The following is a 57,671-nucleotide window of genomic DNA, read 5'->3' as shown; positions in this document are numbered from 1 at the left end:
GTCTTGAAGTCGTCAGTGATGATGAGTTTGATCGCCGCCTTGGCCTTGCATACCAGAGTGACAGTTCTGAGGCGATGGAAATGGTCGAAGGTCTGGGCGATGAAATGGATCTGGCCAGCTTGGCCAATTCTGTTCCGGAGACCGAAGACCTGCTTGAGCAGGAAGGCGATGCTCCGATCATTCGTTTGATTAATGCCCTGTTGACAGAGGCGGTAAAGGAGAGTGCCTCGGATATTCATGTCGAAACCTACGAGAAACGCCTTGTAGTGCGGTTTCGGGTCGATGGTGTGCTGCGTGAAGTCGTGCAGCCGAAACGTGCGCTGGCGGCTTTGCTGGTGTCACGTATTAAGGTTATGGCGAAACTGGATATCGCCGAAAAGCGTGTCCCTCAGGATGGTCGAATCGCTTTGCGTATCGGCGGGCGTGAGGTGGATGTTCGGGTGTCCACTATGCCATCACAGCACGGTGAGCGTATCGTAATGCGCTTACTGGATAAGCAGGCTGGTCGATTAGGCCTGGCTCAGCTGGGTCTGGCTGACCGTGATTTGCGCACATTACGCAACATAATATCGAAACCTCACGGCATTATTCTTGTCACAGGCCCAACCGGCTCCGGTAAAACCACAACGCTCTACGGCGCCCTGTCAGACCTTAATGAAACCAGTCGAAATATTCTTACGGTAGAAGACCCGGTGGAATACAGCTTGCCTGGAATTGGTCAGACCCAGGTGAACACCAAAGTTGATATGACCTTTGCCAAAGGACTGCGTGCTATTCTGCGTCAGGACCCGGATGTCGTGATGATTGGTGAGATTCGTGACCTTGAAACCGTAGAGATTGCGATTCAGGCATCGCTAACCGGTCACTTAGTGTTATCAACGTTGCACACCAATACCGCCGTGGGTGCAATTACTCGATTACAGGATATGGGGGTCGAGCCGTTTCTGCTGTCATCTTCGATGGTGGGTGTGATTGCTCAGCGCTTGGTGCGTGTGTTGTGCGACGATTGTAAAACAGCGGCACCGGCTGATGCTTCTGAATGTGAAGTATTGGGTGCAGACCCGAATAACCCGCCAGTCATTTACCATGCGAAAGGGTGTGATAAATGTAACCAGTTGGGTTATCGCGGACGCCAGGGTATTTATGAAATCATCGAAGTCGATGAGCAAATGAAAACTCTGGTTCATGATAAGGCCGGGGAGCAAGAGCTTGAAGAGCATGCGCGTGCCTCTGGTCCGAGTATTCGCCAGGATGGTATTCGAAAAGTCCTGGCAGGCAGTACCACCATTGAAGAACTCTTACGGGTAGCCAAGGGCTGATACAAGGATTAGAACATGGCTGCTTTTGAATATCAGGCGCTGGATGCCAAAGGCAAACAGCAAAAAGGGGTGCTCGAAGCTGACAGTGCACGCCAGATTCGTCAGCAATTGCGCGATAAAGGCTGGATGCCGCTGTCTGTGGAAGCGACAACCAACAAACAAAAAGGCGACGATGGTGTCGGTTTCTTTAATCGTGGACCCTCTCTGTCTGTACCAGAGCTGGCACTGATCACTCGCCAGCTTGCGACCCTGATTGCTGCAGGGCTACCAATCGATGAATCGCTGCGGGCGTTATCTGAACAGACCGGCAAACAAAAAATCAAAGCGATGATTTTGGCGATTCGCTCCAAAGTGCTGGAGGGTTACACGCTGGCAAAAGCGCTTGAAGAGTATCCTCGGGCATTTCCCCATTTATATCGCTCAACCGTCGCTGCCGGTGAGCATGCCGGTCACCTGGATGGCGTTTTAAATCGCCTGGCGGATTATACGGAGTCTCGTCAGGAGTCTGATCAAAAGATTAAGCTGGCCGCCATGTATCCGATCATCCTCACTATTGTCGCAATAGGTATCGTGGTTGGCCTGCTGACCTATGTTGTGCCGGATATCGTTGAAGTATTTATTAAAAACGGTCAGGAGCTGCCTGGTTTAACCCAGTTCATGCTGAATATCAGTCACCTGATCAGCAACTTCGGCCTTTATATTCTTGGCGCCACGATTGCGGGGTTAATCCTGTTTAATCGGGCGTTGAAGAAAGAAGGTTTTCGGCGGAAATTTCATCGTTTTGTGCTGACAATCCCCGGTTTGGGTGGTTTCGTACGTGACGCCAATACTGCGCGATTTGGCAGTACACTGGCGATTCTTACATCCAGTGGTGTTCCCTTGGTCGAGGCGATGCGTATTGCCAGTCAGGTGGTGACTAACTTACCGATACAGGCGGGTTTAATGGAAGCAACCGTGGCGGTCAGCGAAGGGGGCAGTTTGCATCAGGCTCTGGGGGATACCGGTCATTTTTCCCCCATCATGCTGCATATGATTGCCAGTGGTGAGAACAGTGGCGAGCTCGACTCAATGCTGGCACGCACTGCACAGCAGCAGGAAACCACGCTGGAAAATACCGTATCCGCGTTGGTTAAAATTTTTGAGCCCATGATGCTGTTATCCATGGGCGCGATTGTGGCCTTAATCGTTGCCGCAATCATGTTACCCATTCTCGAATTGCAACAAATGGTTCAGTAGGAGCAAACAACAATGCAAGTTAATGCACAAAAAGTTAAAGGTTTTACCCTGTTAGAGGTGATGGTCGTACTGGCAATTATTGGCGGTATTATGGCCCTGGTGGGTGCTAATATTCTCGGCTCTGCCAGTGAAGCCAACATCAAAACCACCAAGAGCCAGATGAAGCTGATTGAAAGCGCGCTTGACCTGTACAAGCTGGACAACTACCAATATCCGACGACGGAGCAAGGCCTGGAAGCGCTGATTACTAAGCCAAGCAGCTCGCCCGAGCCAAAGAACTACAAGTCCGGCGGTTATATGAAGGGCAGCAGCGTGCCAACGGATGCCTGGGGTAATGAGTTCATCTACTACCGTGAAAAAGCCAACAAATACGAAATCGTATCCATGGGTGCTGACGGCGTGGAAGGTGGCGAAGAAGATGGTGCGGATATCAGTAGCAACGAGTAGTCGCTGATATTTTCATGATGACGGTTAATCGCAAGCAGCAGGGGTTTACCCTGCTGGAAGTGTTGGTTGTGTTGGCGATCATTGGCGGGTTAATGTCGATGGCAACGCTCACTGCCAGTAGCAATCCGGCTGAGGACGAAACCAAGCAGTTTGCCCGTCAACTTACTGTATTGCTGGAAGCGTATCGTGAAGATGCGGTTTTTCAGAATGTAGACTTAGGATTAGCAATGACATCCCAGGAGTTGTTGTTGCTGTCTTATAACGATATTCACAGCGAAAGAGTCATAAACCTAGACGCTAAAGAGCGTGCAAAAGTCGAAAAAAACCCCTGGCAATCACATGGTGAGGGTACGCTAAAAACCAGCCTCGAAGCACCGAAAGAAGTTGAGATGGTGCTGTACGTTGAAGACGAAAAGATTGATTTCGACGAGCTGGTCGATGATAAAGTTGGGCCAAAACCCGCACTCCTATTTCTCTCCTCAGACGAATACACGCCTTTCCGCCTTGAGCTCAGCCACAAGAGTGACAACAACTTTGTCGTGCGATTAAAAGGCGACGGTTTCAGTGCATTATTTACTGAAGTGGAGCGTTATGAAGGTTAATCAGCGATCGAAAGGTTTTACGCTACTGGAAGTGATGATCGCTGTTACGGTATTTGCCGTCATTGCTACCACCATCAGTCAAACCACCAGTCAAAGTGTCAACAATCTGTTGTATCTGCAGGAGAAAACGCTGGCCGCCTTCGTTGCAGAAAATAAGCTGGCTGAAATTCGCCTGGGTCCATTTCCTAATGTTACAAATTCCAACGATGTTATTGATATGGCCAATCGCGAATGGCGAGTGAACACCAAGATCGAGAATATGGAACAGGCCAGTCTGAGAAAAATCACCATTTCAGTAGCCAATGCTCAGGAGAAGGATGCCAATCTGATTACTCTTGAAGCTTATCGGGGGAAGTATTGATGCATCATTCCCGCGGTTTTACGCTACTGGAGGTGTTGGTTGCTGTTGCAATTACTGCAATGCTGGGTGTTGGTGCCAGTCAATTGCTACGCAGCGTCATCGATACGAAAAGCTCCACAGAAATAACTTCTGAGCAGCTCACAAGTCTGCAACGGTTTAATCAAGTGCTGAGTCGTGATATCGAGCAGTTTATTAATCGTTCCATCAGGGATCAGTACGGCGATTCCCAATCCGCCCTGATACTAGAAAATGGTGACTATCCTATAGAATTTACCCGAGCTGGATGGCGTAATTCTCCCATAGCAAAAGATCCACGCTCTACGTTGCAACGCGTCGCATACCGTATGGAGTCGATGGATAATGATGTCTGTAAGCCAGCTCGGGAACGGTTGCTGAAGTGGGGAGTTGCAGAGCCAGAAGGTGATTGTCTGGTGCGCTATTTCTGGAGAGTGCTGGACCGTTCGACCGATTCCGAGCCAGTATCACAGGTTGTGTTGGAGCAAATTGAGTCTTTAGAAATCGATCTGCTGGTTGAAAAATTAAGCCAGCAACAGGATCAGTCAGTGAAAGTGGATGGCAGAGACTGGTACTCAGCCTGGCCTGCACTGCAAACCGCAGGTCAAGGGCAAGAAGTGCCGAGGGCTGTACGCTGGCGTTTTGAATTGCCCCGACTGGGGGATATTGAACGTACCTGGCTAATCGCACATGGCGGGGGAATCTAATGCCTGGTTATCGTAAGCAACAAGGGTTGGCGTTAATTACGGTGTTATTGGTGTTTGCCATCGTAACCTTGCTGGCAACCAATATCATTGATCGTCAGGCTACCGATGTTCAGCGAAGCGCTAATATGTTTACCTTTCAACAGTCACGTGCACTGACATACGCCGCTGAAGAAGCAATTCGTGTGGTTTTATACGAAGACTGGAAAGACGACAAAACGAAAGACACGCTAAATGATCAATGGAATGGCTTAGGGCAAAACAAAACCGGTATCCATGGCCCATATCCAATAGGTGACGGTAAGATAACAGGATACATAATCGATGCTCAGGGTCGATTTAATTTGAACAGCTTGTCGCCTGATTCTGCGAATAAGGCGGTCCAGCAGCAACGTTTCAGTAACCTGCTTAAGTTGATAGGGCTGGATGCTCAATTAGCCAGCAGTGTCAGCCGCTGGATGGACAAAGAGTCGCAGGTTGATAATGTTTATGAGGCGCTCGAACCGGCGTATCGTGCTGCGTATCAGGGTTGTAGCCACACATCAGAGCTGTTGTTGGTTGAAGAGTTTTCAGCAGAGGCCTACCAGAAACTACTCCCATACATCACCTGTTTGCCGATTGAGGTTCAACTTAACGTTAATACAGCCAGTGCGGCAGTGCTTGCTTCTCTTGGTAATGAGTTGACACTTCAGGACGGCGAATCGCTGGTTAGCAGCCGCGGCAAAGACGGTTTTGCCAGCCTCGATGATTTCTGGAATCAGGATATTCTCAAGCGATATACTGAGCCACAAAATACCGGCAATGATAACAACCAGGCTGAAGCCAAGTGGCAGAAGGGTGACTTTGCCATTCTAACTGAATATTTTGAATTATTTGCCAGGGCGGATCTGGCTGAGCGTTACGCAACCAGCGAAATTTTAATTAAGCGCGATAAAGGTGATGGTCGTACGAGTATCGTTTACCGGGACTATTCACGACGCGAACAAAAACCCAAGGCGCAAGTTCCTGGGCAACAAAATAGCAATACTAGCCAGTATCAGACTGGCTCAAGCTAACCAGAGACAACATCATGGAAACAAAAAAAGTTCACTGGCAGTCCCATAGCGGACAATGGCTGATCGGTGACATAAACGACAATCTCACTGAGCAGGGAGTCGCCCTTGATAAATGGGCTGACGAGCTGCCGGATCTTACTCAGGTTCGTCTGGTGTTGAGTGCTGAGAATTATTCGACGCACTGGTTATCCATGCCCGGCGTTAACAATCGTAATCTGGCGAAAGCGTTGCCATTTGCGCTGGAAGAGTCTTTGATTGACGATGTCGAAAACTACCTGATCGTCCCAGCGGGCAAGCACAACAAAAAAGTGCGCGCCTACGTTGTGGCTAGAGAGTTAATCGAGCGTCTGATTCAGGAGTGTGAGCTTCACCACGTCCAGGTGCGCGAGTTAATTCCCGAGACTCAGTTATTGCCCGCTCAGAATCTGATGCGCCGCAGTGGCGAAGGCTGGCAAGTTATGTTGCCCGGGCATTTCGAAGGCTGGGTGCATGATGTGGCACTGACTCCGGTACTTGAGCATATCCTGGATGAATTTCAGACAGAACAAATGTCAGTATGGGCGTCGGCACTTGACCAGGCGCAGCTGCTAAAAACCTCACTGGAAACCGGGTACGGCGACAGTTTTGAAACCATTGACGTGACAGCCACTGACGGCAAGGGTCAAATTGTCTCAGCACTGGAAAGTAAGCTGGTTAATCTGTTAGTGGGTGAGTTTGTAGTACGCGAAGTTAAGGAAGATAAGCCTGCGGCCTGGTGGCGTCCTCTGGGCGCAATCGCTGCGGTATGGCTGGTTGTTTCCACTGTATATTTGTATATCGATAACAAAATGCTGGCGGAAAAAGAAAAGCAGGTTCGCCAAGCGAGCGTGGCGCTTTATAAGCAATTGTTTCCAGGAGAGCGGATTCGTAATCTTGATCGTCAGTTCCGCGAGCACTTGTCCGGCGGTAGCAGCGATTCCGGCGCCGGCTTTATTTCCTTAATTCACACCACCTCTCGAGTCTATGCCGCAAAAGGCCTACAGAAGTCGGTTCATTTGCAGTCTATCCGTTTTAACGATCGCCTGAATGAACTGGTTGTGGAGGTTAAAGCGTCCAGCCTTAGTGAACTTCAGATGCTGAAGCAGGCGCTTGAGCAAGAGGGGTTGGTTGCTGAGGTGGCGTCGGCCACTAACGATAAAGACGGCGTGAAAGGGCGGTTGAAGATTGGAGGTGCTGCGTGAGTAAGGTTCAGGAAATAGCCCGTCAAGTGTCCAGTCATCCTCAGGTGCAGGCAGGTGTTCAGTGGTATCAGGCATTACCAGCCCGTGACCAGTTGATCGTTCGCGGTGTCGGTTGGTTTGTGGCCATCGCCTTGGTGTTTTTAATTATTTATGCGCCGTTGATTAAGGATCAGCGGTCGCTGGAAGGGCGCCTGGATCGGGCGGTCGCCAGTTACAATAAAATCGCTCAAAACGCACATAAATTCGGTGGTGCTGGAACTTCTTCCGGTCCGATATTGTCTGTGGTTACACAGCAAGCGCGACGCAGTGGAATTACCCTCAGTCGCTATGAGCAGGATGGTAAAGGTCTGCGCATCTGGGTAGACAAGGTCGCCTTTGATGACGCCATTGCCTGGCTCGAAGAACTGCAGGCAAAGAATGGTATTGCTGTTAGTCAAATTAACATTGAAAGAAAAGACAATCCGGGCTGGGTAGATCTGAGAGCTACACTTAGCCCATAACGACCCGCTCACTCACTAAGCAGTGGCGGGCGTGTACATACTCTGTCGGGAAATAGAATAATGAGTCACGATTTCGAATTGTTGGTGATTGGCGCGGGTTCTGGTGGAGTACGCGCCTCACGCATGGCCGCAGCTAAAGGGGTTAAGGTCGCAGTGGTCGAAAACCGTTATCTTGGCGGTACCTGCGTTAACGTCGGCTGCGTACCTAAGAAGCTGTTTGTTTATGCCTCTGAGTACTCTGAAAAGTTCCGGGAAGCCAAAGGCTTCGGTGTTGACGGTGAGTTGAAGTCGTTTGATTGGCCGACACTCCGAGATAATAAGTCGAATGAAATCAGTCGTTTAAACGGTATTTATAACAACCTGCTGGATAACTCCGGCGTTACTCTGATCCATGGTACTGCCAGTCTGAAAGATGGCCATACGGTGGAAGTTGATGGCAAGGAGGAGTACACCGCCGATAAAATTCTGATTGCGACCGGCGGCTGGCCATTCAAACCAGATGTTCCTGGTGCCGAACATGCGATCACCTCGAATGAAGCGTTTTATCTTGAAGAGTTCCCTCAACGGGTCGTGGTTGTCGGCGGTGGTTATATTGCGGTTGAGTTCGCTGGTATCTTTAACGGGTTAGGTTCAGAAACCACACTAATGTACCGCGGCGATCAGGTTCTGCGCGGCTTCGATGAAGGCATTCGTAATTTTGCTGCAGAACAGATTGCAGCAAAAGACATCAATATTCTCACCAATACCGATATAGAACGCATAGAGAAGCTTGATAGCGGCGAACTTCAGGTTGATCTCAAATCAGGTGGCAGTATGCTCACCGATGCCGTGATGTATGCCACCGGTCGGCGTCCGATGACTGACGGCTTAAATCTCGAGCAGGTGGGCGTCAATACCCGAAAGAATGGCACCATCATCACCGATGATTTTTTCCAGACATCCGTCCCCAGTATTTATGCGCTGGGTGATGTGATTGGAACACCCGCGTTAACTCCTGTTGCTCTGGCGCAGGGGATGAAGCTGGTTGCCAACTTCTATTCTGGTGATAACACACCGATGGATTACAGCAATATTCCAACGGCGGTGTTCTGTCAGCCGAATATCGCAACGGTAGGCTTAACCGAAGAAGAAGCGGTTGCTGAATACGGCGATGATCTGACCGTGTTCGAATCCAGTTTCAAGCCAATGAAACATACCATCAGCGGGTTGGCTGAACGGAGTATGATGAAGCTACTGGTTCATACCAGTACGGATAAGATCATTGGTGCCCACATGGTTGGACCGGATGCCGGCGAGATCGTGCAGGGCCTGGCGGTGGCGATCAAGGCGGGGGCCACCAAAGCGATATTTGATTCTACGATTGGTATCCATCCAACTGCTGCAGAAGAGTTTGTTACCATGCGTTCGCCACGTAACTGATTTCTATATCGCTTGGCGGCAGATAAAAAAACCGGTATTTAGATTTCGAATACCGGTTTTTTTGTGCGTGGCATACTCGTCTCAGCAGCGATCAGCCACAGAATACCAGGCGTACGCTATCGAGAATCAGTTGGGAATCGCGAATCGCGGTCAGTACCTGTTCGCGCTCTTGTTTGACAGCATCGACCAGTTGGGTAGGGATGTTCGGGTTCTGCACGGATAACGCTTGTAAGCGTTCCAGACGAGCATCGAAAGCTTCCTCTGCTTTGGCTTCTGCGCGCTTCACCATTTTACTCAGCTGTCCTGCGCCAAGCTTTTCCAACTTGTGGATCAGCGGCTGCGTTTCAGCGGTTTTTTGATCAACCAGGCCGCGTGCGGTGCCTCTCTTCAATGGCAGGGCAAAACCCGGCAGGCTCTCTGGTTCATTCACTACCAAATCACCTTTTGGTGTCATCATCAGGTGCATGGCGTTAGGTGGCAGATAGCGTTCGACTTGTAGCGCTTTGGGAGCGGCACATTGAGCAACAAACTGCAGCTGAATAAAGCAATCACCGGTGTTATGGCCATGATCTTCAATGTAGCCAACCGCCGCATTCCCGGATGGGCTGCTGACAATTAACTCCAGAGCCTGATCGATAAACGGATGCTCCCAACTGAGGAATTGCACATCATCCCGAGAAAGTGCGATGTCACGGTTTGTAGTTGCCATAAAACCATCTTCAGGGAGATGTGGCATGTCCGGAACCAACATGTGATCACCCGGCGCGATGGTGATGCATTCACCCCCTAAATCCACCAGGTCGAGTCCGAACGCGTCAGCAAACAGCTCGATAAAGTCGTTCAGTTCGGCTTCGTCCTCAATGTGGGTGATCGTCATTTCCTGGCCGAGTTCACGGGCTTTCGTCGGGTGGCAAGAATGCAGTTCTAACAAACGGTCGCGACCCGCTTCAAGTGCTTGCAGTAACTCGTCACGCTCGACAGCCAGGGTAGTGATTAATGCTCCCAGGTCTGTGTCGCTTTGCAAGGCTTGTTGGATGTCAGCCCGGTACTTCTCCAGTAACGGCTGCGCCGCCGGGTTGGGTCGGGTGAACACATCCAGACCTTCGTTCAGGATGCTTGCCCACCGGCCATTGAGATGGCCTTCGAACACCGGGATATGAATCTGGATATCATGCTTCTGACCAATACGATCAAGACGACCGATGCGCTGCTCAAGCAAATCGCAGTTAAACGGCAAATCAAACAGCACCAGGTGATGGGCAAACTGGAAGTTACGACCTTCGCTACCGATCTCGGAACACAGTAGGATGCGTGCGCCTTGTTCATGATCAGCAAAATAGGCAGCGGCACGGTCGCGCTCAACCAGGTCCATGTTTTCGTGGAAAACCGCTGCCGGCGTCGCGTGTTTTTCCCACAGGAATTTTTCAAGATCGAGCACAGTCTGAGCAGAATGGCAGATGAGCACCACTTTCTCTTTTTTTTGAGCCGCCAGAACATCGAGCAGCCAATCGCAGCGTGGATCACTGTCACTCCAGTTGTTGACGCCCAGCTCCGGGAATAAGCCACTTTCCAGATCCTTACCCGCTGCTTCTGTGTACTCGGGCACTGGCAGATAGCCAATATTCGGACTGCGTTTTGGGAATCCACTGACGCCGTGGCGGGTATTCCGATAAAGGGCGCGGCCGGGTCCGCGACGGTCGATCAGTGTTTCGAGTTGCTTGCCTTGATCTTCACTGTCGGCCATGTCGGGTAGCAGTTCAGCCAGCGCCATCTTCTGGTCGCTATTCAGTGCGTCATCACCGGCCAGTGCCGATGCAAGTACGGCGACCGGTTGATATTGTTGCTGCTCCTTGAGGAACTGTTGCAAACTTGGGTAACGCTCCGGATCAAGCAGGCGCAAGCGTGCATAATGCCCATTGATGCCGAGCTGTTCCGGCGTCGCGGTTAACAGCAGCAGGCCAGGGGTCTGAGTTGAAATCTGATCGACCAGACCGTAAGCATCGTCATGACCGTCTTCGTTCCATTCCAAATGGTGCGCTTCATCAACGACCAGCATATCCCAATCGGAAGAGGTCATTTGTGCAGCGACTTCGGTTTGGGTAGCAATTGACAAAGGGCAGAGGAACAATTGACTGTCTGAAAACATATTGCTGACTTCACCTTCCATTGCGGCCAGTCGATTTTCTGCCACCATGGCACGATCCACAATGCTAAAGCGCAGATTGAAGCGACGAATCATTTCAACCAGCCATTGGTGCAGCAGGTGATCCGGTACCATGATCATGACGCGCGAAATACGTTGCTGCAGTAACAGGCGATGCAGAATCAGGCCGGCTTCAATGGTTTTACCCAGGCCAACTTCATCGGCCAATAACACGCGCGGGATTGAATCCTGAGTAACTTGCTCAGCAATGTACAGCTGATGAGGCAGCAAAGAGGTGCGGCCACCCAGCAGCCCATAGAATGGACGTTTGCGCAATTTGCTCAGTTGTTGCAGCGCGATCTGACGCAGTTCGTACAGATTGTTGTTATCAATCTGACCTGAGAACAGGCGATCTGTTGGTTGGTTGAGTTGTATCTGGCCACTCAAGTGAGTCTCTGGCACGAAGCGCTCATCATCGCCGTAGAAGATGAGGTCATTTTGTTCCTGGACTTCGGTGATCGTAATGTTGCCACCGTCTTGAAGCGGGACAATATCGCCAACTTTGAAACGAACGCGCGTAAGCGGGGCGTTTTGTTTGGAGTAGGTGCGGACGTCATCAATAACCGGGAAATAGACGGTTACCATTCTGAAATCAACGTCCTGAATTAAACCAAGGCCTAAGTCCGTTTCGGCTTCACTAATCCAACGCTGACCTACTGAATACATAGTGTCTTGATACCTGCTGTAACTGCTGTTTTGAAAGGGCGCGCAGTCTAACGTAATCACTCAGAAAAACCCAGTTTCAGTTGTCATGGAGGCGCTAGAGTGTGATTTGTTCATTACGCTGTGAGATCGGAAGAAATCCAGCGCCCATTTCTTTCGATCGGAAGCTGCTACAAAGCCGGACAGGGCTGTATGATCACGGGCACGAGGTCATCTGATCTTCGCGGACTCTGATCAAGTGCTGAAGATGATCCGAACGCTGTACAGCGAAACAAAATCGGCCTGTAAGTCGAAATACTAAAATCGGCGAGGCTAACTGACGGAGTACGAGGATTGGTCAGAGAGTCCATTATATTTCCGATAATTGGTATTATCGGAATATTATGCGTGAACCGTTCTGGCCAGTGGTGCCACAGTTTTTTTACCGATGCTCTGCCACGTTATCTCACCCAGAATCTCTAAATAAAGCTTTTAGAACAGCCACTTGGAATGATGAGTTAATGTTGATTGAATATTGTGGAACACATTTCAAAATCCTTATGCTCCACTGCAAACTCCACTTTCTGAGATTTATGGCTTGAGCCATCCAAACCATTACATCACACTGGCGCGGTACATGTTAACAGCCCATAAGGCGAACGATTTGCCCAACTTAGATTCATCCTGGTACTCGGGGTTTGCCCGGCGAATATACGGGTTGCTGCTTTTGATGCTGACATCCTTGTTCACTAAGACGCTCGTTTATGGCGATACAGTCTATGTCGGTGCCGCATCTAATTTTATTATCCCTATGAAGCATCTTGCTCGGGAGTTTGAACGGTCGTCTGGCCACAACCTGAAAATCTCTTACGCATCGTCCGGAAAGCTGTTTGCTCAGATAAGTCATGGTGCACCTTTTCATCTGTTTCTATCTGCAGATCATCATAAGCCGCTGGCGTTGATTGAGGCTGACCTTGCGGATCCTGTTTCTCTGAAAACCTATGCTCTTGGCACTTTGGTACTGTGGAGTTCTGAAGACGATATCCAGTTAGATTACACCTATCTTATTTCCGATAATTACCGACGATTGGCAATTGCGAATCCAAAACTAGCCCCTTATGGCATGGCTGCCACAGAGGTACTTAAAACCCTGAATTTGCACCATCAAACGAAACCCAGATTGATTACCGGTGAAAACATTGCACAGACCTATCAGTTTGTTGCCAGTGGTAATGCACGGATCGGTTTTGTCGCCCGGTCACAGGCGTATGCTGAAGGCCGCCTGATAGCCGGTTCTGCCTGGGTGGTGCCGAAGTCCTATTATCATCCTATTCGCCAAGACATGGTGCTGACCAGAAGAGGCTCCGGCTTTGGCCCGGCGATTGAATTGCATCGCTTTATTCAATCTGAGACTGGACGTGCCATAATCCGGTCTTATGGATATGATCTGGCTAAATGATGATGTTATCTGATGCAGATATTGGTGCCATCTGGCTAAGCTTAAAGCTTGCCAGCGTGGTCACCTTGCTATTGCTGTTTATCGGCACACCAATCGCCTGGTGGCTGGTCAATACGCGCTCTCGCTGGAAGGCGGTTGTTTCCGCCGTGGTTGCCCTGCCCTTGATATTGCCGCCAACCGTGCTGGGTTTCTATTTGTTGATTGCTATGGGTCCTCAGGGTCCCGTGGGTAAGCTGACACAAAGCCTGGGGATTGGACTTCTGCCGTTTACATTCCCAGGCTTGGTTGTGGCGTCGCTGCTCTATTCGCTACCGTTTGTTGTTCAGCCGATTCAGAACGCCATGCAAGCCATCGGCGCCCGACCGCTAGAGGTTGCTGCCACTCTCAGGGCCAGTCCGCTCGATCGTTTTTTCAGTGTTGTTTTGCCATTGGCAAAGCCGGGCTTCGTCACTGCAGCCATCTTAGGCTTTGCTCATACCATTGGTGAATTTGGTATTGTGCTGATGATTGGCGGCAATATTCCAGATGAGACCCGCATGGTTTCGGTGCAGATTTATGATCATGTCGAAGCCCTTCAATATGCGCAGGCGCATGCATTGTCTGGACTCATGGTGGTGTTTGCTTTTGTTGTATTACTTGGCTTGTACCTAAGTCAGAAGCAACAGGCTTCTATTGTTCGATGAACTGGCTGACGATCGAGATATACCCCAATGAAAATAATCAGCAGGTTGGAGCTTGATGTCCGGCAGAATTCGTATGCGTCTGCAATTGCAGCGACAACCTAAACCGACTGGCAAGCAATTTAATCTGGACCTGAATCTGGATATTCCAGCCTCTGGTGTTACCGCGATCTGTGGCCGTTCCGGCTGCGGCAAAACAACTTTATTGCGGTGGCTGGCTGGATTGGAGCCAGATTTCCCGGGTTTTCTTGAGGTTGATGGATCGATCTGGCAAGACGACAGTGATAAAAATAACGTTCTACTGCCAGCCTGGAAGAGACCGATTGGCTATGTGTTTCAGGAACCGAGTCTGTTTCCTCACCTGACTGCTTCCGGAAACCTTGATTTCGCAATCAAACGCTCTGCCAGTTCTCTGAATAAAGCGGAATGTAACGAAATTATCGAGCTGCTTGGTTTGTCAGCGCTGCTCGATAACAAGCCGGATGAATTGTCGGGTGGAGAGCAACAGCGCGTTGCGATTGCCCGAGCTCTGATGGTCGGGCCACAGTTGCTGTTGATGGATGAGCCGTTGTCGGCACTTGACCGACAGCGCAAGCAGGAGATTCTCCCCTACCTTGAGCGCATAAAACAGACTGTGGATATCCCTATGGTTTATGTCAGCCACTCAATGGACGAAGTCGCCAGGTTGGCTGACTACGCCGTAGTGCTTGATGGAGGGGTCATTTCAACTCAGGGAGTGGTGAATGAGGTGTTTTCCGAAGCCGGATTGATTGGCTTTGAGACCGACAATGTCGGTTCCGTACTGGAGGCAACCATTGAGCGCTTCGATACCGACTGGCACCTCGCCAGGTTGCGATTCCCTGGAGGAGGCTTGTGGCTCAGCGATGATAACCTGGTGCAATCGGAAACGACCGCAAGCGAGTTGGTAAGAATCCGAGTTCCTGCCAAAGATGTCAGCATTGCCTTGAATGATCAGTTAGAGAGCAGCATCGCCAACCGAATTCCGGCGACCATTCAAAGCATCAAAGAAATTGATGGTGCTACGGCAATCTTGCAGCTTAGCTTAGAGAATGAAGATGGATTGTCCATGTTGCTCGCGCGTATAACACGTCGCTCTGTCCATCAGTTGCAACTCCAGCCAGGCAAGCGAGTCTGGGCTCAGATTAAGTCAGCAGCCATCGTTCGCTAGGCTGTCTTTGATAGCCCTGCTATGGAATGATTTAGCCGAATTTCAGCGGTTGTTTCAGAATGGCCAATTCCGTATCGTACCCATTATTCCGATAATTATTTGCAGCAATGAAAATCAACGACCTTCCGCCAACACCTCTTTTTGATCAGGCAGTTCATATTGGCAATCCACTTACCTACGCGCGATCGATACTCCAGCGACAGCCGGAGTTGCGCGCTATTGATCAGATCTACGATGACCTGGTGAACAGTCTCAATTTTTTAGGTAGCTACAATGGCTCCTCTGCGACGTTTAACAGCTACCGGCGAGAGGTAGAAAGGTTGCTGCAGTGGAGTTGGCTAATTCGTCAGGCCGGATTAGCAGAGTTGAATCGCCAGGATATGGAAGATTACCTGGCGTTTTGTCAGTCCCCTCCCCCTTCTTGGGTTGGGGATCGCCAGGTGGCGCGATTCCGAAACTCTCAGGGTGAGCGAGTGATCAATTCTGACTGGCGGCCTTTTGTTGCGCAGCAAAACAAACGATCTCAAACGAATGACTTCAACTTATCGCAGAAAAGCCTGCAAGCGGTTTTCTCAATTCTGTCGACTTACTTCAATTACCTGCAGCAGGAAGACTACCTTGCAATCAACCCGATCAAACTGATTCGGCAACGCAGTCGCTATTTGCAGCGTCATGCGTACCAGGAACCAATCCGTCGAATCTCTAATTTACAGTGGGACTATATCCTTGAAACGGTTGAGCGATCGGCACAGGATAACCCGAAAGAACACGAGCGTTCGTTATTTGTCATGCGTTGCTTATTTGGCATGTATTTGCGGATTTCAGAACTGGTTGCTGATGAGCGAGGGACTCCGGTGATGGGCGATTTTCAGCAGGATCGGGATCAGCACTGGTGGTTGCGCGTGGTCGGTAAAGGCAACAAGGTCAGAATGGTTACCGTGTCGGATGATATGCTTCGTGCATTGCGGCGTTATCGGGAACATCTGGGGTTGTCCCCATTGCCTCGTATTGGAGAGCAAACCCCGATTGTTGCCAAAATCAAAGGGCGTGGCCCGGTCACCAGTACCCGCCAGATTCGTTATCTTGTTCAGGGCTGTTTTGACGCGGCTTATCAGCGAATGCGCGAAGAAGGCTTACAAGATGAGGCCGAGGAGCTTCAGGTGGCGACTGTTCACTGGCTGCGACATACAGGCATCTCAGAAGATGTTAAGTTCCGCCCGAAAGAACATGTAAAAGAAGATGCTGGTCATGCCAGCATGGCGACAACCGATCGCTATATTGACACCGAGATGCGCGAACGTCATGCAAGCGCCCGTCACAAGAAACTGAAGCCCGACTATTAGAAATATCCAAAGTGGCAATGCAAACAATTAGCTTCAGGTAAGGAACCTTTTTTGCTGTTCAGCTAGGAAACTCTTTCTACGGCTACCTTGCAATGCGTATTTTCTGGCTCTCCCTTATTCCTGCAGTTCTGCTGTTGTTCCCGCCACAACTACTGGCTGAACCGACAAACATTTCGATATTGACTGATGGTGCCGCGCTCAATCAGGCTGGGCGGCAGCGGATGCTGAGTGAGCGCATGGTCAAAGCTTATATTCAGCTTGCCGCCGACATCGATACCTTAAAGGCTGAAAAGCAACTACGGTTAGCGCGTAAGTTGTTTACAAAACAGCTCGAAAACCTTCGTCACTATGCCCCGACATTGCGCATCCAAAATAACCTGCGCACAGTTGACGAGCGCTGGTTCGAGTTGCAGGCGGCATTATTATCAGATGAACCATTGGCGCTGCAGCCAATGATTGCGTTGGGTGAGGAGCTTGTGGCGGCCTGTCATCAGGTTGTTCTTGACATAGAGGCTTATGCTGGAACGGACAGTGCCGTACTCGTGAATATTTCGGGCCGCCAACGCATGCTCAGTCAGAGAATGGCTAAATATTACTTTGCCCATCTGAGCGGAGAGAATCTGGAGGCTATTACAGTCGGCTTCCACAACACCCTGGGGGAGTTTGAGCGCGGTTTGGCGACACTTTTGAGCGCACCACAAAACAGTTCAGAAATTCAGTCGGCTCTCTCTGGTGTCGAAGCTCAGCTTGCTTTTTCAAAATCCGGATTCAGACATCTTGAGTCTGGTGAATACACACCGCATGTCATTTCCCGAACCACGGAGAGTATGCTGAAGCGCATGGACGACATTACAGGTATGTATCAACGCCTGCATGACAAATCTGTTTGACATGCAAAGGCAAAAAAACCGGCAGTCGCCGGTTTTTTTGTTGCGGAGATATTCGGGTTTAGTTCATATACTGTCCGCCATTGGCCGAAATATTGGCTCCGGTGATAAAGCCATTTTCCTCACCAGCCAGGAAGCTGACGACGCGGGCAATCTCCTCTGGTTTACCAAAGCGCCCGATAGGGATCCCTTTGCGAATCTGCTCGCGAATTTCCTCAGGCACATCCATGATCATGGATGTCGCAATGTAACCGGGCGACACGGTATTAACAGTGATTCCTTTGCTTGCAACTTCCTGTGCCACCGCCTTAGTGAATCCATACATGCCCGCTTTCGCAGCGGAGTAATTGGCCTGACCAAACTGCCCTTTTTCACCGTTAACGGAAGAGATGTTGACGATACGCCCCCACTTTTGTTCGAGCATGTCGTTAATGACCAGCCGGGTCATGTAGAAAACTGAGGTCAGGTTGGTGGCGATTACATCGTCCCAGTGCTCAGGTGACATTTTCTTCAGAGTTGTATCCCGAGTAATGCCGCCATTATTAACAAGGATGTCGACACTGCCAAAATCCTTGCGAATGCCTTCAATACAGGTCTGGCACGATTCAAAATCACGAATGTTACCGTAGGCGACAGCAATGTCGTAACCATCGGCTTTCATCTGATCCTGCCATGTCTGCGCCTTCTCATGATTGCCGCCGGAATAATACCCCGCGATCACTTGATAGCCGTCATCATGCAGCTGCTTGCAAATTGAAGTACCGATACCACCGGTGCCACCGGTTACTAACGCGATACGTTTTGTCATGCTCTACTCCTTGAGTGCGTATTTGCTTAATTGCTAAGGCAGAATTACTGCCTTACATGACATTAATATGAAGCGCAAAACGTATGCATCTAAAATTAGTGCCGACTAATAATTAACCATTAGTCGTTTGCTTAGCAAAGCTGCCACTAAAGCACTGGCTGAGCTATACTTCGCCCTTTTTCGCATGCTGGGCTGATACACCACTTATGTCTACAAACTTTGTAATTAAATTGTTTCCGGAAATAACCATTAAATCGCGTCCTGTGCGTAAGCAGATCACCAAGATCCTGCGACAGAACCTGCAGACGCTTTTTCGCAAACATGAATTATCGGCGGACGTTCAAAACCGCTGGGACAGCCTGGTTGTGGTGCTCAATCACGATGATGACGCAGCTCGTCGGCATGCAATTCAGATTTTAACCCATACCCCTGGTATTGGTGCCGCCCTTGAAATTGTCGAGTACGAATTCACAACACTGGATGAAGCCTATCAGCACGTTAAGGCAGCCTACGCCGAGGAGCTTGCGGGTAAAACATTTTGTGTACGGATCAAGCGCTCTGGTCAGCACACATTCACCTCGCATCAGGCAGAAATCTACATGGGTGGCGGGCTGTTAAAAGAAACCGAGGCCAGCACAGTCTCCCTTAAAAACCCGGATGTTGTTGTGAAAGCGGAAATCCGTAACAACAAAGTTCAGGTTGTTCGGCATCAGGTAGCGGGTATCGGCGGCTACCCTCTTGGATCACAAGGTGAGGCATTGTCTCTGATATCTGGCGGTTTTGACTCCACGGTTGCCAGTTATTTGATGATTCGCAGGGGAATCAAAACGCATTACTGTTTTTTTAATCTAGGAGGCAGTGCTCACGAAATCGGCGTCAAGCAAGTATCGAATTATATTTGGGCAAACTACAGCGAGAGTCATCGAGTTAAGTTTATTACGGTGCCGTTTGAGGGGGTGGTTGAGGAGATTCTGAAGAATATTGATACTGCCCAGATGGGGGTGGTGCTCAAGCGCATGATGCTAAGGGCGGCGTCACGCGTTGCCGGTCGTTTAAATCTTCCGGCAGTCGTTACGGGCGAGTCGGTCGCTCAGGTTGCTAGCCAGACGCTCACCAACCTGGCAGTTATTGATAAGGTTTCGGATCATATGGTGCTGCGCCCCCTGGCGGCCATGGATAAACCCGAGATTATCGATATCTCGCGCCGCATTGGCACTGAAACCTTTGCTGCCGTTATGCCAGAGTATTGTGGCGTCATTTCTGTGCGACCTACCACCGTAGGCAGTCTGGCGAAGGTCGAGAAAACCGAACAAGATTTTGATTTTACGGTTCTGGATGAAGCGTTAGATAATGCCAAAATTGAGCGAATTGATGATGTCTTAAGTGGCGAGGACAGTGGCCTGGAAAGTGTGCAGTTGGTTTCAACCCCTGCTATTGATGATGTCGTGGTGGATATTCGCCACCCGAACGAAGTTGAAGACGCCCCATTGCATTTAACCAACAACCGTGTGCTGACAATCCCATTTTACGAGTTGGATAGCAAAGTATCGGAACTTGATTCAGGCAAGCGCCACCTGCTGTATTGTCAAAAAGGGACGATGAGTAAGATTCATGCGCATCACCTGATTGCTCAGGAAAAAGGTGACTTTGCCGTATTGGATTGCTGAGAAACGCAGTTTTCGGAACAATAAAAAAGTCCGCTATTTGCGGACTTTTTTATTGTTCCGAGTGAGGTCACCAATCACCGTCTAGCGCGTTGTCGGCAACCTCGTTAACCGGGCGCGCAATAAGGCCTTTGGCACCAAGATGTATCGAAAAAACCGCACCGTTTGCCAAGGGCATATAAACCGCACTTCCAAATTGCGCATCCAGCCAAAGTGCCATCCCTTTTACCGATTTCCACAGGTCAAACCAGCGCGACTCAGAAAGACTGTATACGCTGCGTTCTGCGGTACGCTCTTGTTCGAGTGACAGATACCGCCCTGACAAGCGGTCAAGGCGATACAGGGGTTGAGCGCCTGCTGCAGCGAAAGGACCTGTCCAGGTAATCAGTCTTGCATCAAGCTGCCATTGATCTCCGGCAATCTTGAAGCGCTCTTCAGTACCATCTGGCTGAGCAAGGGTGACGTCAAAGGCCTGGTCTCCCAATTGATAAATACTCAGCGTTGCCAGAGGCTCCTCCTTCAGCAGCTGACGATAGCTCCAAAGGTCTGCGAGTGCGAAAGCGGCCGATATGCAACCAGCCAGTAGGATGAATCCAATACTGCCTTTCAACCAGTGGGTGAACCATTCTCGTCCTTTCCATACAAACGCAATGGCAATCAGGGCAATCAATATCACTGAGACAGTGATTGCGGTCAGGCTTGGTTGCAGCATTATCAGTCCTTTAGTGCGGCAAGGCTCTCTCGAGCCATTTTTAGCGCATCTTCGGCGCCGGTTGTCTGGCCAATCATGGAATCCAAGTAGTACTCAACCGCTGTAATCGCGTCGGCGAAAGACTCAAGATGCGATTCGGCAGGAGTGCCGGGGTTATCAATAATACGCTTAGCAATAAAGTGCTCAAGCTGGTGCAGCATGTGTGCAATATCTTCCTTCTCAAGGAAGATCAGGGAGCCAGCGACATCGTGTAAGCTCTTACCGATATTTTTAACGTGCAGCTTGTCTCCGTTGGAATCAATATAGGAGCCAATGGCGCGCTTGATCATGGTTAGCGCCGTCATCGATTCTGACAGCACTGCAATTTTCGCTTCGCTGAGGCTTACCGGATCAACCAAGGTGGTTTGCTCAAGACCGCTTTGTGTGATGCCACGCATCTCCTGTTCAATGCGGATGATGCTATCAGCAACCGCTGGCATCTGGCTCTGCATCTTTTCAGGGCCATTTGCTTTTAGAGCAGTGCAAAGGCGGCGCGTTTGCTCTGCGGCTTCATTGAGGTTGGCAACCTGAAGGGTGTCGGCAATGCGTGTCAGGCTGGTTAACAACTCTTCAAAGTTGGAGTCGCTAGTGTCAGTGCGCTCCAGCATATCAATCAGATCTTTGACGGATTGTAACTCTTCCTGAAGCGCCTCCGACAGGGAGTCGAGAGCGGACTGATCCGGGCCGGATAAACGATTACGAGCCTCTGCAAGCTGAGTTTCTTTTACACCAATACCAACGTGAAAATCATTCTGGACCTGCTTAATGTCGTTTGTATCTGCCTCGCCCAATGCCACCAGATACAGTAGCTCCTTCAGAAGCCAATCCGGCATTTTTTCGTTAAAGGCTTTGCCCTCGGTATCCTGGATCTTGCGAACCTGGCGATCAAGAGCGCCCAGCAGCGCTAGTCGTTGAGGTGTTACTTCATAAGCATCCTGAGATAACGCCTCAAGAGCCGCGACGGTTACGTACCACAGCGGCCAGGAGGCACCACCACGACTTGCCGATTCAAATCGTTTAACAGCGCGAAGCATAACTTGCAACGGACCACGACGACCCTGCTTGCGCATAAGGCCAATAAGGCCCAGTTGATAAAGTTGGCGAGCCCTGCGATATGGGAAACTTCCGGCCCCGGGTACAGCTTCCGGCATATTAAGTTTTGGCCGGAGATTCACCAGAAAGAAGTAAGCTTCAGGGAGCGGCTTTTCCTGGCGTTGTTTGCGGATCAGGTTGATTGTGGGCACCAGCAGACTTGGCGCCACCTGGTCGCCGTTAGCTACAAAATCGACATAACGCTTCAGAAAGACAACGGCCTGGGTGAATGCCTGGAGCGTGGTCTCGTTTACTTTCTGAGCTTTGACTGCCCTGCCGGTTTCAGCCAATTCTTCGCAGATACGCTCCCCTGCGCGGAAGTCCAGTATCTTGAAGGTTCCGCGAATTTGCTGAACCTCTTCAAGGAATAATCGCAGACTGTCATTGCTGCCGGATTCTGAATAAGCGTCGAGCTGAACGGCAGCTTGATCCAGTGCGTTCGCAATTTCTGTCTTTACCAGATTCAGAGAGGCGGCAAATTGTGAAACTTCACTTCCTGTTGTTAATTCGGCCATACCAAGGGACGTTCTTTGTTGTATTTTCCGCCATTCTACCTACTTAGACTGAAAAGCGCGAAGCTTTTGCGAAAAACAGTCAAAGCCCTGTAACCACGGGCGATGCAGCAGCATCGGTAAACGTTAGTCAGTCGCTTGAGGCATGCCTCGCGACTGAGCTGGTGGCTCGGCCAGTAAACTTCGTATTGCAAATTATTGCAAAAGTATTACATTGCGCGCATTTCTTACCCCGCACCAAGACCACTGGGAAATGTAATGCCATCCTCTCTCACCTCCGCCTTCCTGAACAACTTTTTAGGGAATGCACCGCATTGGTATAAAAAGACCATTGTCGGATTCCTGCTTGCGAATATTATTTTGCTGAATATCGCCGGCCCCTACGTAACGGGGTGGGTGCTGATAGTTGAGTTTATTTTCACACTGGCAATGGCATTAAAGTGCTATCCATTGCAGCCGGGTGGCCTGTTGGCACTGGAGGCCGTCGCACTCGGTATGGTGTCGCCGCAGACTGTTTACGACGAAGTGGTTGCCAATTTCCCGGTTATCTTGCTACTCATGTTTATGGTGGCAGGCATCTACTTTATGAAGGATTTACTGCTTTTCACCTTCACTAAGATTCTGCTGAATGTTCGCTCCAAAATGGCGCTTTCGTTCCTGTTCTGTATCGTCTCTGCATTTCTGTCGGCCTTCCTGGATGCGCTGACAGTCACTGCCGTTCTAATCAGTGTTGGCGTCGGTTTCTACAGCGTTTATCACAAAGTGGCCTCCGGCAAGACGTTTAACACCAAGCATGACCACGCAAACGACGATGAGTTACGCTCATCTCACAGAGAGAACCTCGAACAATTTCGTGCGTTTCTGCGCAGCCTGTTGATGCACGGTGCTGTTGGCACGGCGCTTGGCGGCGTCTGCACCTATGTTGGCGAGCCGCAGAATCTGCTCATCGCCCAGGTAGCCGGCTGGGACTTTGCAACTTTCTTTTTGGTGATGGCGCCGGTCACCATGCCGGTTCTGGTTGCAGGTCTGCTCACTTGCCTTGTATTGGAGAAAGCTGGCTGGTTCGGTTACGGCTCATTAATCCCCGAGGAAGTCCGTCAGATTTTGCAGCAATATGACGACGAGCAAAAGCAACAAATGACTAAGAAACATACTGCCAAGCTATGGGTTCAAGCGGCGATTGCTCTGTTCTTGATTGCAGCGCTGGCATTTCATATTGCGGAGGTGGGCCTGATCGGATTAACCGTAATAGTTTTGATCACTTCCTTTAACGGAATTATTGAAGAACATCAGATTGGCAAGGCATTTCAGGAGGCACTGCCTTTTACGGCGCTACTGGTTGTATTCTTCACGATTGTTGGCGTGATCCACAGCCAACACCTGTTTACTCCGATCATTACCTGGATTCTCAGCACAGATAACGTTTCCCTTGCTGCTCAACCCGGTGTGTTTTTCCTGGCGAATGGTGTGTTATCAATGATCAGCGACAACGTGTTCGTCGCTACGGTATACATTTCTGAGGTGAAAGCGTCATTTGATGCAGGCGACATCAGTCGAGGCCAATTTGAGTTATTGGCGGCAGCAATCAATACCGGAACCAACCTGCCAAGCGTGGCGACGCCAAATGGCCAGGCGGCCTTTTTGTTTTTGCTGACATCAGCATTGGCGCCATTAATCCGCTTATCTTATGGGAAGATGGTTATCATGGCGCTGCCTTATACCATTGTAATGACACTGGTCGGCTTTACTGCGGTGACATATCTGCTCTAGACCCCTGGCGCTTTTTCAGAAGCGACAGCAGATCGGCTATCGCTCCTGAAAAGGTAACATTACGATTGATTAATCAGGTACGCCGCCAGAGTGCGCCGTCACTTTTCTTATCAACCAGATCAAGCATCTGCTCGTGAATCTGTGTCTCATCTGCACTTGCCCTAACAACAAGCAACTCCGCTGAATGCAATAACGAATCATCGAAATTTATGTCTGCAGCGCCACCTGACTGACCGTCTTCCACCGCCAAGGCAAGGTCTGTTTGACCCCCAGTCATTGCCAGATACACTTCAGCAAGAATCTCAGAGTCGAGCAATGCGCCATGAAGCTCTCGATGGCTGTTGTCGATATCGTAACGTCTGCACAATGCATCGAGACTTACGCGAGAGCCGGGAAACATATCACGGGCCAGTTTCAGCGTATCCAATACGCCACAAAACTGGGCAGTATTACTCAAATTGAGTCGATTAAATTCGGCATCCATCATGCCTATATCGAACGCCGCATTGTGAATTACCAGTTCGGCACCGGCAATAAAGTCTCGGAATTCATCGGCGACCTGGGCGAATACGGGGGCTTTGGTTTCTTCGAGCCAATCAATCGATATACCGTGAACTTCCTGTGCCTCGACATCAATGTCGCGCTGTGGGTGTATATAGCGATGATAATGGCGTCCTGTGAGTTTTCTTTCGATCACTTCCACGCAGCCAATCTCAATAATGCGATGACCTTCACCAATACCGGTCGTTTCGGTATCGAGTACGACTTGTCTCATGTATTCACTCTGTTGGAGCAGCCGGTACGCTGCTAGATGTTAACGTTGTCTCTTGTTGCCGCCGCTGGGACAGCAAATCCCCTGCCCGAACTGAGCCAGCGCCGTTCGCGAATAGGCGTGATGCCTGCAATGGTCTTTCTGGCAACCAGAAGATATCCATTCCCTGGGAATTGATTTCGATTTGCCAGAACACGATCGAAGCGGCGACTGAGTTGTTCCGACACTAACTTAATTGGCCATAGGTGTTCAATGTGCTGAAGGTACTCAACCCTCAGATCCAGTAAAGTCAGCCAGTCTTGCAGCCGTCCCGGGGCAACCGGGTTTGATAGCCAGGGTAACTCGCCGGAGAATGTGTGCAACAGCCGGCCCACCCCCCAGATGCTGTAGGGATTAAAGCCGACTACCACTAAGTAGCCGTTCGGGACAAGAACGCGACATGCCTCACGAATGCTTTGATGTGGCCGCCGCCCCATGTCCAGCATGTGCTGCAATACGACCACATCGAGCGTTTCATCCGATAGTGGCCAACTGTAGTCATGGCTTTTGACATCAACCGAGATAATATTATCTTGCCAGGGCAAGCCGATCCGAAAGCGGTGCTGGCAGCGAGAATTCGCCAGAAACTTAGGTTCGGGGTCGATGCCTGCATAAGCGAGGTGCAAGCCCCGCAAAGGCTGAACGGTGTCTTTTAACCAACCTGCCTCCAGTGACAGCAGACGCTGAGCGGACTCTTTTTCAAGCCATCGCTGATATACCTCAGGCTTGATCCGGTTGCCGATTCTGTTCATGCCTAAGTTCTTAATTCCTTGATAGCCAGACCCTGTGTATTTAGACTGAGGCCTTTTCGTCACCCCATTGTAATCAGATGCAACGTATCACACCATTAATTCCTCTTTTGTTAGCAATGCTTGCCAGCGGTTGCGCGAGCAATCAATCCCTTAAACAACCACTTGAGCCGTCTAAAAAATCGGAACAGTCTTTGGTTGTGATGGATCAATACACGACAACTCCGGCCGCTGAAGATAATATCCCGGAATTTGATAATATCTGGCCTCGTATCATCAGCGCCTATCGCCTTAACATCAACGTCAGTAATCCTCGCATTACGTCACAACTCAACTGGTACAAATCCCATCAGGGGTATCTGAATCGCGTTGCTGACCGTGGCATTCGTTACCTGCATTTTATCGCTGAACAAATCGATGCCCGCCAGCTACCAGGTGAGCTGGCATTATTACCGATTGTAGAAAGCGCATTTGATCCGTTCGCTTATTCTCACGGCCGGGCGTCCGGAGTTTGGCAGTTTATCCCGGCAACAGGCCGTGATTTTGGCTTGCATCAAGATTGGTGGCACGATGGCCGACGCGATATCCGAGCGGCCACCGAGGGCGCCCTGAAATACCTGAATGCGTTGCAGCGCGAATTTGACGGTGATTGGCTATTGGCACTGGCCGCGTACAATTCAGGGGCAGGGACTGTGCGCAAAGCGATTCGTAAAAACCGGCGCAAGGGTTTGGCGACCGACTTCTGGTCACTTGCGCTGCCGAAAGAGACCCGTGCATACGTGCCCAAGTTAATAGCACTCGCCAAGTTGGTTAAGGAACCCGCAAGATACGGCGTAGCACTGAAACCGATTGCGAACAAGCCATATTTTGCCATCGTCAATACCGGCGGTCAGATTGATCTGTCCCAGGCCGCTGAGCTTGCCGATACCAGCCTGGAAGAGATTTATCGGCTCAATCCTGAATACAATCGCTGGGCAACCCACCCGTCTGGCCCACACGAACTTTTGATACCAGTAGACAAGCAATCTGTGTTTCAACAACAACTGGCATCAATGCCCGCCAGCTCTCGTGTTAAGTGGCAACGTTATGAAGTGAAGAGTGGTGACAGCTTGCTGACCATCGCGCGTCGTTTCCGCACCACCCCGGATGCGCTGAAACAGGCCAACGGTCTTCGCGGCAACGTCATTCGAGCGGGTGAGCCGCTACTGATTCCGGGGGCGTTCAAAGGACAGAATGCCTACTCCCATAGCGTATCGCAACGGATGGCACGCTTAAAAACAGCACGCCGCCCAGGAAATACCGAGCGCCAAGAGTATTCCGTGCGCTCTGGTGATAGCTTTTGGCAGATAGCCCGCAACCATGACGTAAAAGTAAGCCAGCTTGCCCGATGGAACGGAATGGCACCCGGCGATCCTCTGAAAACCGGACAAAAGCTGGTTATCTGGAGTAAAAAATCTCAGCCAAACAAACGTGAAGTGATCCGAAAAGTGAACTATCGGGTACGTTCTGGCGATTCTCTTGCGCGCATTTCGCAAAAGTTCAACGTACGGGTGTCGGATATTCGTCGCTGGAACTCAAGACAAACCAACAACAAATACCTCCAGCCAGGCCAAAAATTAACACTTTATGTCGATGTAACACGCTGAGGTTGCGCTGATATGAAAGGGATTGCTCTGTTTTTGCTGCTGACTCTACACGCAATGACTGAAGCACGAGTGCCTGTAAAATACGCCCATAACGGTGTACCTGACATAGCCTGGCAGGCGAATGAAGGACTGCCCCTGACCGAGATTGATGAGGTTATTCCTGGCGGCATTTACCGTCAGGGTGTCGCCTCCTTGCCTACCAATCTTCGCCGGATAGGACCGGATACAAACAATGAAGTAGCCGCCCTTCTTAACCAGATGCAGATGCCACTGCTGGCGTTCCATCCGGATAACAACGAACTCATTTCCATGCTGTGCTCGGCCTGGAATATTGAGATTCAAATGCAGACGCTATATTGCAAAATAGACAAAGATGCTCGCTGGTCCGATGGTGTCGCTGTGACGACGGCCGACATCGCCTTCACCTTTGAGTTTATACAATCGGATAATGCCCAGACCCCGATACAAAATGAGACGGTAAGCAACTATCTTGAATCTGTTGAAATATTCTCAGAAAAGATCTTTTCGTTAAAAGCCCGGTTGCCACTTTCAAATCAGGTGTTAAACCGTATGGTGGCACTTCGCCCCCTGGCAAAACACTTTTATACCTCTCGCGATGGCTGGCCGAATACCTTCGATCGCCTCTCTGAGCCAAGCACATCGGCCTACTACATCGATAAAATCTCCAGTTCCGGGCGCGTGACTATTCGTAAGACACTCGACTGGTGGGCAGCCGAGAGACAATTTTTTACCGGACGTTTCAATGTTGATCGTGTCATTTACCAACGGTATAAAGATGCCACAACCCTGCTGGATGATTTCCAATCTGGCGAGATTGATAGTATTCCATTGCAGAAGGATAGTAATTGGCAAAGTGCAAGAATCAAGCAACTTAATGACCGCAAACGCATCGCAGTAATTGAGTTTTATCATCAAGGGAAAACGCGTTTTTCCGGGCTAATTCTCAATAAAAAACATCCTGAGTTACAAGCGATAAAAACCCGAAAAACAATCGTCAGAGCCATGTCTGGCGAATCGGTTAATGCAGAAGATCTACCTGCCTTTGAGTTATTATTCAGCACAAACAACAGCAAAGAACTTAAGTATTATATCGATAATGCCATACGCGCGGGCTTGCGACTGATACCTCGCCAGATTGATCATTCTGCGTTGATGACAAAACTCAGAAACGATGATTATCCGTTAGCCTGGATTGCCATAAAAGGCACACCGGACAATCCCTTCTCTGGAATCTTAAATACCGCACCATCAGTCGAAGAATTGCAAACCGGCATCGATAATTTTTTGTTTGTACCGGGGGCCAGCCAACCTTATAGCCGTTACGCATATTGGCAGTGGCTAGAATTACCCGAACGGATTGGCACACGTATTTCATCAGACCTTTTCGATCCTTTTGATCCGGTTAGCGGTGGAGTTTTCTGGATTAATCCTGAGCGACGTGCCGATATACTCAACAGGCCTGATCGTCGTTCGGGTGAGCGGCCCGTTAGGATTTTGGACGAACGGTTTAAATTTAAAGAACAATAGGCATATCTGAAGCAGAACGTATATGGCAAAAATTATCAGCTTTAACATTAACGGTATCCGTGCACGTCAACACCAACTCGAGGCTATACGTGATCAGCTGGACCCGGATGTCATGGGTCTTCAGGAAACCAAGGTACATGACGAGCAATTCCCGCTCTCTGATGTCGAGGGGCTGGGATATCACGTTGAATTTTTCGGCCAGAAAAGTCATTACGGCGTGGCGCTACTGAGCAAGACCGCGCCTGTTCTGGTACAAAAAGGCTGGCCCTGGGACGATGAAGAAGCGCAAAAACGTATTATCCACGCCCGCTATGAGATTAATGGTAAAACCTATGACGTGTTGAACGGCTATTTCCCACAAGGCGAAAGTCGTGATCATGAAATCAAATTTCCTGCTAAAGAAAAATTTTACGCAGACTTGATGCGTTATCTGAAAGAAAACTTTACGCCGGACGATAATGTGGTTGTGATTGGCGATATGAATATTTCACCCGAAGACACTGATATTGGTATTGGAGAACCAAATCGTAAGCGCTGGCTGAAAACCGGCAAATGCAGTTTCCTGCCAGAGGAGCGGCAGTGGTATCAGGACTTGTTAGCATGGGGCCTGCAGGATACGTATCGTAAGCATTTTCCAACATCGTCCGATACTTTTAGCTGGTTTGATTATCGCTCCAAGGGATTTAATGATGACCCTAAACGAGGCTTACGAATTGACCACATACTGGCGACACCAAAACTTTATGAGGCCTGTCATGATGCTGGTGTTAGTTACAACATACGTGGCATGGAAAAACCATCAGATCACGCACCGATATGGTCTGAGTTCAGTTAGATACGTATTTATCCGCTTAGGGATCACTCAGGAGTGGCAAGCTCACGGTAAATACTGATCCTTCGCCAAGGGTGCTCTCTACCTGGATATCACCCTTGTGCTTTTCAATGATCCCGTAGGAAATACTTAGCCCCAGACCACTACCGACGCCGACAGGTTTATCGGTATAGAAAGGCTCGAAGATTTTTGTCAAAGTCTGAGGTGACATACCTTTTCCATTATCGCTGATACTAACCACTGCCAGTTCACCGTCCGAGCTCAGCTTAACCTCTATGTCACCCCCCTCCTCTATCGCATGGGATGCATTAATTAATAAGTTCGTAAAAACCTGCGACAACTGCCCTTCATGTGCATCGACAAAGATATTTTCACCCAAGTCAGTGGAAACTTTGGCTTTGTACTTCAGCTCATTCCAAATAAGTTTGAGGGTGAACTCCAGACAGTGCTTGAGATCAACTGCTTCCGTTTTTTCACTGTCTGATTGGGTAAAGTGCTTTAACCCGGTGACGATATCTTTAACACGCTGCAGTCCGGTCTCGTTCTCAGATATGACATCACGATAATCCTGCATCAGATTGTAGAGATCTTCCGACTTGATAAGTCTGGCCGCTTTCTCTAGCTCACCCTTTTCTACCAACTTAATCAATTGAGTGATGGTAACGACTGCTTCTTCTAAAAAATTGTTATTACTTATTACAAAGGCAATTGGATTATTTATTTCATGAGCTACACCCGCTGCCATTGTGCCGATGCTTGCCATCTTCTCAGAATGGAGTAGTTGCGCCTGATTAGTAATCAGCTGCTGGTTTGTTTCTTTCAGCTCTTTTTCACGCTTTCGGACAGCGCAGGCCATTGCATTAAATTGGTTCGTTAAGGCGAGCATTTCAACAGACGCATTATCAGGAATATTGATTTCTGTGATGCTTCCTTCGCTCAGGTCAACAATGTGTGCATCAAGCTGTTTAATCGGCGTTACGAAATAGCGCTTTCCCCAGGCAATGGTGATGTAAGTGACGAGTACAGCAAAAACGCTGAACACCAATAATATGGTGGTCAGGTGTTGATAGGTATATAAATCGATCTTGTCCAGATTGACCTTGTAATATACCGGAACGCCCAGAAATTCAGGCAGGGCTTTGTGCCATTCAGAGTCGTTATTTTTACCAATAATGATGGCGCCTTCTGCACCAGGATTACCAATGCTCAATGGAAACTCAGTGAGCTTTGAATCCAGTTCAAGAGAGTTTTTCATTCGTTGCCATTCGAGCAGAGCCAGGAAAAATCCCTCGGTGTTACTGTTGTAAACAACCGGGAGCGTGATCTCGACATGGGCTTCGATACCGGTAACCAGTCGCATTGAGCGACCATCCGGATTTTCCGACAGTTCGCTGAACCAAGGAGAGTGCCCAAAATTGTGTGATCGAGGCGGAAATCTGGCATAAATAACATCGCCTGAAAAATCGAGCAAAAGCTGTTGGGTTTTTACATTTTGAATGGATAAATCGCGAAACAGATCTGTGATGCTGGGAAGTAATATTTCTGGCTGGAGTACCGTTTGGGTGATTAACGGAAGCTGACGCTGCCCCATCAACTCGTTAGTGCGAACCTCGACGTACAGGTCAAGCTGATCAACAATATCGTCAATACTGTTCAGCTGTGCGGCAATCTGTTGGTTGGTCAGAATGCTCCTGAGGCTGAACCATGTCACCAACAGGATGATCAGACTGATGAGCAAAACCCATCCGGCAGTAAACAGACTAAAACTGGTTTCGGTTTTGAGATGTCGGCCGAATAGCTTTTGCACTATTTAGTCTCTTGCTGAACAAGCCTTATAACACCGCTTGAGTCAAAATAACCCATACTGTAATCGTTGCTATTGAGTGCTTCGTGGCTATCAAACCCCTCAGCAGCAAAGGGCTTCTGATACACTTTAATCAGGCCATTAATAGCGGCTGTTAAGTCTTCCAGTGCGAGTTTGACATTCTTTCGGTCGTTGACGATATCGCCTGACAGTCCCGCCTGCTCGATGGCCGCGATCAGGATCAGCATCAAATCATAACTGTGCACGAAGCCGGTTGCAGCTTTAATATCCTCTGGTTTATCGATGCTAGTGAAGGCCTTCTTTGCGGCACCAAACACCCGCTGCGCCTGAGTATCCATGGCATCAAGAAACGAAAATCGTGTCTGAATGAATTTGAGATCAAGATCCTGAAGATTCTGCCCCAGCTGTTCGGCAAAATCGCCACCGGTGATTCCCCAATGACTTCGAATGGGCAGTCTTTCCTCCGACTTGAGTGACAGCATTGCCCTGGCGAAGGTTTTACCCTCTGGGGCATTGGCAACCAAATACAGACTGTCTGCTCCGGATTGTTTGATTTCCCGAAGCATGATACGCGCTGAGTTTTCACTCAAGCCCCAGTTAAACCATTTAATACCGATCGGCTCCTTTTTTTGCTGCTTCAACGCGGCCGACATATTCTTCAGATTCGAACGTCCCCAGCCGGTGTCCTCCAACAGCAAAAATGGCTTATTCAGCCCCTCTTTCAGCGCGTTACTGACAATCACTTTTCCGGCCTTAGTGTCATCGATCGACAGTCTGAATATCCAGTTTTTGCCCTCGGTCCTGGTGATTGGACCAGCGGCCGCCCATGGGTCCATGACAAGAATCCCTTCATCATTAATGAATTCCCGATGGGCCAGTAGCGGTGGTGAATGCAAACCACTGAAAACCGCAAGGGCATTGTCAGTGCTAAGGTACTGCTGTAGGTGCTTCAGGCTTCTACGTGAGTTGCCGCGATGGTCTTTTATGACCACACGCAGAGGGATGTTACTGACCTGACCACCGGCTTGATTAATCGCAACAGTCATACCCTGATGAATAGACCGTCCAGAGTTGACTGCGCCCGTCTGGTCAGCGTCAAGAAAGATCACTAACTCATCATAGGGCTGGGAATTTGCCTCGACCAGTTGACCGACAAACAGTAAAAGCAATACTAAAAGGTGAGAATTAAGCCGCTCCATGCCCAGTACCTTTCAACAATGATACCTACAACTTAAGACCACAGGGCTTCTGAGGTCAACCAGGTGTATCGCATATACGCCTCATCATCGGAGCATGTAAATTGTGATGGTGAGCTTAAAGATACTCTTCGACACTGGCTATATAATCTAGCCAGGTTCTCGCTGAAGACGCACTGTCAGGCTCCTTCAGAGCTCTTTGAAAGTAACGTTTGGCAGTTGGGTAATCCTGAAGCTCAAACGCACTGTTCCCGGCAAGAATCAGAGCATTTCCCTTTTGCTTATCGGGTAGTCCTTTCTTGATTGCTGCTTCAATATCGACGATGACATTATGATAGTCGTTATTTTGAATAGACATTTGTGCAGCTCGCACCAGCAACTTACCGTTATCCGTAAATTTTGCAGCCTCGCGAAGAGCAGTAATGGCGTTAGAGCGCTCCCTACCCTGTTGCCAGGCAGACGCCAGCAAGCGCCAATTACGCTCATTAAGTTCTATTTTACCGGCGTTTAACTGCTGACTTAGAATACGCCCACCACGCTCTGGTAAGCCGTTTGAAATCAGCAATTGCACCAGAAGCATCAGATTATTGTCTTTCGTCAGATAGCCGCCGGCGTATGCTGTTTCCATCGTTTTCATGCTGTTTTTCGGCTGTTCGAGCAGCTGATACATTGAGGCTTGCTGAATCCAATAATCTTCTTTTTGTGGGTTCACATTCAGTAAACGTTGGAACCCTTGGGCGGCTTTCAGATATTCTTTTTGCTGATAGTAAGCAACCGTCATTACCTGAAGCCAGTTTTCCTTAGGTTGTTTACTGCGATCAAGCGCTTTATTTATCCACGGAATTACCTCAGAGTATTTTTCCTGCAGATGGTAGGCCATCGCCAGAGTCGCATAAGCCATTGGTTGGATGTAAACCTTAGGTTTTTCCGGTGTTTTTTTATTCGCTTCGGCTTCGGCTTTTTCGATCTTTAATAAGCGCGACCTGAGGCTTGCGACTGCCTCGGCCTTTTTTTCTTCGCCAAGATACAGCTGGGCAACATTAGTAGCCAGGGCAGATTCCTGAGAGGGTGCCAGCTTTTCAAGCTTTAGAGCTTTTTCAAATTGCTCAAGGGCTAATGTGTTCTTTTCCTGGGCGAGATAAAACTGGCCATACAGTTGATAAGTCAGAGCCAGACCAAAGCTGGGTTTTAATTTTTCGCTCAGGCGCGATAGCTCTTCTTCAGCCTCTGGCCACTTTTCTTCCTGCAGAAATACCTGAATCTCATTCAGAGTTTCGTAAGTTGATTGTGAGATAGACTGATCTGCTGCCTTAACAGGTTGGCACGTAACAAAGGCAGCCAAAACCATTAATAATAGTGCTTTCATTATCAGCGCTTTCCAAGTGTGAATTCGATGGTCTGGGTGGCTATCTGGCCTACCGGCTTACCATCCTGCATCTTTGGCTTAAACTTGTAGCGGAACAATGCTCTGCGAGCTTCGCGTTCAAAAACGCCACGCGGTTTAGAGTCAATAATTTCGACATCCTCTACCGAGCCTTCAGGGTTTATCTCCAACCTTGCGGTTACATACCCTTCAATTTTCCGGCGTTTAGCTTTTTCCGGATAAACCGGATTCTGGCGAACCAGCGGTATTACGTCACTATCACCGAACCCCATACCAACAACCGCATCACCAAGAAAGGACTGATTGGATAGTGCAAGATTCGCTTCTACCTGAGGCATATTGAAGGGCATTTTCTGTGTCTGGACATCTTGCTGTGAAACAGATGTCTTCGGTAACTGGGGTTTTTTGGGTTTTGGCGGTTCTTTCTTTCGTCGTTGTTTTAATTGGGTCTGACTTTCTTGTTTAATCCGAACAAAATCGATGTAGGTGGATTCGCTCTTGTTTTTCACCAGATCAGCCGGACCGGTCACCATGCTGTGCATGGCGAAAAATAAACCCAATGAAACACCGCCAGCAGCAATCAGAGCGAATAAAATCCGAATCGGCGCTGCCATCAGTTAGCTGCCTCAGCCGATATCGAGATATCCTGAATACCAGCAAGACGAATCTGATCCATCACTTTTACCAGCAGCCCAGTAGGCGAAAACTCATCGGCCTGAATAATCACAGCCCCTTCGGGATTTTCAGCTTTCATGCGCTCAATATTGGGACGAACCGCGCGTACATCAATGGCACGGCGGTCAATCCAGATTTCGCCATTAGCGCGAATCGCTACCAGAATATTACTGCCTTTTTTCTCTTCTGCGGTTTGAGCGCTCGGGCGATTAACTGTCACACCACTTTCCTTCACGAACGAGGTGGTGACGATGAAGAAGATCAGCATGATAAAAACGATATCCAGCATAGGAGTAATATCAATATCGTTTCCATCACCATCGTTATCTGTATGACGTCTTGCCATAATAAATATCCGTTATTTAATCCGTTGGCAGCATTTCTGCGAGTTGATGAACGCCGCGTTCGCTGAGGCGCTTAAAGCGCGTGCGGAAATACAAACCTGTCAATGCCACGACCAGTCCAGCCATGGTTGGGATAGTCGCCTGAGAAATACCGTTCGCCATCGCCCGGGCGTTGCCGGTACCGGTAACCGCTAACACATCAAACACACTGATCATGCCGGTTACTGTTCCCAATAGTCCCATTAAAGGACATATTGCAATCAGGATCCCGACGGTCGATAAAAAAGCGTCAGCGGCTTGTCGTTGCTTGCTGATCAAGGTGATACGAATTTTACGTGACGACCAGGTATCGTGTTCTTTGCGCTGCTTCCAGAATTCAGCAACCTGGCGGTTAGAGCGTGGCATTTCAATATAGAAAAACCATAAGCGCTCCAGTATCAGCGCCCAGAGGATAATACTGAGCAGCAAAATACCGTAAAGCACCGGCCCGCCTTGGGCGATAAAATCAAACAACCACTGCAATGGGGAATTCATTGCTCAGCTCACCCTCTAACGTTTTTAGCATTCGCTTCAAGGCTCTGAGCCATAAGACCAGCGGACTGTTCGTCCAATAACTGAATCAGGCGTTTGCTTTGGGATGCGACCCAGTTATGAGCCAGCAACAACGGTATGGCGGCCAACAAACCGAGTACCGTAGTAATCAACGCCTGGGAAATGCCCGCAGCCATTAACTTAGGATCACCAGTGCCAAAGTTGGTGATTGCCTGGAAGGTCGCGATCATGCCGGTAACTGTACCCAGCAGCCCCAGTAATGGCGCAATGCCGGCAAACAGTTTAATGATGGATTGGCCGCGCTCTAATGAGGGTAATTCGCGCAATACAGCCTCATCCATTTTTGCCTCCAGAACTTCAGATTCAATCTGATCCGGCAACTCCTGATAACTTCTCAGCACACGACCTAATGGGTTATTGTCATTGGGCTGATCGATATTTTTCTGCTGCTGCTTCACTTTCGAGGCAATGCTGGCCAGCGTAATCAGTCGCCATGTCGCCAACAACAAACCAAGAATGCCCAGTGCGATAATAATGTATCCAACTTCTGCACCTTGCTGAACACGCTCTAATAAATCCGGGTTTTCGAGTGTCAGGTTAATCAGTGCACCGCGACTCGGGTCCAATGCAAAAGCAGCGATTTCAGACGACGAGGATAGATAGCCCGGGAGCAATGCAGCCACAGCCGGTTGACGACCCAGTTCTCCAAGTTGTTTCAGCTGTGGGTCGTAAGACAAATAACCCTGTTCGTTCACTGCATTAAATACACCGATGCGAGTGACTGTTTGCAGCTGAGGTTTTCCCTGCTGATCGGTTACCTGTGTTTCGAAGCTGCTAATTTGACCGTTTAATGTCATCTCTTGTTGTAACGTAAACCAGAGATCTTCCAACTCTGAAATATTGGGTAATTCTTTGGCTTCGGACAATTTCTCCAGATCGGCCTTGCGCTGAGGTAGCTCGACCAGAGTCAGACTATCAGACAGTACCGTTTGCAAATCGGTCGCAACCTGGCGAACAACACCAAACATCTCTCCCAGATTACCAACACGAAGACGAAGTTCCTCTTCTTTATCGATCAGTTTTTTCTCATTTGAATCAAAACGCTTCTTTAAATCGTCTGCACGATCCTGCTCGCGTTTCAACTGCTCTTTTGCTTGCGCTAATAATCGTTTTTGCGCTGCAAGATCGTTACGAAACGCTGCCTGGCGTGCCTGATCAATCTCGGCCTCACTGGATTGGTAGGCACTGGCCTTTTGCAGCAGTTGTTGTAATTCACTGTCAGCCGATTCAGCATTCACTGCCGCTGGTAAAAATAGTGCCAGTGACAGCAATAAAGAAGACAACATTTTCATGACACTATTCCTTATGACTTAGCTGCTGTTGGCAGAGGCAGGTTTAATAATTCCGGTGCGGCGGTCTGTTGCGCCACTTTGAGTGCTTTACGCAAGTCCCGCATATACTCCTGATCGAGAGCCAGCCAGTCTTGTTTTTTCTGCGACCAGACCCAGGCTTGCTGGCCATCATTTGTTAAACGATACAGCGCAACCCGCCCAATTCGCAGAAAATCATACGAGGTGTTATCCAGCTGACCACGATACGCTTCGATATTTCGGCCGTAGTCTACCTCTACCTGATAGGCTTCAAGCACACGACGGAATTTCTCAGAAATAGTGACATCGGCACGAGTCATCAGGTCGCGCAACAGCGCAACACGTGTTGCACGCTCCTTCGGTAAAAAGGGTGTGTCCAGTTCAACAAATTGTTGCAGGTTGTCCAGCATACGACTCATCAGAGGTAGAATACCGCGTTCGGTGCGCTCTATTTCATTAATCTGACGGTCGAGAGATGCCAGTTCCTCTTCCTGATTACCAACAATTCGCGTCATTTGGCGATTGTATAAATTGAGCTGATCGGCTTCCGCTTTTACCTGACGATAATCATTCAGCAGTTTTTGCGCCTGATCGTCGAGCGAATTAATACGCTGCTGGCTTTTTTGGCCAGTTTCTTCGCTGCTGGCAATGTCTTTTTGAGCGTCAGCTACACCTTGCGCAACGGACAGCGATGGAGAAAGCGCAGAACCGGCAAACGCTAACAGAGCGAGTCCTTTGCTGACATGTGAAATGACAGGTTTCATAGTCTGAAAATTCCAATGGTGATCAAGCGCCATTTGGCGTGTCGGGCAAATTAAGCCGGCAGTGTGCACTGCGTTAGCTTAACCGCCGCTGAAAAGTTGAGGCGCATTATGCCGCCTCATAAAAAGAAACTCAATTGACAGGGATTCTCAACTGAGTTTCTTCCAGCGTCACGGATTATTTACTGCTTGCTGCGCTCAATATTCGACCACACCCAAGCCCAGCTTAGCGGCAACATCGTGACTTGCGCGAGGTGCAACCACTGCTCTATGTCCTGCCTGCCCTCTTAAATAGTGGTCAGCAACCCTGAGAACATCTGCCCACTTCACCGCCAGCAGGCGTTCACGGAATGTCTGGCGAATTGCACGGCTTCGTCCGGTTTTATCCATATGAAAAGACTGCTTCGCTTCACCCGCCGGCGACCCCGGCCGATCCATACTACCAATGATTCCAAGCACAGCTTGCTCAACAAGGTCATCACCGGATTTTTTATTCAGCACCCAGTCGACAGAAGATTGGTAATCATTGAAGGTGCCTTCCACGCGAGGGTCGCGGTAGGAGTAGAATTTAAAGCATGCAATCGAAGAATCCTGAGCGGCACCGGCACCATAAGCACCGCCTCTTTCACGGACCGCGGTATGCAAATAACCGTTACGTAGTACGCCACCCAATACCGCAAGGGGCGCGGCATCAACATGATCCAGCGTTACCGTTGGTATTGCCCAGGCGCAAAAATTAACTTGTGAATCGACCATCCAATACTGACCACCTTCGGTGTTTTGCCAATCAAGCCCAGTCAACGTAGTGTCACCAGCCTGCCAAAGCGCATTAACACTCTTAATATGCGCTGCGGCAAGCGCTTCATCCTGAACCAGCAATGCCTGGCTGGGGTTCTGAATGTGCTCATACAGATCAGTCAGTGCAGCAGTTAATAACGCGGGATCACTCTGCGCGGCTTCCAAACGATGCTTCAGGCGCTTCGCCTGAGGTAAACCGCCCAATTCATTAGCGATGTTCGCCGCTTTATTAAGTGGCGCAGCTGCCAGACTCATCGCCAATGAATGCCCCGCACCGGTTATCCCTTGTTCTTTTCGGGCACGGACCTGAGTTAATAAATCCAGTAAACGCTGGGATTCACCAAAGTCTGGTGCTGTCCAGGTTTCTTGCATCAGCGCACTGAATTCCTGAGCGTTATCAGCCAGCGCCTTTCCGGTCATGACCAGGTAGGCCTGCAGAGATTCGCTGTTGTTAACATGGCCCTTAATTGAACTGTAGGCGGTCAAGCTACCAACAATTGAGGTTTGCTTCTGCTGTTGAGTCAAATAATCGTTGTTGCCAGCTCCGACCTCAGTCCATGCATGAGAGAAAAACGGCAACCAGGTCAATTGCTCGTAATTCAGTGGCGGCAGATCCACCATCTGCTGCTGATAGATAATGCCATTGGTTCCGACGTTATACGCAGCAATATTTAGCCCCTCGGAATGGGTGTTGCTCGCAGCGGTGTGGGAAATTTCCGGGCGTACATCCTCAAGCGTCACTTGTGGCAATATACTCGGGTCGTCTTCCTGATTCTGACGCTCTTTTAATGCCTGGGTTTCTGCAATAACCGTCTTCTTATCCTCATCAGCCATCCCTGCTGCGATGTTTGCCAACTGCTGCGCCTCCAGGCGCTTCGCCTCATCGTTCAGCAGCGCATCCGGTTTGAGAGTAAAACGAACACGATGGCGATTTTCCAGCAACAAACGCTTAACGGCGTTCTGAATGAAATCGGCTTGTCTGACCTTGTCTTTTAGACGGTTAATGGCCGGATCCAGATTGAGCAAGCTGACCGGATCACCGTAATGCGTCGCGGCCGGAATAGCGTTAAAGATCAGCTGCAACCCATACGGGTAATGATCACCGCCAATTTCGCGCTGATGCAATTCCAATTGATGCAGCGCAGCATCAACCATGCTTTGCTCTACGCCGGTTTCGCTGATTTGCGTCAGCGTCTCGAGAATGAGTTCTTCAATCGCCGCAGCATGTTCAGGCTCACTGCCCTCAATACCACACATAAAACTCATTTCACGATTGGAGTCTTCCAGACCGCACAGCGGAGATGGCGACCCTCCCAAATCGGTTTTTTCCAATACCTTTCTCAAAGGAGATGCACTGTTATCCAGCAGGACCTGACTTAACAGATTGGCTTCGAGCTGAGCATCGAGATCGGTTGAATCACCGAGAAGCCAGGCGAGTACGTGATGGGTTTTATGCGCTAAATCGTCATCGTCGACGCCATAACCTTGCTCAACGGAAATGGGAGCAGGATAACGTTTTTCAGGCTGAACACGCCATTGCTTACTCTGCTTTTCAAAACGACTCAACGCCTGAGCATCCAACTTATGTTGCAGCTCAACGATGTCCATGTCTCCGAAGGTCATAAATATGGCATTCGAAGGGTGATAGTGGGTTTGGTAGAAATCGATCAGCTCTTCATAACTCAAATCAACAATGTCTGAAGGCTCGCCACCGCTGTTATAATGGTACGTTGCAGTGGGAAACAAATAACTGGATACCCCTTGCCATAATTGGCTCACCGTGGATGACATCGCTCCTTTCATTTCATTGAAAACCACGCCCTTAAATTCAAGCGGCGAGTTCATATTACCCTCTTCACTGAACTCAACACGATGGCCCTCCTGAGCAAAGTCGAGAGGGTCCAGACGCGAAAAAAATACGGCGTCTAAATAGACATCCAGTAAATTATTAAAGTCTTTATCGTTTTGTGATGCGAATGGATAGGCTGTCCAGTCAGAGCTGGTCATGGCATTCATAAAGGTATTCAAAGAGCGTCGTGTCATCATGAAAAACGGATCGCGCACTGGGTATTTTTCACTTCCACACAGTGCGGTATGTTCCAGAATGTGCGCAACGCCCGTTGAATCATGAGGCATGGTTCGCAGCGCTACCAGGAACGCCTTTTCATCGTGATCGCTTGCCAGGTGATAGTGGACGGCGCCGGTTTTGATGTGTTCATAATGGTGTACGGTGAGATTTAGCGATTCGACCTGAGTAGCATCGATATGACGAAATGCCGCATGGGCCAGATTGTGATCAGACATAACTTCTCTATTCATTATGGATATTTATCCGTTAATCTTAGCAGCGTTATGTCCATCTCCGAAGGATTAAAGGCTTAAGCATGACTGAACAATATGATCCACAGCACGGTTTTGATTGGCGCAGTGAATTTCCGGTGAATGATGAATGCAGTTACCTCAACCATGCAGCTGTCGCGCCGTGGCCGGAGTCAGCAAGAAAAGCCGTCAATGAGTTTGCTGCTGAAAATGTCGCGCTGGGCGCCACTCATTACCACCAGTGGGAGAAGACAGAAGCAAATCTCCGACGTAACCTCGAAACTCTCATCGATGCGCCCCATGGCAGCGTTGCTCTGGTTAAAAACACCTCTGAGGCACTGTCGTTTGTTGCATATGGTTTAGATTGGCAACCCGATGATGTGGTAGTCATTTCCGATCAGGAATTCCCCTCCAACCGCATTGTATGGGAATCACTCGCAAATAAGGGCGTTAAGGTCGTTGAGGTAGCACTCCCTTACGATGACCCGGAGTCTGAATTGCTGGCGGCAATTGCAAAAAAGCCAAAACTGGTTTCCATAAGTGCGGTGCAATACGCATCTGGTCTGCGCCTCGATATCGATCGTATCGGTGCCGCATGCCGTGCAGCCGAAGTTTTATTCTGCATTGACGCCATTCAGGCGGTTGCGGCACAACCCTTTTCAGTACAAAAAAACCTGTGCGATTTTGCCATGGCTGATGGTCATAAATGGATGCTTGGACCCGAGGGTCTGGGCTTCTTTTATGTACGTCCGGCAGTGATGAATCAGTTGAGGATACAGGAATATGGCTGGCATATGGTGGCCAACGCGGGAAACTACAACACCAAAGAATGGACGCTTGCGCCGACCGCCAAACGCTTTGAATGTGGCAGTCCGAATATGCTGGCAGGCTATGCATTAAATGCCAGCATTGAATTGATTCTTAAAGTCGGCCCGGCGCAAATTGAGTACGCTATTGCAGAACGGATTCAATATCTAAAAGAAGGCCTTTATGAAATGGACGCGGTTTTTGGCAACCCACTAATTGATGAGCGACCCTCTGGCATTCTGACATTTCACTTCTGGAATATTGACAGTGCGAGACTGCACAAAACACTCATGCAAACCGGGGTGATCTGCGCCAATCGTGGAGGAGGGATTCGTTTTTCACCACATTTTCACACCACACAAGAAGCACTGGATGATGCACTGGAATGCTTAGAGAGCTTATTACCAATGATGCAATCGTAAGTGCTCGGTTGAGCGTAGAATTACCCGACTCTGTACTTTTACAGCGTTGATAAATGAGTGTCAGATCGAGGGCTGGCTCATCAAAACTGAGGGCTAGCCTACGTCGCCGCGAGAAAATCTGAATGGCCGATGCTATTACTGAGCTTGTCCGCATTTAACGAACAAGCTTTACATCGACAGCATGCTACATTGTGTGAGTAAGGCGATCTGATTTAAGAGCCCCAGCCAGAAACGTTTCAATCTTATTACGTGCGATATTGTCATCACCCGTGAATTGCACGCCAATTCCTGCAACCTTATTACCTTGGGCACCTTTGGGTGTTACCCAGATTACCTTGCCGGCTACCGGGATTTTTTCCGGCTCATCCATTAGCTTCAGCAACATAAAGACTTCATCACCCAGTTGATATTGCTTGTTTGTTGGAATAAACAAACCTCCATCAATGATGAATGGCATATAGGCAGCATATAACACCGACTTATCTTTGATTGTCAGTGACAAAATACCACTGCGACCGCCCATAGGATTCATGCTATCTCCTGATCTTTGATGTACTAATTTACCGGGTTGCGACGAATGGCGGCGTGCCAATCCAGTAGCAAAGATTCCAGCAAAAGCTGTTTATTATAATGGGAAACACCTGACATCAAATTGCCCTGTACCTCCTGCACTTTGCGCTGCAAGGTTATCAGCTTTGCTGAATCCAGCATAGCGCTGCTAAGCAGCTCCGGCAGCAACTGCTGGTATACCAGTGCTTCCGCTGTCACACCAAGCTGTGCTTTTAAAGCATCTGCTAACGCCGTATTGAACCAGTGAATCACATCGCCAATTTCGAGCTTATTCCAGACGGACACCACCTGCTCCAATGGTGCAGAGCCCAAAGTCCATTGCTTGAACTGGCTTACCCACACCTCCTGCTGTTTTCCGCCATCGTGCTCTAGCCAGCGCTTCGCTGCCAGTGGAGCTCCTGGGTTGTAGCGCAAAGCGGATTGTGCATCGGCCTGGCTGACCCCCTGCTGCTGCAACCAGTTACTGGCTTCTGCATCGACAGGAGCCTGCAGCTGTAAACGCTGGCAGCGACTGCGAATGGTTGGCAATACCGAACCAAAACGTTCTGCCTCAAGTAGCAGGAAACTTTCACCAGCAGGCTCCTCGAGGGTTTTCAAAAGTGCATTAGCTGCATTGGTGTTCATGACCTCAACAGGCTTCAGAATCACCACCTGGCAATGACTGATTTGCGGTGTCTGAGCCAGAAACTCATTCACTTTGCGAATGCTATCAATACGAATCTGTCGGCTGCTATCTTCCGGCTGACATATCATGAAATCTGGATGCGTCCCTGCTCGCCAAAGCTGGCAGGAATGGCAGTTACCACAAGGCTGGGCCAGAGCTTCTGTTGCCGTGCGCTGGCAAAGTAACCACTCGGCAGTGTGCAACGACAACTGATGTTTGCCGATACCACTGATCCCCGTGAACATCAGTGCATGGGGCAAACCCGCGGTTTGTTGACGTTTAACCAGATCTTCCCAGACAGAATGCTGCCACGGCAGGATCATATCAAATCACCAGTAGCCATCAGTTGCTGCAATTGGTTAGCAATGTTTTCCTGAACCTGAGGTAATGACTGGCTTGCATCAACCCGTCTGAAACGTGGAAATTGCTCCGCTAACTCCATGAAACCTTGCTGTACGCGTTGGAAAAATTCGATCTTTTCTGTTTCAAACCGATCAACTTGCTCGCCAGCATGGGTGGCACGATTTCTGGCTCTGCGCATACCGAGTTCCAAAGGTGCTTCAAGCAAGAATGTACAATCCGGCTCCATACCCTGCTGTACCAGTTGTTTCAGATTTTCGATCACCTGTTTTGACAGACCACGACCGTACCCCTGATACGCAATGGTCGAGTCGGTAAAACGATCACAAAGCACCCAGGTGCCGGATGCAAGTGCCGGGCGTATAATTTTTTCCAGGTGCTGCGCTCTTGCTGCAAAGACCAGGAGAAGCTCAGTCATATCCGACATAACTTCGTTGTGATGAGCTTTTAATAAATCATCTCGAATCTTTTCTGCAATTTCAGTCCCTCCCGGCTCGCGGGTTATTAACGTATTAACCCCCTGTTTTTGCAGCCAATCCGAAGCGAACCGAATATTGGTGGATTTGCCAACACCTTCACCACCTTCGAAGGTGATAAAACGACCTGTGTTTCTGTTCATACTTGATCCGGATTAATTCGTTTGTGGAGCTGAGCGATATTCTTTTTTACGACGGAATATCTGATATTTTCGGACGGCTTTATTATGTTCTGCCAACGTCTCGGAAAAGTAATGACTGCCGTCCCCCTTGGCAACAAAAAAAAGCGTTGTGCCATTCTGAGGATGCAATGCCGCATGTATTGCAGGACGACCGGCAAATGCGATCGGACTGGGAGGCAATCCCTTAAACCGGTAACTGTTGTATTGGTTGGAACGATCACGCAAATGTTTTTTCTTTAAATTACCGTCAAAGCGATCACCCAGCCCATAAATAATGGTCGGATCCGTTTCCAATCGCATATTCTTTTTCAGTCGCCTGACAAAAACACCTGCGATGTGCGGACGCTCATAGGCAGCACCGGTTTCTTTTTCCACAATAGACGCCATGATCAGTGCATCATAGGGTGTTCGATACGGCAGATCGCCGGCTTTTGCATCCCATTCCTGCATAAGAACTTTTTTCATACGTTGATAAGACTGACGGATAATTGAACTGACTGCCTCACCACTGTGGTAAACATAGGTATCCGGATACAACCAGCCTTCAGGATTGCCTTTGACACCAATTAATTTTGCAATGGTTTTTCGCGTCAGTGGCCGAACATCCTGGCGCAGGCTTTTCGCACGTTTAAGCGAGGCAATCGCCTGGGTTAACGTCGTCCCTTCTATAAACTGAACTTTATAGCTGACCGGTTTTGCACTGGCGAGAAAAGCCAAAAGCTGAGGTCCGGATAGGGAAGCTGGTATATCGAATTCACCAGCGCGCAATACATGCTCCTTATTGAGTAGCTTCGCCTGCAACTTTAGTAAATTTGCGGATACCAGCCAACCATCACTCTGCCATTTTCGGGCAATAGCCGAAAGGCTGCTTCCGGGCGGAATGTCCACCCGCACAGGCCCGTTATTACTGGTCGGAATATTCCAACCAGTGACGCCTGCCGCAATGGTGCTCAAGAAAATCACCAACAATGTGATTTTAATTTTCATGGTCAGAATTCCCTGAACTAAACATGGAAATAAACATGGACTGAATTCTTTGCTGCACCCGTTGAGCTAGCTGCTGCTTTTCTGCGGAATATTCAAAATCATCAATTTTTTTTGCCCAACTGAAACCGTTTAACGTATTACTGAACAGCAGCCCATCGGCTGCATAAATACGCCTCACATCCAATATGCCTTGTTGGCAAACAACATCCAAATCGTCGGCATGCTGAAGTAGCCACTGTTTTGCAACACCTTCAACCCCCGAATTGTCGAGGATGGGTGTCACCAGACGGTCACCTTCCAAAAGATAAATATTACTCATACAGCCTTCAATAACATCTCCTGACCGGTTAAGCATGAGCGACTCTTGCCAGTCCGCTGCAAAGGCATGCCTTGCCATGACTTGCTCAAGACGATTCAGGTGCTTTACTCCAGCCAGGAGTGGCTGATCGGCCAAAGTCAGTGGGTTTACGCCAACGCACCAACCCGAAACCCACTGATTCCAGGCAGGCGCAAGCCGCAGCTGAATCTGGAGATTTGCTGAGTGATTGGCGCCTATCTGATAACCTCTCGGCCATTTATGCGCATCTGCTGAAACTGAATGATTCAATTGACGACTGACAATCAGTTTTAATTGAATATTGCGACTCGCCCGCTCTGCTTCTTCGCGCAGCGCTGACAACCCGGCTATCGAACCGATATCGCCGAGCGCGACGTCAACGAGTCTGAGTGTATCAATGGGAAAATCGAGACGAACAAGCCCACGACAGAGGCGCTGCTTGTGTAACACCCCAAGAGGAAATGTGAGGTCGTGAGTCAGGCGTAGGGTTTCAAACACACCATCGCCAAACTCCTGGCCCCGATCGGCCAGTAGTGGGCCAACACGCCAACCGGCTTCACTGTAACTGGCAGTAATGATCAAGAATCAACCTTCGAAACGAGTCATTAGCAAGCTACCATTAGTCCCACCAAAGCCAAATGAATTGGAAATGGCGGCCTTGATTTCCATCTTACGACTTTGATTGGGCACGTAATCCAGATCACATCCCTCATCCGGATTTTCAAGGTTAATGGTTGGTGGGGCAACGCCGTCGCGTATTGCCAGTGCAGTGATTAAAGCCTCCAGCGCACCGGCGGCGCCCAGAAGGTGCCCGGTCATCGACTTGGTGGAAGACACTGCCAGTGTCGCAGAGTGATCCCCGAATACCGCCTTAACGGCATTGGTTTCAGCAATATCGCCTACTAATGTTGATGTGCCATGGGCATTAATGTAGTCGATATCCTGGGGCTGCAGACCGGCATCATTAATGGCATTACGCATGGCCGCCTGAGCACCAGCACCGTCCTCAGGTGGCGACGTAATATGATGAGCGTCATCGCTCATTCCTAGGCCCGAAACTTCGGCGTAAATCGTCGCACCGCGTTGTTGCGCATGATCCAGTGATTCGAGCACCAGAATAGCCGCGCCATCGCCGAGAACAAACCCATCACGGTCTCTGTCCCAGGGGCGCGATGCCTTCTCAGGTTCGTCATTGCGAGTACTCATTGCCCGAGCAGCAGCAAAACCTGCAACGCCCAGCGGAGAAGAGCCGAATTCAGCCCCTCCAGCGATCATGACGTCGGCATCACCATAGGCAATCGTCCGTGCTGCATAGCCAATATTATGAGTGCCGGTGGTACAGGCGGTAGTGATGGCGAAATTGGGTCCTTTTAAACCATGGCGAATAGCGATATTTCCGGCGGCCATATTAATCACTGAGCCGGGCACCAAAAATGGAGAAACACGTCGCGGACCGCTCTTCTGTAGCTGGGCATGGTTGTTTTCGATCATATTCAAACCACCGATACCCGATCCCACGGCCACACCGACACGATCTTTGTCTACTTGATCGTTAATTCCGGCGTCGAGAATCGCCTCTTCCGCCGCCACCATTGCATACTGCAGAAATAAATCGATTTTTCTCGCTTCTTTGGGTGTCATCACACCAGAGACATCAAATTCTTTAACGGCACCACCGATTTGCGTGGCGTAACCATCACAATCGAAATGCTCGATTTTGCCGATACCACTTTTGCCTTGCTGGACCGCTTGCCAAGTACCATCTACTGTATTTGCCAGTGGATTTACGGTTCCCATGCCTGTGATTACAACGCGTCGCTTACTCATAATCCTGTTCACTTTGAGATTGCATCAACTCCGTGCACTCAGTTGAATGACGGGCATAAAAAAAGCCGCGTCCGAAGAGGCGGCTTTCAGACATTGCGAATCTTACAGATTGGCAATGATGTAGTCGATGGCTTCCTGAACGCTAGTCAGCTTCTCTGCATCCTCATCTGGAATCTCGGTCTCGAATTCTTCTTCAAGCGCCATTACCAGTTCAACGGTGTCCAGAGAATCGGCACCCAGGTCGTCTACAAAAGAGGAAGATGGCTTCACATCTTCTTCTTTAACGCCCAGCTGTTCACATACGATTTTCTTTACGCGTTCTTCAATGTTACTCATGGTGTTTTCCTACCGTTTATTAACTCTAAATGGCCAGTAATTTGGCCTTATCCCATATTCATGCCGCCATTCACATGAATGGTCTGACCTGTAATATATTGAGAATCTTTACCAGCCAAGAAGGCAACCGCTCCAGCGATATCTTCCACTTGTCCTAAGCGTTTGCCAGGAATGGACGCTAGGATGGCCTCTTTTTGCGCTTCAGGCAAGACGTCCGTCATATCTGTTTGAATAAATCCAGGAGCAACACAATTCACCCGAATATTGCGACTGGCAATTTCTTGTGCGAGCGAACGCGTAAAGCCCTCAAGCCCGGCTTTTGCCGCCGCATAATTCGCCTGACCAGCATTGCCTGTAGTACCAATAATCGAGCTGATATTAATAATGCTGCCGTTTCTCTGCTTAATCATAGGTTTAGCGAATGCTTTACAAACACGGAAAACACCTCCCAAGTTGGTGTTCAACACCGAATTCCATTCGTCATCAGACATTCTCAGAAATAGATTGTCACGCGTAATGCCAGCGTTATTGACGACAACGGCTGGCGTACCAAAGTCAGCCAGGAAAGCCTTTAACGCAATCTCAGTTTGCGCTGCATCCGCAATATCAAGAACAATAGAATTATTGTCTGACGAAATTGACTGCAATGCCTCTCTGATCAGATCGGCACCAGACTCGCTTGTTGCGGTACCAACGACGGTAAAACCATCATTGGCCAGACGCTCAGCAATTGCTCGACCAATGCCGCGACTTGCTCCGGTCACCAGAGCCAGTGGATTGCCTGACATTATTCTTTCCCCTGAATAAATTCGATGGCTGCCTGAAGTGACGTAACATCACTGGTGCCATAAGTGACGAGTGACTTATCGATGCGTTTATTAAGGCCCGCAAGCACTTTGCCCGGACCAACTTCAATGGCGGCATTCGCCTTTGGCCTGGAAGCCTCAACCGCGCCAATCCAGTTAACCGGGCTGTATAACTGCGCGAGTAATTTACTGGCAATATCCTGTTGTTCTGCCGGTGCATTATCGACATTGTGATACACAGGGAATTTCGGCTGACGCCAATTAACCGCCTCCAGGGCCAGTCCCAACTCCTCTGCAGCGGCCTTCATCAAACTGGAATGAAACGGCCCACTTACAACCAGCTTCATGGCGCGTTTTGCACCGGCCTCTTTCGCCATTGGAATCGCAGCTTCAACCGCAGGCATCGAGCCGGCGATGACAATCTGACCGGGTGCATTAAAGTTTGCAGGTTCAACAACACCATCGCCCGAAGCCAGCTTGCATACCTCTCGAATCTTCTCTTCTTCCAGATTGAGAATGGCCGCCATGCCACCCTCTCCAGCGGGCACAGCCTGGTCCATCAATTCACCGCGCTTTTTCACCAGCTTTACGGCATCTGCAAAATCGATGGCATCAGCGGCAACCAAAGCTGAGTACTCGCCTAGCGAGTGCCCTGCCGCGGCAACAATATTGAGGTTGTCGGTTTGAGACATGAGCACCCGCATAATGGCAGTACTGGCTGTGAGGAGTGCTGGCTGCGTGTTGTAAGTAAGGTTGAGGGACTCCGCCGGGCCTTCGCTCGCCAAGGCCCACAAATCCTGACCAATTGCGTCAGAGGCCTCCTGAAAAGTTTCGCGAATTTCGCTGTACTGCTCTGATAGATCGACAAGCATACCGACCTGTTGAGCACCTTGCCCCGGGAAATAAGCAATTACATCTGTCATGACTAACCTTACGTGTTCGAGCAAACTGGTCCAGTTTTGAATCAGGTCTCAGATTGGATGAGACCACATATTATTGGATTGGGATTGTTACAATAAATGGTCAGGAATGCACAAGATTATTGAATTAGATTCTTTAATTTTTCAATTCCTGACAAAAAGGCACTACAGTGACGAAACTGAGTCCGAAGGTGTGAGCCTCACCAATTCCGCTTTTACCTGGCTGAGATCCACCAGGCGAGCTTGCTCAAGCAAATAATTCATAGCGGCGTAAAACGCTATTTCATCTGATTCTCCATGGGTTTTAACCACAATGCCATCAACGCCGAGCAGCAATGCTCCTGCGTACCGGGTTGAGGTGAATCGCTTCAAAACCCGCTTCAACAATTGGCGCCAAAGGGGCTTCAGAAGCCAGGCTGCAGGTGACTGATCAAATACCCGGCTGAATTCTTCACGGACCCAGCCAGCCAGGCCTTCGCTGGTCTTAAGAGCCACATTGCCGGAAAAACCATCACACGCAAGCACATCAAGGTCGCCAGAATAAATACTATCTCCCTCTCGAAAACCAACGTAATACTGCGCCATCCCATCACTCAGCAACTGACCTGCCAGCTGAATCTCCTCGGTACCTTTGCTCTCCTCTTGGCCGATATTAAGCAAGCCAACCCTCGGGCACCGCTCTCCACGTGTTTTGCACCAGGCCGCACCTAATCGAGCAAACTCACAAAGCTGATCGGCACTGGAAGAGAGGTTTGCACCCAGGTCGAGCATTAGTAATGGCTTTCCGCCGGTCGGCAGCTGTGTTGCCAAGGCGGGCCTGGACACGCCTTGCATCGTACCCAGTATGGAGCGGGATAAGACCATCAACGCACCGGTATTGCCGACAGAGATCATCCCTTGCGCAGACTCACTCTTAACCTGCTTGAGTGCTGTGGCCATGGTTGATGACTTACCATGGCGTAATACACGCGCAGGTGCATCTTCCATTGCGATAAAAGAATCACAAATAATAAGCTCGACTCGTGACTGATAACGGGAAAAGTACTGACTGGCTTCGGCAGAAAAGTCTGCTGTGAGAGTGATGATAAGGTGAAGATCAGAATGCGAGCGCAATATCTTCTTGCAGGCCTTGAACGCAACGCGGGGACCTAAGTCCCCGCCCATTACATCTACCGCGATGGTAAACATATTAGTCGTTGCCAGTCTCCACGACTTTTTTGCCACGGTAGAAACCATCGGCAGTTACGTGGTGACGACGGTGAGTTTCACCAGTGGTTGGATCTGTAGCCAGTGCAGCACCATTATCCAGAGCATCGTGAGAACGACGCATGCCACGCTTGGAACGAGTTACTTTGCTTTTTTGAACCGCCATGTTTGGCTCCTAACTAACGCTATTTCTGTTTAAGCTGAGCTAAAACGTCAAACGGGTTTGGCCGCTTGTCGTCTGAATCTTCAATTGCCGTTGTCTCCGGCGTTGGCTGTTTTATCTGACATTCACTTTCGGGGTGTGTCGGAAAGCTGGGTAACATCAGAAGAACTTCATCTTCGATTGCCTCCCAGAGATCCAGACGAGCATCCTCATCCAGCTCAACCGGCTCCAGTCGCCTTGGCAACTGTTTTGCCTGTTCGTCGTTAAACACAAGCCCCAAGTTAAAGTCGCTTTCTATGGAAACCGTAACCGGCCCTAGACAACGCTGACATGTCATTACTACTTGTGTTTTGCAGCTACCGGATAATACACGATTACGCTCCTCATCCCGATCAAATTCAATTTCACAGGACACCGGAACATCGCAGCTTAACACCGCGGATTGCAATCTGAGTAGTTTCTTGCTGTCGATATCGGCGATAAATCGTTGATTTGACTCAACTAATTTCGCTGCATCAACACGCTGGGGTAGCCTAGCCTCTGCCATAGTGCGCGACATAATAGGTATGCAAAGCTCCTGTGTCAAAGTTATTTAGTACGAGCGGCATCCGCCACCCGCAAGTTAAAGTAAAAATCGTTATTCGTTAACGTAAATTAGGCGCATCAGAGTGGATTTGAAGGTGCTGCATAACCTGCAAGGCAATGCCTTCACCAATGCTGGCACCAAGACGACTAACCAACTCATCCCATGGCGTTGGCCGATAGGTAAAATTAACCAGTTCCTCTGTGCCGAGTTTATCCCTTGCGATGCGACTGCTAGACGAGAGACCGTCAACCAAGCCGAGCTCAAGAGCTTGCTCTCCAGACCAGACAAGACCACTGAATAACTCTGGATCTTGCTTAAGTCGGTCGCCCCGGCCATTCTTTACCTGAGCAATGAACTGATCATGAGTCACTTTCAACACGCCCTGCCAGAATGTTTTTTCTTCGGGCTTTTCAGGCGTAAAGGGATCGAGAAAGCCCTTATGGGAGCCAGCAGTATACTGGCGCCTCTCAATGCCCAATTTCTCCATTGCATCAACAAATCCAAAACCCGAACCAACGACACCGATTGAACCGACAAGACTGGCCTTGTCGGCATAGATTTCATCCGCCGCCGCAGCGATGTAGTAAGCACCGGAAGCACCCAGATCCATAATGACGGCATACACCGGAAAATCATTCCGGGTTTGTTTTAAGCGCTTAATTTCATCATAAACATAGCCGGACTGTACCGGACTGCCCCCAGGACTGTTAATCCTTAAGATGACGCCCAGCGCCTTCTCATCATCAAACGCATCCCGAAGCGCTGAGATAATAGCGTCCGCACTGGCATCCTGATCGGCAGCAATAACGCCATTGACCTCAATTACCGCGGCGTAACTGTCAGCAGCACCAGCTTTGTCAAGATTCTCCGTAGGCAAGCGAACCATGAAAAGTATCGCCAGCAGGTATACCAAAAATGCAAGCTTAAAGAAGATACCCCAGCGCCGCGTTCGGCGTTGCTCTCCCTGCATTTCCATGACAACCTTTTCGATCAGTCGCCATTCTTTACTGTTATCGTCGGGACGACTGGTAACCGTCGCATTCGTAGAATGATGATTCAGATTTTCATTATCCATTCTGTTTTATCCACTGATTAAGTTCTGTAATGGAGTGACACATTGCCCTGGGCTGACAATCGAGCAAGACACTGCGATCGTGTGCGCCATGACTCATTGCAACGCTGTCGATATTCAAAGCACTGGCCATATTAAGATCGAAGCTCGTATCACCGATCATCAGTGCTTCCTCTGCTGGTATATTCAGTTCATCCAGCAATTCCTTCAGCATCAACGGATCAGGCTTTGATCGCGTCTCATCGGCGCATCGACTCGCAGCGAATTGCTCACCGACAGGGCGACCATCCACTTCCATCTGGGTGAGCATACGATCAAGCCCTTTGCGGCTCTTTCCTGTTGCAACAGCAAGCTTGCAACCCGCCTGCCTCAAATCACCAAGTAAGTCTGCTACGCCATCAAAAAAAGCCATAGCAACTTTACTGTCGTATACAAAGTGACGCGCGTAGACCCGAGTCATCTCTGACATCTGCGATGCGTCAATACCAGGCCACACCGTCTGTAATGCCTCCGGCAAACCCAGGCCGATAATATTTTGCACCGCCATATCCGGAACTGCAGGCAAACCGACCTCCACGGAGGCCTGCTGCATGCTGTCAACAATTCGTCCGGTTGAATCTACCAGCGTGCCGTCCCAATCAAATATGATTAATTTATATTTCAAGATGGCACCCTCCTTTGGTTAGTGCCTTGCAAAAATCACTGTCCGGCAGTGCTTCCAGCTTCAGGAAATCACCCGTTAACGGATGACGAAACTTCAACTGCCATGCATGCAGGAACAAGCGATTAATCCCTTGCTTCTTGTCAATTTCAACAAGACCGGTATCACGATATTTCTGATCGCCCGCAATGACATGCCCCTCGTATTGGCAGTGAACACGAATCTGGTGAGTGCGCCCCGTCACCGGCTCAGCTTCAATTAGAGAATAATGAGGCCCGGCATTGAGCAACCGGGTTCGGGTGTGCGCCGACTTGCCTTTCTCGTCGACAATAACCATGCGCTCACCGGATTGACGCTCAATCCGCAATAGCGGCGCCTTAACATCAAGAACGCTCCGACTCCAGCCGCCATGCACCATCGCCAGATAACGCTTTGATATACCCGACTTGTTTGCCAACATGCGCTGGAGCGCCGTCAGTACCGAGCGTTTTTTGGCAATCAGTATCAAACCGGATGTGTCTCGATCGAGCCGATGGACCAGTTCAAGAAAGGTATGAGTCGGGCGCATCTGACGAAGTGCTTCAATCAAGCCAAGGTTGACGCCAGAACCACCATGAACAGCCAGCCCACTCGGCTTATTCACTACCAACAAGCCTTCATCCTCATGGACGATGGCATCGTCCAGAATACCCTGAAGCACGGTAGACACCGGCGGTGCCTCGTCGCGCTGGGCAATGCGCATCGGCGGAATACGAACGATGTCTCCATCGGCTATTCGCGTATCCGCCTTCGCGCGCTTCTTATTAATCCTGACCTCGCCTTTGCGAATGACACGATAAATCAATGCCTTAGGCACGCCTTTTAAAGTTGAAAGTAGAAAGTTATCCAGTCGCTGACCGTGATTGCCATCAGTAATCGTGACAAAACTAACCTTACTGGTATCGAGTTGAGTCTGAGACATGTAATCCAAAATCAGAAAATTATTGTCCCATCAGGCGCTAATCTCGCCTGGTGGTTTGCTGCACCCTGCCTTTACTGCTATATTCGCTCGGTCGACAGTAAGCCTCCACCGAAAGCGATACACGGAGCCGTCAGACGATGCCGGGAAAGCGGCACAGTATAGGGAAGAAGACAAATGGTTAAAACTCTTCCCGAGAATTAATGGAGCAGACACACGAAGTGTACTGCGCAGTGAGATAAACCAGGCAACCTTGCCGGCATCTCGCAATATCAAATTATGGACAGTGTCGGTATCCAATTTCGTAAGAGGTACCAATGCGGACTAAGATCGGCGACCCAACTGGCACCGATAACAATGCAAAGCACCCATAAATATTTTGGTATAGGACCGAGGCCAACGCCCGGACGATGCCAGCAAGTACGTTGCCCCTTAAGAGCAAAACGTACAGCATGAAAAGAATGCTAATCAACGCCACTCAATCTGAAGAGTTGCGCGTGGCCCTTGTTGACGGCCAAAAACTATACGATCTGGACATTGAGCCGGGCACTCGCGAGCAAAAAAAGGCAAATATCTATAAGGGTAAAATCACCCGTATCGAGCCAAGCCTGGAAGCCGCTTTCGTTGACTTTGGCGCCGAACGTCATGGTTTTTTGCCACTTAAAGAAATCTCCCGCGAATACTTTGTTAAGGACCCTGGCCCAGGGCGCATCAATATCAAGGATGTTATGCGTGAAGGCCAGGAAGTAATCGTCCAGGTCGACAAAGAAGAGCGTGGCAATAAAGGTGCGGCATTAACTACTCAAGTCAGCCTGGCTGGCCGCTACCTGGTATTGATGCCTAACAATGCCCGTGCTGGCGGAATATCTCGCCGTATCGAGGGTGACGAACGCCAGGAATTGCGCGAAGCGATGAAAGGCGTCAGCGTACCTGACAAAATGGGCGTTATCGTTCGTACTGCTGGCATTGGACGCAGCTCTGAAGACCTGCAGTGGGATCTGGATTACCTGGTTAAGCTATGGGATGCCATTCAGAACGAGTCACAAAACCGTGAAGCACCCTGCCTGCTGCTCCAGGAAAGCAACGTCATCATTCGCGCGATCCGCGACTACCTGCGCCAGGACATCGGTGAAGTCCTGATTGATACGGAAAAGGCATACGCTGAAGCACTGGGTTTTGTGCAACAAGTCATGCCCGAATACGAGAACAAATTTAAGCGTTACGAAGACAGTGTTCCGCTATTTAACCGCTATCAAATAGAAACTCAGATCGAAAGCGCGTTCCAGCGTGAAGTTAAGCTGCCCTCTGGCGGCTCAATTGTTATCGACCCAACGGAAGCACTGGTATCCATCGATATCAACTCCGCACGTGCCACCAAAGGTTCAGATATTGAAGAGACGGCTCTGAATACCAACCTTGAAGCGGCAGATGAAATCGCTCGGCAACTGCGCCTGCGCGATATGGGTGGCCTGGTTGTCATCGACTTCATTGACATGATGGCAAACAAAAATCAGCGTGAAGTAGAAAATCGCCTCAAGCGCGCTCTGGAAATGGATCGCGCACGGGTTCAGGTTGGCCGCATATCTCGCTTTGGACTGGTCGAAATGTCTCGCCAGCGCCTGCGTCCGTCACTGGGTGAAACCAGTGGTCACGTCTGCCCTCGCTGCAGCGGCACCGGCGTTATCCGCGACATTCAGTCTTCTGGTCTTTCCATTCTTCGCCTGATTGAAGAGGAAGCCGCTAAGGAAAATACCGGTCAGATTCGGGCCGTCGTGCCAGTTCCTGTGGCCAGCTTCCTACTGAATGAAAAACGCAATCTGATTGCCGCGATCGAGGAGCGTCATAACAGCAAGGTATTAATCCTGCCCAACCCTCACATGGAAACGCCGCATTACGAAGTGTTGCGACTCCGTCCTGACGACAGTCTGATTGGTGAGGTGAGTTACGAACATAAAATTGAAGCGGCCGATGTTGAATACGGCGTTGATCTGGCCACTGTAGAGAACAGCCGACCTCAACAAAAAGCAGCCGTAAAAACGGTCGCACCAGCTACGCCAGCACCACAACCAAGTTTTTGGAACAAAATAGGTGCTGCATTGGCGACGTTATTCGACAGCGCCAATGATGAGAAAGAAAAAGAGAAAAAGCCGGCTAAAAACAACAACGCAAAGCGCAAGAACGATAATAATCGTTCCCGTAACAGCAAAAACGAACAAGGGAATGACCGCAACAACGGGCGTGGCAATCGCAATCGCAATGAGAGTCGTGACAACAATGACAATCGTCGCAAGGATCGCCAACCGAACAAGCGCAATGACTCTGAACGCGGTGAAAACAGCCGCAGTGATTCTCGCCGTAAAAATGACAGCCAACGCGATAACAAGCGTGAAAATACCCGCGATAACAGCCAGCGCAATAAGAAACGCGACAATGATCGCCGTGACGATAAGCGCAAATCTGAAGAATCATCCACTGAAGCCCGCAATGACGGCCAAAAGGCTCAAAGACGTGATCGCACTCAGGGAGAAAGTCCCCGTCGTCGTCGTGAACCCCGAGAAAAATCGAATGAGCCGTCTGAGGTTGTAGTAACCGCTTCAGGCGAAACCAAAACGGAAACAGAAGCTAAAGTAGCAAGCCAGGCAACCATTCTCGAATCTGCAGCCCCGGAAGCCAGCGAAGATCGCAAGCCTCGCCGTGAACGTCGTAGCCGTCGTCGCAATACTCGCAGCGACAAAGACACAATCACTGAAACACCGGTAACGGAAGTTTCAGAGGTAGCGACTGAAACGCCAGCTGAAGAAACACCCCCGGTAAAGGCGGAAAAAGCAGAGGAAAAAGAAGTAAAAGCAGCCGATAAACCTGCCGAAGCTAAATCCGACTCTAATGAAGCACAGGAAGAAAAGCCGCGTCGCCGCAACACGCGTCGTCGTAGCCGTCGTCGCAATGATGCCGAAGGTAATTCAGATTCAAATACTGAAGCAAAGGCTGGAAGTAACGCAGAAGAAAAGACTTCGCCTGCTGAGAAAGAAACAGTAGTCGCAGAAACTTCTCAGGCGCCAAAAGAAGAAACTGAAAAAATCAAGGCAGCTCCAGCAGAGAAACCGACTAAGGTGGAAGAAAGAACGACTAAGCTGGAAGAAAAAACGCCTGAGGTGAAACCTGCCGAAGCAGAGAAATCTGATAAAGCAAAAGTTGGAACCGATGAGAAAGCCAATACCCGACGCCGCTCTCGCCGTCGCAATACTGGCCGCGCTGCTAATGACCCTCGCAATCAGGGTCAGGAAGTTGCGAACTCCGAAGGCAAAGCCCCTGCTGAAACTGAAGCGGAAAGCAAAGAGTAACCCCCGTTATTCTTTAAAATAAAAAAGCAGCCTGTGGGCTGCTTTTTTATTGCCTGCTGACGGCATACAGGCGCAAAAAAACCGACAATCCTTCGGGAGCCGGCTTCTTGTAACGGGATTAATTAATCTGGAGATTCAAGCGATAACGCCCTACTCCCTCACCATTCAGCACTTTAGCCAATACACCAGCCAGTTGCGAACGACCCAACTCGGTTGTCATCGACTCGAGCTGAGACAGCTGCCACTCAGCAGCCACTTTATTCAGAACCGCTTGTTTCTCTGTCAGAGGAATCTCAACGGAG

The 57,671-nt window shown here is 49.5% G+C and carries 53 protein-coding genes (2 of these 53 cut by a window edge); 22 read left to right on the top strand and 31 right to left on the bottom strand.

Annotation, left to right across the window (positions count from 1 at the left end; all coding sequences use genetic code 11):
* The 10 genes in view from gspE to gorA are tightly spaced (at most 60 nt apart) and all read left to right on the top strand, a layout consistent with a single transcriptional unit that may run on beyond the window.
* Positions 1-1,319: the 3' portion of a type II secretion system ATPase GspE gene (gene gspE / locus MK185_04415; protein MCH2039857.1), read on the top strand. The gene continues 253 nt to the left of window position 1, outside the view; only the last 1,319 of its 1,572 coding nucleotides appear in the window; its start codon lies off the left edge, out of view; its stop codon occupies positions 1,317-1,319.
* A gap of 15 nt (positions 1,320-1,334) precedes the next feature.
* Complete coding sequence (gene gspF / locus MK185_04410; GenBank protein ID MCH2039856.1) at positions 1,335-2,555, top strand: type II secretion system inner membrane protein GspF; 1,221 nt, start codon at positions 1,335-1,337, stop codon at positions 2,553-2,555.
* A gap of 12 nt (positions 2,556-2,567) precedes the next feature.
* The gene (gene gspG / locus MK185_04405) at positions 2,568-3,002 is read left to right on the top strand and encodes a type II secretion system major pseudopilin GspG (GenBank protein MCH2039855.1); all 435 of its coding nucleotides are present in this window, start codon (positions 2,568-2,570) and stop codon (positions 3,000-3,002) included.
* A gap of 14 nt (positions 3,003-3,016) precedes the next feature.
* On the top strand, positions 3,017-3,604 hold the full coding sequence (gene gspH, locus MK185_04400) for a type II secretion system minor pseudopilin GspH (GenBank protein MCH2039854.1): 588 nt from the start codon (positions 3,017-3,019) through the stop codon (positions 3,602-3,604).
* Positions 3,594-3,965, top strand: a complete 372-nt coding sequence (gene gspI / locus MK185_04395; protein ID MCH2039853.1) for a type II secretion system minor pseudopilin GspI — start codon at positions 3,594-3,596, stop codon at positions 3,963-3,965. The genes gspH and gspI overlap by 11 nt, the downstream gene beginning before the upstream one ends.
* Positions 3,965-4,687 (top strand): type II secretion system minor pseudopilin GspJ, encoded by a 723-nt coding sequence (gene gspJ, locus MK185_04390; protein ID MCH2039852.1) that lies wholly within the window; start codon positions 3,965-3,967, stop codon positions 4,685-4,687. Before gspI ends, gspJ begins: the two co-directional genes overlap by 1 nt.
* Positions 4,687-5,739: a type II secretion system minor pseudopilin GspK gene (gspK, locus tag MK185_04385; GenBank protein ID MCH2039851.1), complete on the top strand. Its 1,053-nt coding sequence runs from the start codon at positions 4,687-4,689 to the stop codon at positions 5,737-5,739. The genes gspJ and gspK overlap by 1 nt, the downstream gene beginning before the upstream one ends.
* Before the next feature lie 14 nt (positions 5,740-5,753).
* Complete coding sequence (gene gspL, locus MK185_04380; protein ID MCH2039850.1) at positions 5,754-6,959, top strand: type II secretion system protein GspL; 1,206 nt, start codon at positions 5,754-5,756, stop codon at positions 6,957-6,959.
* The gene (locus tag MK185_04375; protein MCH2039849.1) at positions 6,956-7,459 is read left to right on the top strand and encodes a type II secretion system protein M; all 504 of its coding nucleotides are present in this window, start codon (positions 6,956-6,958) and stop codon (positions 7,457-7,459) included. The genes gspL and MK185_04375 overlap by 4 nt, the downstream gene beginning before the upstream one ends.
* A gap of 60 nt (positions 7,460-7,519) precedes the next feature.
* Positions 7,520-8,878 carry a glutathione-disulfide reductase gene (gene gorA, locus MK185_04370; protein ID MCH2039848.1) on the top strand — a complete coding sequence of 453 codons (1,359 nt, stop codon included), beginning with the start codon at positions 7,520-7,522 and terminating at the stop codon, positions 8,876-8,878.
* A gap of 91 nt (positions 8,879-8,969) precedes the next feature.
* Here the strand turns inward: gorA and rapA are convergent, their stop codons facing one another.
* Entirely contained in the window at positions 8,970-11,747 is a 2,778-nt protein-coding gene (gene rapA, locus MK185_04365) for an RNA polymerase-associated protein RapA (protein MCH2039847.1), read from the bottom strand.
* A gap of 511 nt (positions 11,748-12,258) precedes the next feature.
* Between rapA and modA the strand changes: the two genes are divergently transcribed.
* The 5 genes from modA to MK185_04340 all read left to right on the top strand — a co-directional run bounded on the left by modA (position 12,259) and on the right by MK185_04340 (position 17,284).
* On the top strand, positions 12,259-13,182 hold the full coding sequence (gene modA / locus MK185_04360; GenBank protein MCH2039846.1) for a molybdate ABC transporter substrate-binding protein: 924 nt from the start codon (positions 12,259-12,261) through the stop codon (positions 13,180-13,182).
* Complete coding sequence (modB, locus tag MK185_04355) at positions 13,182-13,865, top strand: molybdate ABC transporter permease subunit (protein MCH2039845.1); 684 nt, start codon at positions 13,182-13,184, stop codon at positions 13,863-13,865. Before modA ends, modB begins: the two co-directional genes overlap by 1 nt.
* A 55-nt stretch (positions 13,866-13,920) precedes the next feature.
* Positions 13,921-15,051, top strand: a complete 1,131-nt coding sequence (gene modC / locus MK185_04350; protein ID MCH2039844.1) for a molybdenum ABC transporter ATP-binding protein — start codon at positions 13,921-13,923, stop codon at positions 15,049-15,051.
* Positions 15,052-15,158: 107 nt separating this feature from the next.
* Positions 15,159-16,394, top strand: a complete 1,236-nt coding sequence (locus MK185_04345; GenBank protein ID MCH2039843.1) for a site-specific integrase — start codon at positions 15,159-15,161, stop codon at positions 16,392-16,394.
* Positions 16,395-16,486: 92 nt separating this feature from the next.
* A complete protein-coding gene (locus MK185_04340) occupies positions 16,487-17,284 on the top strand; it encodes a type IV pili methyl-accepting chemotaxis transducer N-terminal domain-containing protein (protein ID MCH2039842.1) in 798 nt (265 codons plus the stop codon).
* 58 nt (positions 17,285-17,342) lie between these two features.
* On the opposite strand, the gene phbB is transcribed toward MK185_04340, so the two are convergent.
* Positions 17,343-18,089 carry an acetoacetyl-CoA reductase gene (gene phbB / locus MK185_04335; protein ID MCH2039841.1) on the bottom strand — a complete coding sequence of 249 codons (747 nt, stop codon included), beginning with the start codon at positions 18,087-18,089 and terminating at the stop codon, positions 17,343-17,345.
* A 206-nt stretch (positions 18,090-18,295) separates the two neighbouring features.
* Between phbB and thiI the strand changes: the two genes are divergently transcribed.
* Positions 18,296-19,756: a tRNA 4-thiouridine(8) synthase ThiI gene (thiI, locus tag MK185_04330; GenBank protein ID MCH2039840.1), complete on the top strand. Its 1,461-nt coding sequence runs from the start codon at positions 18,296-18,298 to the stop codon at positions 19,754-19,756.
* 67 nt (positions 19,757-19,823) lie between these two features.
* Here thiI and MK185_04325 read toward each other — a convergent pair whose 3' ends face one another.
* Together MK185_04325 and MK185_04320 are read right to left on the bottom strand one after the other, a co-directional pair.
* Positions 19,824-20,465 carry a hypothetical protein gene (locus tag MK185_04325; protein ID MCH2039839.1) on the bottom strand — a complete coding sequence of 214 codons (642 nt, stop codon included), beginning with the start codon at positions 20,463-20,465 and terminating at the stop codon, positions 19,824-19,826.
* A gap of 2 nt (positions 20,466-20,467) precedes the next feature.
* Positions 20,468-22,111 (bottom strand): hypothetical protein, encoded by a 1,644-nt coding sequence (locus tag MK185_04320; GenBank protein MCH2039838.1) that lies wholly within the window; start codon positions 22,109-22,111, stop codon positions 20,468-20,470.
* 255 nt (positions 22,112-22,366) lie between these two features.
* Here MK185_04320 and nhaB point away from each other — a divergent pair, with 255 nt between their 5' ends.
* A complete protein-coding gene (gene nhaB, locus MK185_04315; GenBank protein ID MCH2039837.1) occupies positions 22,367-23,878 on the top strand; it encodes a sodium/proton antiporter NhaB in 1,512 nt (503 codons plus the stop codon).
* Positions 23,879-23,951: 73 nt separating this feature from the next.
* On the opposite strand, the gene dnaQ is transcribed toward nhaB, so the two are convergent.
* Together dnaQ and MK185_04305 are read right to left on the bottom strand one after the other, a co-directional pair.
* A complete protein-coding gene (gene dnaQ, locus MK185_04310; protein ID MCH2039836.1) occupies positions 23,952-24,653 on the bottom strand; it encodes a DNA polymerase III subunit epsilon in 702 nt (233 codons plus the stop codon).
* A gap of 32 nt (positions 24,654-24,685) precedes the next feature.
* A complete protein-coding gene (locus tag MK185_04305) occupies positions 24,686-25,441 on the bottom strand; it encodes a methyltransferase domain-containing protein (GenBank protein ID MCH2039835.1) in 756 nt (251 codons plus the stop codon).
* A 77-nt stretch (positions 25,442-25,518) separates the two neighbouring features.
* Here MK185_04305 and MK185_04300 point away from each other — a divergent pair, with 77 nt between their 5' ends.
* Genes MK185_04300 through xthA form a run of 3 tightly spaced genes read left to right on the top strand, consistent with a single transcriptional unit; the run spans position 25,519 to position 29,467 of the window.
* On the top strand, positions 25,519-27,084 hold the full coding sequence (locus MK185_04300; GenBank protein MCH2039834.1) for a LysM peptidoglycan-binding domain-containing protein: 1,566 nt from the start codon (positions 25,519-25,521) through the stop codon (positions 27,082-27,084).
* A 12-nt stretch (positions 27,085-27,096) separates the two neighbouring features.
* On the top strand, positions 27,097-28,632 hold the full coding sequence (locus MK185_04295) for an ABC transporter substrate-binding protein (protein ID MCH2039833.1): 1,536 nt from the start codon (positions 27,097-27,099) through the stop codon (positions 28,630-28,632).
* Between the two features lie 22 nt (positions 28,633-28,654).
* Positions 28,655-29,467: an exodeoxyribonuclease III gene (gene xthA / locus MK185_04290; GenBank protein ID MCH2039832.1), complete on the top strand. Its 813-nt coding sequence runs from the start codon at positions 28,655-28,657 to the stop codon at positions 29,465-29,467.
* 16 nt (positions 29,468-29,483) lie between these two features.
* Here xthA and MK185_04285 read toward each other — a convergent pair whose 3' ends face one another.
* From MK185_04285 to MK185_04245, 9 genes are all read right to left on the bottom strand, one after another.
* Positions 29,484-31,055 (bottom strand): sensor histidine kinase, encoded by a 1,572-nt coding sequence (locus MK185_04285; protein MCH2039831.1) that lies wholly within the window; start codon positions 31,053-31,055, stop codon positions 29,484-29,486.
* 215 nt (positions 31,056-31,270) lie between these two features.
* Positions 31,271-32,488: an ABC transporter substrate-binding protein gene (locus MK185_04280; GenBank protein ID MCH2039830.1), complete on the bottom strand. Its 1,218-nt coding sequence runs from the start codon at positions 32,486-32,488 to the stop codon at positions 31,271-31,273.
* Between the two features lie 115 nt (positions 32,489-32,603).
* Positions 32,604-33,851: a tetratricopeptide repeat protein gene (locus MK185_04275; protein ID MCH2039829.1), complete on the bottom strand. Its 1,248-nt coding sequence runs from the start codon at positions 33,849-33,851 to the stop codon at positions 32,604-32,606.
* 2 nt (positions 33,852-33,853) lie between these two features.
* A complete protein-coding gene (locus MK185_04270; protein ID MCH2039828.1) occupies positions 33,854-34,483 on the bottom strand; it encodes an energy transducer TonB in 630 nt (209 codons plus the stop codon).
* The gene (locus tag MK185_04265) at positions 34,483-34,890 is read right to left on the bottom strand and encodes a biopolymer transporter ExbD (GenBank protein ID MCH2039827.1); all 408 of its coding nucleotides are present in this window, start codon (positions 34,888-34,890) and stop codon (positions 34,483-34,485) included. Before MK185_04265 ends, MK185_04270 begins: the two co-directional genes overlap by 1 nt.
* Before the next feature lie 16 nt (positions 34,891-34,906).
* Positions 34,907-35,422 (bottom strand): MotA/TolQ/ExbB proton channel family protein, encoded by a 516-nt coding sequence (locus tag MK185_04260; GenBank protein ID MCH2039826.1) that lies wholly within the window; start codon positions 35,420-35,422, stop codon positions 34,907-34,909.
* An 8-nt stretch (positions 35,423-35,430) separates the two neighbouring features.
* On the bottom strand, positions 35,431-36,792 hold the full coding sequence (locus MK185_04255) for a MotA/TolQ/ExbB proton channel family protein (GenBank protein ID MCH2039825.1): 1,362 nt from the start codon (positions 36,790-36,792) through the stop codon (positions 35,431-35,433).
* Positions 36,793-36,803: 11 nt separating this feature from the next.
* Entirely contained in the window at positions 36,804-37,574 is a 771-nt protein-coding gene (locus MK185_04250; GenBank protein ID MCH2039824.1) for a DUF3450 domain-containing protein, read from the bottom strand.
* A 195-nt stretch (positions 37,575-37,769) separates the two neighbouring features.
* Positions 37,770-40,673, bottom strand: a complete 2,904-nt coding sequence (locus MK185_04245) for an insulinase family protein (protein MCH2039823.1) — start codon at positions 40,671-40,673, stop codon at positions 37,770-37,772.
* An 80-nt stretch (positions 40,674-40,753) separates the two neighbouring features.
* On the opposite strand from MK185_04245, the gene MK185_04240 reads away from it, so the two are divergent.
* Positions 40,754-41,917, top strand: coding sequence for an aminotransferase class V-fold PLP-dependent enzyme (locus tag MK185_04240; protein ID MCH2039822.1), 1,164 nt, complete (start codon positions 40,754-40,756; stop codon positions 41,915-41,917).
* Positions 41,918-42,101: 184 nt separating this feature from the next.
* Here MK185_04240 and MK185_04235 read toward each other — a convergent pair whose 3' ends face one another.
* The 15 genes from MK185_04235 to MK185_04165 all read right to left on the bottom strand — a co-directional run bounded on the left by MK185_04235 (position 42,102) and on the right by MK185_04165 (position 54,031).
* Positions 42,102-42,449 (bottom strand): PilZ domain-containing protein, encoded by a 348-nt coding sequence (locus tag MK185_04235; protein MCH2039821.1) that lies wholly within the window; start codon positions 42,447-42,449, stop codon positions 42,102-42,104.
* A gap of 23 nt (positions 42,450-42,472) precedes the next feature.
* Positions 42,473-43,474: a DNA polymerase III subunit delta' gene (gene holB, locus MK185_04230; GenBank protein ID MCH2039820.1), complete on the bottom strand. Its 1,002-nt coding sequence runs from the start codon at positions 43,472-43,474 to the stop codon at positions 42,473-42,475.
* A complete protein-coding gene (gene tmk / locus MK185_04225) occupies positions 43,471-44,130 on the bottom strand; it encodes a dTMP kinase (protein MCH2039819.1) in 660 nt (219 codons plus the stop codon). Before tmk ends, holB begins: the two co-directional genes overlap by 4 nt.
* Positions 44,131-44,142: 12 nt before the next feature.
* On the bottom strand, positions 44,143-45,156 hold the full coding sequence (gene mltG / locus MK185_04220; GenBank protein MCH2039818.1) for an endolytic transglycosylase MltG: 1,014 nt from the start codon (positions 45,154-45,156) through the stop codon (positions 44,143-44,145).
* Complete coding sequence (locus MK185_04215; GenBank protein ID MCH2039817.1) at positions 45,146-46,075, bottom strand: aminotransferase class IV; 930 nt, start codon at positions 46,073-46,075, stop codon at positions 45,146-45,148. Before MK185_04215 ends, mltG begins: the two co-directional genes overlap by 11 nt.
* Before the next feature lie 3 nt (positions 46,076-46,078).
* Positions 46,079-47,320, bottom strand: a complete 1,242-nt coding sequence (gene fabF, locus MK185_04210; protein MCH2039816.1) for a beta-ketoacyl-ACP synthase II — start codon at positions 47,318-47,320, stop codon at positions 46,079-46,081.
* Between the two features lie 102 nt (positions 47,321-47,422).
* Positions 47,423-47,656 carry an acyl carrier protein gene (gene acpP / locus MK185_04205; protein MCH2039815.1) on the bottom strand — a complete coding sequence of 78 codons (234 nt, stop codon included), beginning with the start codon at positions 47,654-47,656 and terminating at the stop codon, positions 47,423-47,425.
* A gap of 47 nt (positions 47,657-47,703) precedes the next feature.
* Positions 47,704-48,444 carry a 3-oxoacyl-ACP reductase FabG gene (fabG, locus tag MK185_04200; GenBank protein ID MCH2039814.1) on the bottom strand — a complete coding sequence of 247 codons (741 nt, stop codon included), beginning with the start codon at positions 48,442-48,444 and terminating at the stop codon, positions 47,704-47,706.
* Positions 48,444-49,385 carry an ACP S-malonyltransferase gene (gene fabD / locus MK185_04195; protein ID MCH2039813.1) on the bottom strand — a complete coding sequence of 314 codons (942 nt, stop codon included), beginning with the start codon at positions 49,383-49,385 and terminating at the stop codon, positions 48,444-48,446. Before fabD ends, fabG begins: the two co-directional genes overlap by 1 nt.
* A gap of 162 nt (positions 49,386-49,547) precedes the next feature.
* Positions 49,548-50,570: a phosphate acyltransferase PlsX gene (plsX, locus tag MK185_04190; protein MCH2039812.1), complete on the bottom strand. Its 1,023-nt coding sequence runs from the start codon at positions 50,568-50,570 to the stop codon at positions 49,548-49,550.
* A 1-nt stretch (position 50,571) separates the two neighbouring features.
* Positions 50,572-50,754 (bottom strand): 50S ribosomal protein L32, encoded by a 183-nt coding sequence (rpmF, locus tag MK185_04185; protein ID MCH2039811.1) that lies wholly within the window; start codon positions 50,752-50,754, stop codon positions 50,572-50,574.
* A gap of 19 nt (positions 50,755-50,773) precedes the next feature.
* Positions 50,774-51,310: a YceD family protein gene (locus MK185_04180; GenBank protein MCH2039810.1), complete on the bottom strand. Its 537-nt coding sequence runs from the start codon at positions 51,308-51,310 to the stop codon at positions 50,774-50,776.
* An 85-nt stretch (positions 51,311-51,395) separates the two neighbouring features.
* Entirely contained in the window at positions 51,396-52,412 is a 1,017-nt protein-coding gene (locus MK185_04175; GenBank protein MCH2039809.1) for a S49 family peptidase, read from the bottom strand.
* Positions 52,405-53,073 (bottom strand): HAD-IA family hydrolase, encoded by a 669-nt coding sequence (locus tag MK185_04170; GenBank protein MCH2039808.1) that lies wholly within the window; start codon positions 53,071-53,073, stop codon positions 52,405-52,407. Before MK185_04170 ends, MK185_04175 begins: the two co-directional genes overlap by 8 nt.
* Entirely contained in the window at positions 53,063-54,031 is a 969-nt protein-coding gene (locus tag MK185_04165; GenBank protein ID MCH2039807.1) for an RluA family pseudouridine synthase, read from the bottom strand. The genes MK185_04170 and MK185_04165 overlap by 11 nt, the downstream gene beginning before the upstream one ends.
* Before the next feature lie 449 nt (positions 54,032-54,480).
* Between MK185_04165 and rne the strand changes: the two genes are divergently transcribed.
* A complete protein-coding gene (gene rne, locus MK185_04160) occupies positions 54,481-57,369 on the top strand; it encodes a ribonuclease E (protein ID MCH2039806.1) in 2,889 nt (962 codons plus the stop codon).
* A 118-nt stretch (positions 57,370-57,487) separates the two neighbouring features.
* Here rne and MK185_04155 read toward each other — a convergent pair whose 3' ends face one another.
* On the bottom strand, positions 57,488-57,671 hold the final stretch of the coding sequence (locus MK185_04155) for a YhdH/YhfP family quinone oxidoreductase (GenBank protein MCH2039805.1). 809 nt of this gene lie beyond the right edge of the window; 184 of the gene's 993 nt are visible here — the last part of the coding sequence; its start codon lies off the right edge, out of view; the stop codon is at positions 57,488-57,490.

Source organism: Saccharospirillaceae bacterium, assembly GCA_022448365.1.
In the GTDB taxonomy this organism is placed as follows: Bacteria; Pseudomonadota; Gammaproteobacteria; order Pseudomonadales; family Oceanobacteraceae; genus Bacterioplanoides.
This window is presented reverse-complemented; position numbering and strand designations above follow the sequence as displayed.

Excerpts from the sequence above, each read along its gene's own strand:
- gspJ (MCH2039852.1), top strand. The coding sequence starts at position 3,965 with ATGCATCATTCCCGCGGTTTTACGCTACTGGAGGTGTTGGTTGCTGTT.
- MK185_04175 (MCH2039809.1), bottom strand. The coding sequence starts at position 52,412 with ATGGATAATGAAAATCTGAATCATCATTCTACGAATGCGACGGTTACC.
- MK185_04280 (MCH2039830.1), bottom strand. The coding sequence starts at position 32,488 with ATGGAGCGGCTTAATTCTCACCTTTTAGTATTGCTTTTACTGTTTGTC.
- MK185_04285 (MCH2039831.1), bottom strand. The coding sequence starts at position 31,055 with ATGGGGCAGCGTCAGCTTCCGTTAATCACCCAAACGGTACTCCAGCCA.
- plsX (MCH2039812.1), bottom strand. The coding sequence starts at position 50,570 with ATGTTTACCATCGCGGTAGATGTAATGGGCGGGGACTTAGGTCCCCGC.
- MK185_04345 (MCH2039843.1), top strand. The coding sequence starts at position 15,159 with ATGAAAATCAACGACCTTCCGCCAACACCTCTTTTTGATCAGGCAGTT.
- MK185_04250 (MCH2039824.1), bottom strand. The coding sequence starts at position 37,574 with ATGAAACCTGTCATTTCACATGTCAGCAAAGGACTCGCTCTGTTAGCG.
- MK185_04245 (MCH2039823.1), bottom strand. The coding sequence starts at position 40,673 with ATGTCTGATCACAATCTGGCCCATGCGGCATTTCGTCATATCGATGCT.
- gspG (MCH2039855.1), top strand. The coding sequence starts at position 2,568 with ATGCAAGTTAATGCACAAAAAGTTAAAGGTTTTACCCTGTTAGAGGTG.
- MK185_04300 (MCH2039834.1), top strand. The coding sequence starts at position 25,519 with ATGCAACGTATCACACCATTAATTCCTCTTTTGTTAGCAATGCTTGCC.
- MK185_04340 (MCH2039842.1), top strand. The coding sequence starts at position 16,487 with ATGCGTATTTTCTGGCTCTCCCTTATTCCTGCAGTTCTGCTGTTGTTC.
- gspH (MCH2039854.1), top strand. The coding sequence starts at position 3,017 with ATGATGACGGTTAATCGCAAGCAGCAGGGGTTTACCCTGCTGGAAGTG.
- mltG (MCH2039818.1), bottom strand. The coding sequence starts at position 45,156 with ATGAAAATTAAAATCACATTGTTGGTGATTTTCTTGAGCACCATTGCG.
- fabG (MCH2039814.1), bottom strand. The coding sequence starts at position 48,444 with ATGTCAGGCAATCCACTGGCTCTGGTGACCGGAGCAAGTCGCGGCATT.
- dnaQ (MCH2039836.1), bottom strand. The coding sequence starts at position 24,653 with ATGAGACAAGTCGTACTCGATACCGAAACGACCGGTATTGGTGAAGGT.
- rpmF (MCH2039811.1), bottom strand. The coding sequence starts at position 50,754 with ATGGCGGTTCAAAAAAGCAAAGTAACTCGTTCCAAGCGTGGCATGCGT.
- modB (MCH2039845.1), top strand. The coding sequence starts at position 13,182 with ATGATGTTATCTGATGCAGATATTGGTGCCATCTGGCTAAGCTTAAAG.
- MK185_04260 (MCH2039826.1), bottom strand. The coding sequence starts at position 35,422 with ATGAATTCCCCATTGCAGTGGTTGTTTGATTTTATCGCCCAAGGCGGG.
- MK185_04180 (MCH2039810.1), bottom strand. The coding sequence starts at position 51,310 with ATGTCGCGCACTATGGCAGAGGCTAGGCTACCCCAGCGTGTTGATGCA.
- tmk (MCH2039819.1), bottom strand. The coding sequence starts at position 44,130 with ATGAACAGAAACACAGGTCGTTTTATCACCTTCGAAGGTGGTGAAGGT.
- nhaB (MCH2039837.1), top strand. The coding sequence starts at position 22,367 with ATGCCATCCTCTCTCACCTCCGCCTTCCTGAACAACTTTTTAGGGAAT.
- rapA (MCH2039847.1), bottom strand. The coding sequence starts at position 11,747 with ATGTATTCAGTAGGTCAGCGTTGGATTAGTGAAGCCGAAACGGACTTA.
- MK185_04270 (MCH2039828.1), bottom strand. The coding sequence starts at position 34,483 with ATGGCAGCGCCGATTCGGATTTTATTCGCTCTGATTGCTGCTGGCGGT.
- MK185_04320 (MCH2039838.1), bottom strand. The coding sequence starts at position 22,111 with ATGGCCGAATTAACAACAGGAAGTGAAGTTTCACAATTTGCCGCCTCT.
- modC (MCH2039844.1), top strand. The coding sequence starts at position 13,921 with ATGTCCGGCAGAATTCGTATGCGTCTGCAATTGCAGCGACAACCTAAA.
- xthA (MCH2039832.1), top strand. The coding sequence starts at position 28,655 with ATGGCAAAAATTATCAGCTTTAACATTAACGGTATCCGTGCACGTCAA.
- MK185_04255 (MCH2039825.1), bottom strand. The coding sequence starts at position 36,792 with ATGAAAATGTTGTCTTCTTTATTGCTGTCACTGGCACTATTTTTACCA.
- MK185_04240 (MCH2039822.1), top strand. The coding sequence starts at position 40,754 with ATGACTGAACAATATGATCCACAGCACGGTTTTGATTGGCGCAGTGAA.
- fabD (MCH2039813.1), bottom strand. The coding sequence starts at position 49,385 with ATGACAGATGTAATTGCTTATTTCCCGGGGCAAGGTGCTCAACAGGTC.
- MK185_04235 (MCH2039821.1), bottom strand. The coding sequence starts at position 42,449 with ATGAATCCTATGGGCGGTCGCAGTGGTATTTTGTCACTGACAATCAAA.
- MK185_04275 (MCH2039829.1), bottom strand. The coding sequence starts at position 33,851 with ATGAAAGCACTATTATTAATGGTTTTGGCTGCCTTTGTTACGTGCCAA.
- thiI (MCH2039840.1), top strand. The coding sequence starts at position 18,296 with ATGTCTACAAACTTTGTAATTAAATTGTTTCCGGAAATAACCATTAAA.
- holB (MCH2039820.1), bottom strand. The coding sequence starts at position 43,474 with ATGATCCTGCCGTGGCAGCATTCTGTCTGGGAAGATCTGGTTAAACGT.
- acpP (MCH2039815.1), bottom strand. The coding sequence starts at position 47,656 with ATGAGTAACATTGAAGAACGCGTAAAGAAAATCGTATGTGAACAGCTG.
- MK185_04265 (MCH2039827.1), bottom strand. The coding sequence starts at position 34,890 with ATGGCAAGACGTCATACAGATAACGATGGTGATGGAAACGATATTGAT.
- gspF (MCH2039856.1), top strand. The coding sequence starts at position 1,335 with ATGGCTGCTTTTGAATATCAGGCGCTGGATGCCAAAGGCAAACAGCAA.
- gspI (MCH2039853.1), top strand. The coding sequence starts at position 3,594 with ATGAAGGTTAATCAGCGATCGAAAGGTTTTACGCTACTGGAAGTGATG.
- MK185_04325 (MCH2039839.1), bottom strand. The coding sequence starts at position 20,465 with ATGCTGCAACCAAGCCTGACCGCAATCACTGTCTCAGTGATATTGATT.
- gspL (MCH2039850.1), top strand. The coding sequence starts at position 5,754 with ATGGAAACAAAAAAAGTTCACTGGCAGTCCCATAGCGGACAATGGCTG.
- MK185_04295 (MCH2039833.1), top strand. The coding sequence starts at position 27,097 with ATGAAAGGGATTGCTCTGTTTTTGCTGCTGACTCTACACGCAATGACT.
- fabF (MCH2039816.1), bottom strand. The coding sequence starts at position 47,320 with ATGAGTAAGCGACGCGTTGTAATCACAGGCATGGGAACCGTAAATCCA.
- gspK (MCH2039851.1), top strand. The coding sequence starts at position 4,687 with ATGCCTGGTTATCGTAAGCAACAAGGGTTGGCGTTAATTACGGTGTTA.
- gorA (MCH2039848.1), top strand. The coding sequence starts at position 7,520 with ATGAGTCACGATTTCGAATTGTTGGTGATTGGCGCGGGTTCTGGTGGA.
- MK185_04305 (MCH2039835.1), bottom strand. The coding sequence starts at position 25,441 with ATGAACAGAATCGGCAACCGGATCAAGCCTGAGGTATATCAGCGATGG.
- phbB (MCH2039841.1), bottom strand. The coding sequence starts at position 18,089 with ATGACAAAACGTATCGCGTTAGTAACCGGTGGCACCGGTGGTATCGGT.
- MK185_04165 (MCH2039807.1), bottom strand. The coding sequence starts at position 54,031 with ATGTCTCAGACTCAACTCGATACCAGTAAGGTTAGTTTTGTCACGATT.
- rne (MCH2039806.1), top strand. The coding sequence starts at position 54,481 with ATGAAAAGAATGCTAATCAACGCCACTCAATCTGAAGAGTTGCGCGTG.